Origin of the sequence: Hymenobacter psychrophilus, assembly GCF_900107135.1 — a bacterium.
GTDB classification, from domain to species: domain Bacteria; phylum Bacteroidota; class Bacteroidia; order Cytophagales; family Hymenobacteraceae; genus Hymenobacter; species Hymenobacter psychrophilus.
In genome coordinates this window covers 1-55888 of record NZ_FNOV01000006.1, presented here as the reverse complement: position 1 = coordinate 55888, position 55888 = coordinate 1, and the positions used below count along the sequence as shown (strand labels likewise).

Annotated in this window: 53 protein-coding genes and 1 tRNA gene (1 of these 54 cut by a window edge); 27 read left to right on the top strand and 27 right to left on the bottom strand. The window is 61.1% G+C overall.

Going from position 1 to position 55888, the window contains the following annotated elements; translation table 11 throughout:
• Positions 1-185, bottom strand: the start of a protein-coding gene (locus tag BLW21_RS10220; RefSeq protein WP_092739656.1) for a YihY/virulence factor BrkB family protein. It extends 787 nt beyond the left edge of the window; only the first 185 of its 972 coding nucleotides appear in the window; it begins with the start codon at positions 183-185; its stop codon lies beyond the left edge, outside the window.
• A gap of 167 nt (positions 186-352) precedes the next feature.
• On the opposite strand from BLW21_RS10220, the gene BLW21_RS10215 reads away from it, so the two are divergent.
• Complete coding sequence (locus BLW21_RS10215; protein WP_092739654.1) at positions 353-1180, top strand: hypothetical protein; 828 nt, start codon at positions 353-355, stop codon at positions 1178-1180.
• 132 nt (positions 1181-1312) lie between these two features.
• Here the strand turns inward: BLW21_RS10215 and BLW21_RS10210 are convergent, their stop codons facing one another.
• Together BLW21_RS10210 and BLW21_RS10205 are read right to left on the bottom strand one after the other, a co-directional pair.
• Positions 1313-2047 carry a DUF3891 family protein gene (locus BLW21_RS10210; protein WP_092739652.1) on the bottom strand — a complete coding sequence of 245 codons (735 nt, stop codon included), beginning with the start codon at positions 2045-2047 and terminating at the stop codon, positions 1313-1315.
• A 144-nt stretch (positions 2048-2191) separates the two neighbouring features.
• Positions 2192-3175 carry an NAD-dependent epimerase/dehydratase family protein gene (locus BLW21_RS10205; protein ID WP_092739650.1) on the bottom strand — a complete coding sequence of 328 codons (984 nt, stop codon included), beginning with the start codon at positions 3173-3175 and terminating at the stop codon, positions 2192-2194.
• Positions 3176-3332: 157 nt separating this feature from the next.
• Here BLW21_RS10205 and BLW21_RS10200 point away from each other — a divergent pair, with 157 nt between their 5' ends.
• From BLW21_RS10200 to BLW21_RS10185, 4 genes are all read left to right on the top strand, one after another.
• Positions 3333-3770 carry a BLUF domain-containing protein gene (locus tag BLW21_RS10200; RefSeq protein ID WP_092739648.1) on the top strand — a complete coding sequence of 146 codons (438 nt, stop codon included), beginning with the start codon at positions 3333-3335 and terminating at the stop codon, positions 3768-3770.
• Positions 3771-3818: 48 nt separating this feature from the next.
• Positions 3819-4982: a patatin-like phospholipase family protein gene (locus BLW21_RS10195; RefSeq protein ID WP_092739646.1), complete on the top strand. Its 1164-nt coding sequence runs from the start codon at positions 3819-3821 to the stop codon at positions 4980-4982.
• A gap of 94 nt (positions 4983-5076) precedes the next feature.
• Entirely contained in the window at positions 5077-6273 is a 1197-nt protein-coding gene (gene kbl / locus BLW21_RS10190) for a glycine C-acetyltransferase (RefSeq protein ID WP_092739644.1), read from the top strand.
• 150 nt (positions 6274-6423) lie between these two features.
• A complete protein-coding gene (locus tag BLW21_RS10185; RefSeq protein WP_092739642.1) occupies positions 6424-6837 on the top strand; it encodes a hypothetical protein in 414 nt (137 codons plus the stop codon).
• Between the two features lie 30 nt (positions 6838-6867).
• Here the strand turns inward: BLW21_RS10185 and cdaA are convergent, their stop codons facing one another.
• Together cdaA and folP are read right to left on the bottom strand one after the other, a co-directional pair.
• The gene (gene cdaA / locus BLW21_RS10180) at positions 6868-7710 is read right to left on the bottom strand and encodes a diadenylate cyclase CdaA (protein ID WP_092739640.1); all 843 of its coding nucleotides are present in this window, start codon (positions 7708-7710) and stop codon (positions 6868-6870) included.
• Complete coding sequence (gene folP / locus BLW21_RS10175) at positions 7707-8588, bottom strand: dihydropteroate synthase (protein ID WP_092739638.1); 882 nt, start codon at positions 8586-8588, stop codon at positions 7707-7709. Before folP ends, cdaA begins: the two co-directional genes overlap by 4 nt.
• 202 nt (positions 8589-8790) lie before the next feature.
• Here folP and BLW21_RS10170 point away from each other — a divergent pair, with 202 nt between their 5' ends.
• The 5 genes from BLW21_RS10170 (at position 8791) to BLW21_RS10150 (ending at position 13037) form a co-directional block, all read left to right on the top strand.
• Complete coding sequence (locus tag BLW21_RS10170) at positions 8791-9336, top strand: DUF1599 domain-containing protein (protein ID WP_092739636.1); 546 nt, start codon at positions 8791-8793, stop codon at positions 9334-9336.
• Between the two features lie 85 nt (positions 9337-9421).
• Complete coding sequence (locus BLW21_RS10165; protein ID WP_092739634.1) at positions 9422-10528, top strand: BT_3928 family protein; 1107 nt, start codon at positions 9422-9424, stop codon at positions 10526-10528.
• Positions 10529-10624: 96 nt separating this feature from the next.
• On the top strand, positions 10625-11683 hold the full coding sequence (locus BLW21_RS10160; protein ID WP_175470925.1) for an ABC transporter permease: 1059 nt from the start codon (positions 10625-10627) through the stop codon (positions 11681-11683).
• An 87-nt stretch (positions 11684-11770) separates the two neighbouring features.
• The gene (locus BLW21_RS10155; RefSeq protein ID WP_092739632.1) at positions 11771-12292 is read left to right on the top strand and encodes a shikimate kinase; all 522 of its coding nucleotides are present in this window, start codon (positions 11771-11773) and stop codon (positions 12290-12292) included.
• 64 nt (positions 12293-12356) lie between these two features.
• Positions 12357-13037 carry a sterol desaturase family protein gene (locus BLW21_RS10150; RefSeq protein ID WP_092739630.1) on the top strand — a complete coding sequence of 227 codons (681 nt, stop codon included), beginning with the start codon at positions 12357-12359 and terminating at the stop codon, positions 13035-13037.
• 75 nt (positions 13038-13112) lie between these two features.
• On the opposite strand, the gene BLW21_RS21515 is transcribed toward BLW21_RS10150, so the two are convergent.
• The 5 genes from BLW21_RS21515 to pheS form a co-directional block, all read right to left on the bottom strand.
• Complete coding sequence (locus BLW21_RS21515; RefSeq protein WP_175470924.1) at positions 13113-13286, bottom strand: hypothetical protein; 174 nt, start codon at positions 13284-13286, stop codon at positions 13113-13115.
• A gap of 143 nt (positions 13287-13429) precedes the next feature.
• Positions 13430-13506: transfer RNA gene (locus tag BLW21_RS10145), tRNA-Asn, on the bottom strand.
• A 95-nt stretch (positions 13507-13601) separates the two neighbouring features.
• Positions 13602-14045 (bottom strand): Rieske (2Fe-2S) protein, encoded by a 444-nt coding sequence (locus tag BLW21_RS10140; protein ID WP_092739628.1) that lies wholly within the window; start codon positions 14043-14045, stop codon positions 13602-13604.
• 71 nt (positions 14046-14116) lie between these two features.
• Positions 14117-15025: a 3-hydroxyacyl-CoA dehydrogenase NAD-binding domain-containing protein gene (locus BLW21_RS10135; protein ID WP_092739626.1), complete on the bottom strand. Its 909-nt coding sequence runs from the start codon at positions 15023-15025 to the stop codon at positions 14117-14119.
• Between the two features lie 59 nt (positions 15026-15084).
• Positions 15085-16158, bottom strand: coding sequence for a phenylalanine--tRNA ligase subunit alpha (gene pheS, locus BLW21_RS10130; protein ID WP_092739624.1), 1074 nt, complete (start codon positions 16156-16158; stop codon positions 15085-15087).
• 253 nt (positions 16159-16411) lie between these two features.
• Here pheS and BLW21_RS10125 point away from each other — a divergent pair, with 253 nt between their 5' ends.
• Complete coding sequence (locus BLW21_RS10125) at positions 16412-16915, top strand: hypothetical protein (protein WP_139255163.1); 504 nt, start codon at positions 16412-16414, stop codon at positions 16913-16915.
• Positions 16916-17172: 257 nt separating this feature from the next.
• Positions 17173-17814, top strand: coding sequence for a hypothetical protein (locus BLW21_RS10120; protein ID WP_139255162.1), 642 nt, complete (start codon positions 17173-17175; stop codon positions 17812-17814).
• 114 nt (positions 17815-17928) lie between these two features.
• Here the strand turns inward: BLW21_RS10120 and BLW21_RS10115 are convergent, their stop codons facing one another.
• Both BLW21_RS10115 and BLW21_RS10110 read right to left on the bottom strand, forming a co-directional pair.
• Positions 17929-19209 (bottom strand): M16 family metallopeptidase, encoded by a 1281-nt coding sequence (locus BLW21_RS10115; protein WP_092739618.1) that lies wholly within the window; start codon positions 19207-19209, stop codon positions 17929-17931.
• A 144-nt stretch (positions 19210-19353) separates the two neighbouring features.
• Positions 19354-22005 (bottom strand): SusC/RagA family TonB-linked outer membrane protein, encoded by a 2652-nt coding sequence (locus tag BLW21_RS10110; RefSeq protein ID WP_092739616.1) that lies wholly within the window; start codon positions 22003-22005, stop codon positions 19354-19356.
• Positions 22006-22142: 137 nt separating this feature from the next.
• Here BLW21_RS10110 and BLW21_RS10105 point away from each other — a divergent pair, with 137 nt between their 5' ends.
• The 4 genes from BLW21_RS10105 to ytxJ all read left to right on the top strand — a co-directional run bounded on the left by BLW21_RS10105 (position 22143) and on the right by ytxJ (position 25395).
• A complete protein-coding gene (locus BLW21_RS10105) occupies positions 22143-24221 on the top strand; it encodes an alpha-ketoacid dehydrogenase subunit alpha/beta (protein ID WP_092739614.1) in 2079 nt (692 codons plus the stop codon).
• 11 nt (positions 24222-24232) lie between these two features.
• Positions 24233-24556 (top strand): hypothetical protein, encoded by a 324-nt coding sequence (locus BLW21_RS10100; protein WP_092739612.1) that lies wholly within the window; start codon positions 24233-24235, stop codon positions 24554-24556.
• A gap of 127 nt (positions 24557-24683) precedes the next feature.
• Positions 24684-25022, top strand: coding sequence for a hypothetical protein (locus BLW21_RS10095; RefSeq protein ID WP_139255161.1), 339 nt, complete (start codon positions 24684-24686; stop codon positions 25020-25022).
• A gap of 31 nt (positions 25023-25053) precedes the next feature.
• A complete protein-coding gene (ytxJ, locus tag BLW21_RS10090) occupies positions 25054-25395 on the top strand; it encodes a bacillithiol system redox-active protein YtxJ (protein ID WP_092739608.1) in 342 nt (113 codons plus the stop codon).
• Between the two features lie 69 nt (positions 25396-25464).
• On the opposite strand, the gene BLW21_RS10085 is transcribed toward ytxJ, so the two are convergent.
• Entirely contained in the window at positions 25465-25872 is a 408-nt protein-coding gene (locus tag BLW21_RS10085; RefSeq protein ID WP_092739606.1) for an OsmC family protein, read from the bottom strand.
• A 103-nt stretch (positions 25873-25975) separates the two neighbouring features.
• Here BLW21_RS10085 and BLW21_RS10080 point away from each other — a divergent pair, with 103 nt between their 5' ends.
• Positions 25976-26812 (top strand): hypothetical protein, encoded by an 837-nt coding sequence (locus BLW21_RS10080; RefSeq protein ID WP_092739604.1) that lies wholly within the window; start codon positions 25976-25978, stop codon positions 26810-26812.
• 138 nt (positions 26813-26950) lie between these two features.
• Complete coding sequence (gene lipA / locus BLW21_RS10075) at positions 26951-27844, top strand: lipoyl synthase (RefSeq protein WP_092740091.1); 894 nt, start codon at positions 26951-26953, stop codon at positions 27842-27844.
• 89 nt (positions 27845-27933) lie between these two features.
• Here lipA and BLW21_RS10070 read toward each other — a convergent pair whose 3' ends face one another.
• Positions 27934-28566 carry a DUF4136 domain-containing protein gene (locus BLW21_RS10070; protein WP_139255160.1) on the bottom strand — a complete coding sequence of 211 codons (633 nt, stop codon included), beginning with the start codon at positions 28564-28566 and terminating at the stop codon, positions 27934-27936.
• Between the two features lie 212 nt (positions 28567-28778).
• On the opposite strand from BLW21_RS10070, the gene BLW21_RS10065 reads away from it, so the two are divergent.
• Both BLW21_RS10065 and BLW21_RS10060 read left to right on the top strand, forming a co-directional pair.
• Positions 28779-29078, top strand: coding sequence for an SH3 domain-containing protein (locus BLW21_RS10065; protein ID WP_092739600.1), 300 nt, complete (start codon positions 28779-28781; stop codon positions 29076-29078).
• A gap of 108 nt (positions 29079-29186) precedes the next feature.
• Positions 29187-32774, top strand: coding sequence for a PAS domain S-box protein (locus BLW21_RS10060; protein WP_175470923.1), 3588 nt, complete (start codon positions 29187-29189; stop codon positions 32772-32774).
• 75 nt (positions 32775-32849) lie between these two features.
• On the opposite strand, the gene BLW21_RS10055 is transcribed toward BLW21_RS10060, so the two are convergent.
• Together BLW21_RS10055 and BLW21_RS10050 are read right to left on the bottom strand one after the other, a co-directional pair.
• Positions 32850-33572 carry a LytR/AlgR family response regulator transcription factor gene (locus BLW21_RS10055; protein WP_092739596.1) on the bottom strand — a complete coding sequence of 241 codons (723 nt, stop codon included), beginning with the start codon at positions 33570-33572 and terminating at the stop codon, positions 32850-32852.
• 158 nt (positions 33573-33730) lie between these two features.
• The gene (locus BLW21_RS10050; protein ID WP_092739594.1) at positions 33731-35113 is read right to left on the bottom strand and encodes an FAD-dependent oxidoreductase; all 1383 of its coding nucleotides are present in this window, start codon (positions 35111-35113) and stop codon (positions 33731-33733) included.
• A gap of 327 nt (positions 35114-35440) precedes the next feature.
• On the opposite strand from BLW21_RS10050, the gene BLW21_RS21510 reads away from it, so the two are divergent.
• The gene (locus BLW21_RS21510) at positions 35441-35590 is read left to right on the top strand and encodes a hypothetical protein (RefSeq protein ID WP_217633854.1); all 150 of its coding nucleotides are present in this window, start codon (positions 35441-35443) and stop codon (positions 35588-35590) included.
• 245 nt (positions 35591-35835) lie between these two features.
• Here BLW21_RS21510 and BLW21_RS10045 read toward each other — a convergent pair whose 3' ends face one another.
• The 8 genes from BLW21_RS10045 to BLW21_RS10010 all read right to left on the bottom strand — a co-directional run bounded on the left by BLW21_RS10045 (position 35836) and on the right by BLW21_RS10010 (position 44773).
• Entirely contained in the window at positions 35836-36423 is a 588-nt protein-coding gene (locus BLW21_RS10045; RefSeq protein ID WP_092739592.1) for an alpha-ketoglutarate-dependent dioxygenase AlkB family protein, read from the bottom strand.
• A 12-nt stretch (positions 36424-36435) separates the two neighbouring features.
• Positions 36436-37107: a hypothetical protein gene (locus BLW21_RS10040; protein WP_092739590.1), complete on the bottom strand. Its 672-nt coding sequence runs from the start codon at positions 37105-37107 to the stop codon at positions 36436-36438.
• 134 nt (positions 37108-37241) lie between these two features.
• Positions 37242-38519 carry a kynureninase gene (kynU, locus tag BLW21_RS10035; RefSeq protein WP_092739588.1) on the bottom strand — a complete coding sequence of 426 codons (1278 nt, stop codon included), beginning with the start codon at positions 38517-38519 and terminating at the stop codon, positions 37242-37244.
• A 74-nt stretch (positions 38520-38593) separates the two neighbouring features.
• Positions 38594-39940: a hypothetical protein gene (locus BLW21_RS21505; RefSeq protein WP_092739586.1), complete on the bottom strand. Its 1347-nt coding sequence runs from the start codon at positions 39938-39940 to the stop codon at positions 38594-38596.
• Positions 39940-40485 carry a hypothetical protein gene (locus BLW21_RS10025; RefSeq protein WP_139255159.1) on the bottom strand — a complete coding sequence of 182 codons (546 nt, stop codon included), beginning with the start codon at positions 40483-40485 and terminating at the stop codon, positions 39940-39942. Before BLW21_RS10025 ends, BLW21_RS21505 begins: the two co-directional genes overlap by 1 nt.
• 139 nt (positions 40486-40624) lie before the next feature.
• Positions 40625-41929: a hypothetical protein gene (locus tag BLW21_RS10020; protein WP_092739582.1), complete on the bottom strand. Its 1305-nt coding sequence runs from the start codon at positions 41927-41929 to the stop codon at positions 40625-40627.
• A 3-nt stretch (positions 41930-41932) separates the two neighbouring features.
• Complete coding sequence (locus tag BLW21_RS10015) at positions 41933-42460, bottom strand: 3-hydroxyanthranilate 3,4-dioxygenase (RefSeq protein ID WP_092739580.1); 528 nt, start codon at positions 42458-42460, stop codon at positions 41933-41935.
• Positions 42461-42610: 150 nt separating this feature from the next.
• On the bottom strand, positions 42611-44773 hold the full coding sequence (locus tag BLW21_RS10010) for a DUF6311 domain-containing protein (RefSeq protein ID WP_139255158.1): 2163 nt from the start codon (positions 44771-44773) through the stop codon (positions 42611-42613).
• Between the two features lie 417 nt (positions 44774-45190).
• Here BLW21_RS10010 and BLW21_RS21145 point away from each other — a divergent pair, with 417 nt between their 5' ends.
• The 4 genes from BLW21_RS21145 (at position 45191) to BLW21_RS09990 (ending at position 49209) form a co-directional block, all read left to right on the top strand.
• Complete coding sequence (locus BLW21_RS21145) at positions 45191-46777, top strand: hypothetical protein (RefSeq protein WP_139255157.1); 1587 nt, start codon at positions 45191-45193, stop codon at positions 46775-46777.
• A gap of 35 nt (positions 46778-46812) precedes the next feature.
• Positions 46813-47346 (top strand): carbohydrate binding domain-containing protein, encoded by a 534-nt coding sequence (locus tag BLW21_RS10000; RefSeq protein WP_092739574.1) that lies wholly within the window; start codon positions 46813-46815, stop codon positions 47344-47346.
• A gap of 175 nt (positions 47347-47521) precedes the next feature.
• Positions 47522-48256 carry a class I SAM-dependent DNA methyltransferase gene (locus BLW21_RS09995; protein WP_092739572.1) on the top strand — a complete coding sequence of 245 codons (735 nt, stop codon included), beginning with the start codon at positions 47522-47524 and terminating at the stop codon, positions 48254-48256.
• A gap of 29 nt (positions 48257-48285) precedes the next feature.
• Entirely contained in the window at positions 48286-49209 is a 924-nt protein-coding gene (locus BLW21_RS09990) for a glycosyltransferase family 2 protein (protein WP_092739569.1), read from the top strand.
• A 6-nt stretch (positions 49210-49215) separates the two neighbouring features.
• Here BLW21_RS09990 and BLW21_RS09985 read toward each other — a convergent pair whose 3' ends face one another.
• Both BLW21_RS09985 and BLW21_RS09980 read right to left on the bottom strand, forming a co-directional pair.
• Positions 49216-50661 carry an energy transducer TonB gene (locus tag BLW21_RS09985; RefSeq protein ID WP_139255156.1) on the bottom strand — a complete coding sequence of 482 codons (1446 nt, stop codon included), beginning with the start codon at positions 50659-50661 and terminating at the stop codon, positions 49216-49218.
• A 225-nt stretch (positions 50662-50886) separates the two neighbouring features.
• Positions 50887-53112, bottom strand: a complete 2226-nt coding sequence (locus BLW21_RS09980) for a S9 family peptidase (RefSeq protein ID WP_092739565.1) — start codon at positions 53110-53112, stop codon at positions 50887-50889.
• A gap of 169 nt (positions 53113-53281) precedes the next feature.
• Here BLW21_RS09980 and BLW21_RS09975 point away from each other — a divergent pair, with 169 nt between their 5' ends.
• On the top strand, positions 53282-54217 hold the full coding sequence (locus tag BLW21_RS09975) for a hypothetical protein (RefSeq protein ID WP_092739563.1): 936 nt from the start codon (positions 53282-53284) through the stop codon (positions 54215-54217).
• 118 nt (positions 54218-54335) lie between these two features.
• On the opposite strand, the gene BLW21_RS09970 is transcribed toward BLW21_RS09975, so the two are convergent.
• Entirely contained in the window at positions 54336-55586 is a 1251-nt protein-coding gene (locus BLW21_RS09970) for an OmpP1/FadL family transporter (RefSeq protein ID WP_092739561.1), read from the bottom strand.
• Positions 55587-55625: 39 nt separating this feature from the next.
• Between BLW21_RS09970 and BLW21_RS09965 the strand changes: the two genes are divergently transcribed.
• The coding region (locus BLW21_RS09965) for a transposase (protein WP_139255155.1) at positions 55626-55888 on the top strand (263 nt) is incomplete at its 3' end.

The following is a 55888-nucleotide window of genomic DNA, read 5'->3' as shown; positions in this document are numbered from 1 at the left end:
GTTACGGCCTCGTTGCCGTACACGGTGCTGGCCACCGTGATGACGATGAGGAGCAACGGCGGCAGCGAGAAAATAGTGTAGTACGACAAGGCCGCCGCGTGCCGGAACGAGTTGTTGTCGATGAAGGCATTGACCGACGACTTGAAGATGCTGACGACGTCGGAAAACCGGTAATGATGAGCCATGAGTGCGAAAAAACTAGGTAGAGCGTGCTGCTAGTACGGTGGCACTTGGCCGGGCGTTCAACCAGAGCCGCCGAAAGGTTGTTGCTTTGCGCGGTTGCCGGCCCGGCCCGCTGGCCTGCCGGCGCCCGTAACCCGACTTCTTATTCTTCTGCTAAAATCTGATAATCATGCGTACAACCTCCTTCTCGCTACTGCTGGCCCTGGGCTCGCTGGCGGCTTGCCAGTCGCAATCGGGCACTGCCACAACGGCCAAATCCGGCTCGCCCCTGCCCGCGGCAGCCATGGCCAACGGCGCCTACCCGGCCGCCGATGGGTTCGACATGGCCGGCTCCGACGCCCGCGCCCTGGCCCTGGCCGACCAGGTGATGGAGAAAATGGGCGGCTATGCGGCCTGGCAGCAAACCCGCCTGCTGGGCTGGGACTTCCTCGACGGCTCGTACCAGCTCTGGGACAAGCAAACCGGCGACTTCCGCTGGCAGAAAGATGACCTCGTAGCCCTCTATAATCTCGGCACCAAACAAGGCCAGGTGTACCGCGCTGGCCAGGATATTTCGGCCTCGCCCGAGGGCCAGAAGCTGCTGAGCCGCATGTACCCGGTTTGGGTGAACAACTCGTGGTGGCTGCTGATGCCCTTCAAGCTCAAGGATTCGGGCGTGACGCTCACATACAAGGGCCCCGGCCAGCTCATGAGCGGCCAGCCCGCCGAGGTGCTCAACATGACGTTTAAGAACGTGGGCGTCACGCCCGACAACAAGTACGAGGTGCTCATCAACCCCCAGACCAAGCTGGTGGAGGAGTGGGCCTACTTTCCCAAAGCCACCGACGCGCAGCCCTCCTTCCGCCGCCACTGGACGGCCTACCAGCAGTACGGCTCCATTATGCTGGCCACCGACCGCTCCGATGGCAAGGATGGCCGGGGCCTGGGCCACGTTTCGGCCTCGGCCACCGTACCCGCCGATCTTATGCAGAACCCGCGCCCGGTAGAGAAGCTATAAGGTAAGGGAAGAGCAAGAAAGATCGTTGCTCCTCGAAAACGCGTCATACCGCGCCGCCGAAGCATTTCTACTGCCTTAGAAATGCTTCGGCGGTGCGGTATGACGCGTTTTTAATTTTCCGGACTGCTGCGCCTATTCGTTCTTAAACAGCCAGCGCAACGTCGTGACGGAAGCGGAAGCAAGGGCTGCCGACAATTCTGCGTCGTTCTTGAATTGCAACTGCCCGAGCATGGTAGCTTCCACACTTACCTCAAACTGCTTGTCGCGGAACGGCCAGGGGCTGACGGTAAGTGGGGCTTCGACCGTAGCGCGGTGCACCGCGTGGGTCTGGCCGTTGGGCCCCTGGTAGATTTCAAGCGCCCGGCCCATTTCCGGGATTTCGTGGCGGCATAGAATCAGGCTCAGCCGGTCGCACCAGTGCAGCAGGGCGTAGGCGCGGTCGGTTTCGGCCTTTTTTATTTTCAGCTCGCGCCGCCACGTCTGCTGGTTTTGTCGCTGCTCATCGAGAAACGCATCGATTTCCTTTTTCTGGCCGCGTAGCTCCTCGTACAGGGTGCTCAGGTGCAGGCTGGTGAGCAGACTGCGCCAGCGGCCCTGGAAGCGGGCGGCCCGTAGCACGCCGGTGGCCTGCTCCAGCGAAAAGGGCTGCATGGTGAAGTTGGCGGGCGCGCCGGCGGGCGTCAGGCCGTAGTGGCCACTCCAGTGGGGCTGCTCGTCGTCGTGCTGGGCGGCGGCGGCCAGCAGGCCCACCCACTGGTCGGGCGGCAGCAGGTCGGCGGGCCACTGGTGCAGCAGCTGGGCCGCCAGCAGGGCGTGGGCCTGCTGGTAGATAATCTGCCAGCCGGTCGGAACGTAGTTGACAATCATGGTTTCAGCAGGGTAAAAGAGTAGCTGGTTACCTCTTCTGCCTTCAGAACGGAGGCTTTGGCAGTGGGTTGGGCCAGGGGCGCAAAAAAACGCCCCGCCAAAAAGACGGGGCGCTGCTGTTGCGGGAGCCGGGGCGGACCCGGGCTACAAACCGGCCGGCTGCAGCTGCTTCAAATGCAGCAGCATGTCGTCGGTCATCTTGTCGAGGTCGAATTGGGGCTGCCAGTTCCAGTCGAGGCGGGCCTGGGTGTCGTCGATGCTGGCGGGCCAGGAGTCGGCAATGGCCTGGCGCTGGTCGGGGCGGTAGCTCACCTCAAAATCGGGGTAGTGGCGCCGGATGCTGGCCACGATTTCGGTGGGGCTGAAGCTCATGGCGCCCAGGTTGTAGGAGCTGCGCACCTGCAGGCGGTCGGCGGGGGCGTGCATGAGGTCGAGCGTGGCTTTCAGCGCGTCGGGCATGTACATCATGGGCAGGTAGGTGTCTTCCTTGAGGAAGCACTCGAACGCCTCGCCGGCCACGGCCTTGTGGTAAATATCCACGGCGTAATCGGTGGTGCCGCCGCCGGGCAGGCTCTTGTAGCCAATCAGGCCGGGGTAGCGCAGGCTGCGGATATCGAGGCCGTGCTTGCGGAAATACCACTCGCCCCACTGCTCGCCGGCCATTTTGCTGATGCCGTACACCGTGTTGGGGTTCATGGTGGTGAGCTGGGGCGTGTTCTGGCGCGGCGTGTCGGGGCCGAACACGGCAATGCTGCTGGGCCAGTACACCTGGCGCACGCCCAGCTCCACCGACGCGTCGAGCACGTTGAACAGGCCGTCCATGTTCAGGCGCCAGCCAAACTTGGGCTGCTGCTCGGCCGTGGCCGAAAGCAGCGCGGCCAGGTGATACACCTGGGTGGGCTTGTAGCGGCGCATCACGTCGGTCAGGCGGGGCTGGTCGAGCACGTCGAGCAGCTCGAAAGGGCCGGCCTGGGTCAGGGCATCGTCCTGGGGCTGGCGTACGTCGGCGGCGACTACATTGGAAGCGCCATAAATGCGGCGCAGCTCGTGCGTAAGCTCTAGGCCCAGCTGGCCGCCGGCACCGATAACGAGAATGGTGTCGCCGCTGGAGTTGGCAGGAATACTCATGGAGAAAAAAAGCGGGTGGGAAACGAAACGCTTCGGGGTGGGAAGTGCCGCAAAGATAGGGGCTTTGGCGGCCGGCTGCGCCACTACGGGCCCGGACCCGGCCGGCGGCCCGTTCCGGCTTTGGAACTATCGGCTGAAAAACTGAATTTTACCAACCATGCCTTCATCTACCTCCCTGTTTCGGCTGGTTTACCAGAGCCAGGCCACGCCACCCTTTACGGCCGCTACGCTGCAAGCATTGCTGCGCAACGCCCGCACCCACAACCAGGCACACCACCTCACCGGGCTGCTGCTTTACGTGGAAGGACAGTTTCTGCAGGTTATTGAGGGCCCCGAGCCCGCCCTGAGTAAGCTCTACAACCAGATTCGGCAGGACTCGCGCCACACGGAGGTAGGCACCATCAGCTACGAGCCGATACCCGCCCGTGCCTTTCCCGACTGGCGCATGGGCTACGCGCTGGTCAGCCCCGCCGAGCTGAAGCAGGCCACCGGTTTTTTGCCCCTGGCCCAGTCGCCCGGTTTCGCGGCCCACCCCCCCGCCGAGCTGTGGGAGCTGCTGCGCGGCTTTGCCCAAGGGGTAGCCGTAGATGAGTAACCGAAAGAAGCTGGCGGCGAATTACTTCCAGTGCCTTATTTTGGCCGGATGATGCGTCTGAACCTGCGGCGGCTGGGGCTGCTACTCGTGTTATTTTCTGCCCTGCCGGGTGTTGGCAACCTGGCTGCCGCCCAGGCCCAGGCGCCGCCGCCCGTGTACCGCAACCTCGTAATGGAGGGCGGTGGCATCCGGGGCATTGCCTACGGCGGGGCGCTGGCCGAGCTCGAGCGCCAGGGTCAGCTGCGCGAACTGCGCCGGGTGGGCGGCACCTCGGCCGGGGCCATTCAGGCGGCGCTGCTGGCCGTGGGCTACGCGCCGGCCGCTATTATCGGCATCGTGAACGAGCTGCCCATCCAACGGCTCAATGATGGGCAGTATATTTTTTTTGGGGGTGGCCGTCGGCTGCTGAAACAGTACGGCTGGTACCGTGGCGACGCTTTTACGGAGTTGCTGGCCGGGCTGGTGGCCCGCCAGACCCAGCGCCCCAACCTCACGCTGGGCGAGTTGCACGCGCTGGCCGTGGCGCAGCCCTCCCGCTACCGCGACCTGTACACCACCGGCACCAACCTTACCCGCCAGTGCGCTCAGGTGTTCAGCTACGAAACCCACCCCAACCTGCGCGTGGCCGATGCCGTGCGCATCAGCATGAGCATCCCGCTCTACTTTCGGGCCGTACTGCTCGATGCCGCCACCGGCCAGGTGGTGGCGCGCCCGGCCCCGGGCCAGGCCGTAGAAGTGCTGGTTGATGGCGGCCTGCTGGCCAACTACCCGCTCGATTTGTTCGACCACCCGCGCTACCTCAGTTCGCCGCGGGCGTCGGAAGCTGCTGTGTCATCCTCTGTTGTGTCATCTAATTATGTGTCAAAAAAGGATGACACACGATTAGATGACACAAACCCGGATGGCACCTTTCGCAACCCCGAAACCCTGGGCCTGCGCCTCGACCGGCCCGAGCAAGTGGGCCTTGATACGCAGCCCGGCGGCCGGCCCCGACTAGCTCCCTACCTTATCCAGGATTTGGGCTCCTACATCGGGGCGCTCTACACGGTGGCCCTCGAAAACCTCAACCCCACTCACTCCTCCGACTGGCCCCGCACCGTCAGTATCAGTACTGTGGGCTTCAACCCCAAAATCAAGCGGTTAACAACTGACCAGAAGCAGCAGCTTATGGATAGCGGCCGAAACGGGGTGCGGGAGTTTTTGGCGCGGTAACGGTAAGCAGGGCCGCCGGTTTACCACTCACCCCACTCACCTTCCGTACCTTTACACGTATCCATCCAGTTACTCATTCCATCAACCCCACCGCATGTATACTACCCTGCAACCCGACCTCCAGCAGCAGCTCCAGGAAATTAAAGACGCCGGCCTTTACAAGCAGGAGCGCGTGATTACCTCGCCCCAGGGCGCCGAGATTGATACCCGCGAGGCCGACGACGTGCTCAACTTCTGCGCCAACAACTACCTGGGCCTCTCGTCGCATCCGGCCGTGATTGAGGCTGCCAAGCAGACCATCGACTCGCACGGCTACGGCCTGTCGTCGGTGCGTTTCATCTGCGGCACCCAGGATATTCATAAGCAGCTGGAAGCCAAGCTGGCCGAGTTTCTGGGCACCGAAGACACGATTCTGTACGCGGCGGCTTTCGATGCCAACGGCGGCGTGTTCGAGCCCCTGTTCAACGAGCAGGACGCCATCATTTCCGACGCCCTCAACCACGCCTCTATTATTGATGGCGTGCGCCTGTGTAAGGCCCAGCGCTACCGCTACGCCCACAACGACATGGCCGACCTGGAAAAGCAGCTCCAGGACGCCGTGGCCAAGGGCAGCCGCCACCGCATCATCGTCACGGACGGCTCGTTCTCGATGGACGGCACCATCGCCCAGCTCGATAAAATCTGCGACCTGGCCGACAAGTACGAGGCCCTGGTGATGGTAGACGAGTGCCACAGCACCGGCTTTTTGGGCAAAACCGGCCGCGGCGCCCACGAAATGCGGGGCGTAATGGGCCGCGTGGATATTATTACCGGCACGCTGGGCAAGGCCCTGGGCGGGGCCATGGGCGGCTTCACCACGGGCCGCAAGGAAATCATCGAGATGCTGCGCCAGCGCAGCCGCCCCTACCTGTTCAGCAACACGCTGGCCCCGGCCATTGTGGGTGCCAGCCTGCGCGTACTGGAGCTGCTGACCGAAAGCACCGCGCTGCGCGACCAGCTTGAAGAGAACACCAAGTATTTCCGCGAGCAAATGACGGCCGCCGGCTTCGACATCAAGCCCGGCGAGCACCCCATTGTGCCCGTCATGCTCTACGACGCCAAGCTGAGCCAGGAGTTCGCCGCCAAAATGCTGGAAAACGGCATCTACGTGATTGGTTTCTACTTCCCGGTAGTGCCTAAAGGCCAGGCCCGCATCCGGGTGCAGCTGAGCGCGGCCCACACCCGCGCCCAGCTCGATAAGGCCATTGCCGCCTTTATTGCGGTGGGCAAGGAGTTGGAAGTCATCAAGTAAGCACAGGTTTTATTCAGCCGGCCAGAAAGCAGGCGGGCCCACCAACTGGCAGTTGGTGGGCCCGCCTGCTTTCTGGCCGGCTGGCTCTGGTGGGGCAGATGAAGTGCTATATTTAGGAGAATTATCTGTCCTCTGTCCGCCTGCTCTGCTATGAAAATTTTGTTTGAAAGCCCCCACCTGATTAGCAGCTACGATGCGGCCAATAGCTGGCTGCATCTGCACTGGCAGGGGCGCCATAACGAGGCCGACTCGAAAAGCTACGCGCTGGAAGTGCTGAAGAATATTCGGCTGACGCGGGCCACGCGGGTTTTCAACGACGCCACCCTCGACAAAGATGGCTGGAGCGAGCTGACGCGCTGGCTTGCCCAGGACTTTATGCAGCAGGTGGCCGAAGCCGGCGTGGTGGCCGTGGCCTGGGTGCTGCCCGAAAATCTGCTGGCCCGCACCCACGTACACAACCTGCTGGCCCAGGTCAGCTGCCCGCTCATCGACACGTTTGTGGATGTGGAGGCCGCTTACAACTGGCTGAAAAGCGGGGCCGCCGTGGCCGGCCCCGACTGCTAGCATGAACCCAACGGCGTGAGCTCCGGCAGCCTAGGCGGCTACGTCGGCCGCAGTAGCGGCTGCGGTGGCCGCCGGTCGGGCATCGGCGTCGAAGAGGAACTCGTTGAGGCGGGCGCGCAGGTCGGCGCCCGACAGGTTGCGGAACACTTCGCCGCCGCGCACCACCGAAATCTGGCCCGTTTCCTCGCTGACCACCAGCACCACGGCGTCGGTTACTTCCGTCAGGCCGATGGCGGCGCGGTGGCGCAGGCCCATGGAGGCGGGCACATCGGGGTTCTCACTCACCGGCAGAATGCAGCGGGCGGCCTTGATTCGGCCGTTGGCAATGATAACGGCGCCGTCGTGCAGGGGGCTGGTTTTGTTGAAAATGCTCAGCAGCAGCCGCTTGCTTACAGTCGAGTCGAGCAAGTCGCCCGAGTCGGCAAAAAACTTGAGGTCGGAGGCCATGCTGAAGGCAATCAGGGCGCCGGTTTCCTTGCCAGCCATGCTTTTGGCGGCCTCAATAAAGGGCGTCACGTTCATGCGGTCGGTGCCGGCCTCGCGCCGCCACGGAAACACGCGCAGCCGGCTGCCGAAACTGGTGGCCTTGCCCACATTGAGCAGAAAGCGCCGGATTTCCTGCTGAAACAGAATGATGCCCGCCAGCACGCCCACGCTCATAAACTGGCCCAGAATGCTGGTCAGCAGCTCCATACCGGCGGCTTTCACCACCAGATAAAACAGGTAGAGCGACATGAAGCCCAGAAATACCTTCAGGGCCACGCTGCCGGTCAGCAGCTTATAGAGCTGGTAGAACAGGGTCGTGACCAGCAGTACGTCCACGACGTCGATCCAGCCGATGCGCAGGAAGCCGATGCTGAAAGAGCCAATCACGGGGAAATCGGGGAAGAGGTGGGCGGAAAGGTATTCGATACGAGTTGGATAGTTTGTACGGCTTCGGCTACGTCGTGGACGCGCAGCAGCCGGGCCCCGCCGCGCAGGGCCAGGGTGTTGAGGGCAATAGTGCCGGCCAGCGCCGCCTCGGGCTGCAGGCCCAGGGGCTTGTAGACCATGCTTTTGCGCGAAAGGCCCGCCAGCAGCGGCAGATTCAGCAAATTCAGTTCGGGTAGCCGCCGCAGTAGCTCGTGGCTTTGGGCCGGGGTTTTAGCAAACCCGAAGCCGGGGTCGAGCACCACGTCGGTTACGCCGTGGCTGCGCAGCGCGGCCAGCTTGTCGCGAAAATAGCGGATAAGCTCCAGCAGCAGGTCTTCCTGGTAATCGGTGTGCCGGGTCATGGTTTGGGGCGTGCCGCGCAGGTGCATCAGAATGTACGGTACGCCCAGGCGGCCGGCGGTAGGCAGCATGTCGGCATCGAGCGTGCCGCCGCTGATGTCGTTGAGCAGGTCGGCCCCGGCGGCTACCGCCTCCACGGCCACCCCACTCCGAAACGTGTCGACCGACAAAAAGGCCTCGGGAAATTCGCGCCGTACGGCTTCTATGGCTGGCAGCAGGCGGCGCTTTTCCTCATCTATGGAAATATCCTCGGCTCCGGGGCGCGACGAGTAGCTGCCCAGATCGAGCACGGCGGCCCCGGCCGTCAGCATGGTTTCGGCGCGGCGCAGCAGGTCGGTTTCGGAAGCCACGCGGCTGCCTTCGTAGAACGAGTCGGGCGTGAGATTGAGGATGCCCATTACCCGCGGCTGGCGCAAATCGAGCACCCGCCCACCGGGGCAGCGCAGGGTTTGGGCCGGCGAAAAGCACGTATCTTGCATGGGTATTGGGGTTTTTAGGGGACGAAGTAGCGCTAAACAGGCCGTCATGCGGAGCGGAGTCAACGCATCTCTACTGCAATGCAAATCCTGGCGTTTGGCTAGCATTACAACGAAGCGGTAGAGATGCGTTGACTCCGCTCCGCATGACACCGTTCTGATATACCCCAATCAACCCGGACCCCCACAAAATAGCCGCAAAAACTTGGAGAATCAAACTCAGCAGCAATACGACCGGGTAATTGCACAGTGCCGGACGCTGTTTCTGGCCAAAACCCACGACTATGGCACGGCCTGGCGCATTCTGCGGCTGCCCAGCATCACCGACCAGCTTTACATCAAGGCCCAGCGCATCCGCAGCATCCAGGAGAAAGGCACCCAGCTGGTGGCCGACGGCGTGGAGGACGAGTTCGTGGCCATCGTCAACTACTGCCTGATTGCCCTGATGCAGCTGCGCCTGCCCACCGATGCGCCGCTGGACCTGGAAGCCGTTGCCGTGGGCCGCGCCTACGACGAGCAGGTGGAGGAAAACCGCCAGCTGCTGTTTGCCAAAAACCACGACTACGGCGAGGCCTGGCGACAGATGCGCATCGAGAGCATCACCGACATCATCCTCATGAAGCTGCACCGTACCAAGCAAATCGAGGATCTGGGCGGCCAAACCAAGGTGTCGGAAGGCGTGGAGGCCAACTACCGCGACATGCTCAACTACGCCGTGTTCGTGCTGATTAAGATGGACCGGGGCAACTGAACGACGTAGGGGCGGGGCTTAGCTGCGCCCCTACGCAAACCGAATCTAAGCCGCATCTTTGCGTAGAAGCCTTCACGACCCTACCATGAAACAATTTACCCGAATCTGCTGGCTGCTGCTGGGCGCGGTATTTATCTTCTCGGGCCTCATCAAGCTCAACGATCCGGTGGGCACGGCCCTCAAGCTGGAGGAGTATTTCGAGGTTTTCTCGCGCGACTTCGGCTCGTTTTTCAAGCTGTTTGTGCCCCATACGCGCATTATGAGCATCTTCCTCAGCTCGCTGGAAGTGGTGCTGGGCGTGGCCGTGCTGCTGCGCTGGATGCTGCGCCAGACGCTGTGGGTGCTGCTGGGGCTGCTCGTGTTCTTCGGCTTTCTTACCTTCTACTCGGCCGCCTTCAACAAGGTAACCGACTGCGGCTGTTTCGGCGACTTTATCAAGCTCACGCCCTGGCAGTCGTTTGCCAAGGATCTGGTGCTGCTGGGCCTGTGGGCCGTGGTGTTCTTCAATGAGCGCTACCTGCGCCGGGTGTTTGCCCGCGGCACGCTGGGCGTGATGTATATCACGTTTGCCTCGGCTGTCGCCATTGGCATCGGGGTGCGGGCGCTGGGCCATTTGCCCTATTTCGACTTTCTGCCCTACAAGGTAGGCAACGATATCGGCCAGCTGATGAAGCCCCGCGAGCAGGCGCGCTACCAGTACGTGATGGAGCGCAACGGCGAAAGCAAGACCTTCGCCGACTACCCCACCGACTCGACCTGGCAGTACAAGAGCATGGAAGTGCTCAACCCCGAAGCCAGCCGCGCCATCATCACCGACTTCGCCATCTTCGACGCCGAGGGCACCGACCACACCCAGGAAGTGCTGACCGGCAACAAGCTGCTGCTCATCGTGCAGGGCGTAGTGGAGGCCGACCGTGACCGGTTCAAGGAGATCAACAGCCTGCTCGAAGCCGCGGCCAAGTCGCGCAGCCAGATTCAGCCGCTCATCATCACCAGCAGCAGCCCCCAGCAGTTCGACGCCTTCCGCCACGATGTGAACCTGCCCGGCACCTACTATTTCGCCGACGCCACCGTGCTCAAGTCCATGATCCGCTCCAACCCCGGCCTGATACTGCTCCAGAACGGCGTGGTGCTGAGCAAGTACCACTACCACGATATTCCGGCGGTCAGTAAGCTGGAGGAGGAACTGTAGGTTTTAGTGCTTAGTTCTTCGTGCCTAGTGCCTAGCCGATGGCGCTTGGTGCTGGTACTGGGCTAAGCACCAAGCACTATCAACCAAGCACTAAGCATGATTCAATTTATCATCAGCCGGTTGTGGCAGGGGGTGCTGGTGCTGGCGGGCGTGGCCTGCACCGTGTTTATCCTGTTTCAGGTGCTGCCCGGCGACCCGGTGGCCCTGCTGGCCGGCCAACGCTCCGACAAGGCCACCCGTGCCGCCATTGCTGCCGACCTGGGCCTCGACCAGCCGTTGCCGGGCCAGCTGCTGGGCTACCTCAACGATGTGTCGCCGCTGGGCCTGCACTTGCGCGACTCGGCCGGCGTGGCCCGCTACGGCGGCTGGGCGCTGCTGCCGGTGGGCAGCGAGCGGGCGCTGGTGCTGAAAGCGCCCTACCTGCGCCGCTCCTTCCAGAGCAACAAGGAGGTGCTTGCCATTCTGCTCGACCACTTTACCGGTACGCTCTGGCTGGCGCTGGCCGCCATGCTGCTGGCCACGGTGGTGGGCATTGCGCTGGGCATGGTAGCCGCCCTGCGGGCCCACAGCTGGCTCGACCGCACCCTGGTTTCAACCTCCATTCTGGGTATATCGGTGCCCTCGTTTGTGGCCGGCATCCTGGTGGCCATCACGTTTGGCTACTATTGGAGCAGCTACACCGGCCTCAATCTCACGGGCCAGCTCTACGAAACAGATCCTTTCACGGGCCGCCATTTGGTGCTCAAGAATCTGCTGCTGCCGGCGCTGGCGCTGGGCGTGCGGCCGTTGGCCATCATCGTGCAGCTCACCCGCTCGTCCATGCTCGACGTGCTCAGCCAGGACTACATCCGCACGGCGCGGGCAAAGGGGCTGTCGGAGTACCGGGTAGTAATGGGCCACGCCCTCAAAAATGCCCTGAATCCGGTGGTAACGGCGGTATCGGGCTGGCTGGCCTCGCTCATGGCGGGCGCCTTCTTCATCGAGTACATTTTCAACTGGAAGGGCTTGGGCACCGTTACGCTGCGGGCCGTCGAAAACCTCGATTTTCCGGTGGTGATGGGCGCCACCGTGTTTATTGCCGCGCTGTTCGTTGTAGTCAATATCGTGGTCGACATCTTCTACGCCCTGCTCGACCCGCGGGTGAAGCTAGGGTAATTGAGCGACGGAACTAAAGGACAAGCAAGGCAGTAAGCCTGTCTGCTCAAGTATAGCAACGCATCCGCGCATCAACCCAACAACCCCATGAAGCTTTACCTGATTGGCATGCCGGGAGCAGGCAAAAGCACGCTGGGTCGGGCGTTGGCCCAAAACTATGGGGTGCCATTCGTTGATCTGGATGAGGAAATTGTGCAGTTGGAGCAGCGCAGCATCTCGGAATTATTCGCCCGGGAAGGGGAGGAGTACTTCCGCCAGCGCGAGGCCGATGTGCTGCGTGATGTGCTGGCCCGCTACCCGGCCCTGGTGCTGGCTACCGGCGGCGGCACGCCCTGCTTCCACCACAACCTGGAGGTGCTGCTCGAAACCGGCCTGACGCTTTACCTGGCCGTGCCGGTGCCCGAATTGGTCCGCCGCCTGCTGCACGTGGCAGCAAATCGTCCGCTACTGGCTGCCGCGCCCGATGCGGCTGCGCTCGAAGTACGCCTACGTGAAACCTTAGCCGCCCGGCAGCGGTTCTACGACCGTGCGCCGCTGCGCTGCACCGCGCCTACCTGTTCGTCCGAAGCCATCCGGCAGCTGATAGCGCGGTATTCCACTATTGCCTAGATACCTGACGCCCGCCTTTGCGCAGGGTTTATGTATTTTTGCGCTTCCACCATTGCTTACCGGTATGAATACTGCCCCCGAAACCGCGGAAATTAACGCCCCGTTGGTAACGCCGGTCACAACGCCCGACGCCATCAAGCCCAAGCACAAGGGTTCCGCCCGCCTGTTTAAAAACCCCACGCTGGAGCGGCTCACGCACACCCATATTGCCGGCCCACTTACTATTTTCTTCTCGGTGGCGGCCGTGAGCCTATACTACAGCCTCAGCCGCGACCTGCTTAGTGGGCTGTCGGCCTTCGGACTATTTATGGGCGGCTGGCTGCTGTTTACGCTGGCCGAGTACCTGATGCACCGCTACGTGTACCACCTCGATACTGGTACGCCCGCCCGCGCCAAGTTTCAGTACACCATGCACGGCGTGCACCACGAGTTCCCTAAGGATAAGACCCGCTTAGCCATGCCACCCATCCTGACGGTGTTCGTGGCCTCGCTGCTGTTCTTTATTTTCCGCTTCACGCTTGGCAACGCCGGGTTTGGGGTGCTGGCTGGTTTTGTGTTCGGCTACGCGCTCTATCTGTTCGTGCACTACTCGCTGCACGTATATGCCCCGCCAAAAAATTTCCTTAAGTTTTGGTGGCACCACCACGCCATGCACCACTACCGCCAGGATGAGGTGGCTTTCGGCGTAAGCACCACCCTCTGGGACCACATTATCGGCACCATGCCCGACAAGAAGACTAAGTAAATAGCTGATTTATTGCTAAAGCAGAAAGGCCACCCGGTTATGGGTGGCCTTTCTGTTTGATTTATTGCCTAGCGGCTAGCCGCGCATCTTGCGCACGATAAACCAGAGCAGCAGCACGAGCAGAAATACGCCAATCAGGCCCGTCCAGGCACCCGCTTTGAAGATAGTGCCAATAGCGTCGCAGCTGCTGAGCGAGAAAGTCAGGAATACCAGCAGGGCGGCAGTGAGGGGAAAGCGTAGCGTGTTCATGGCAGGAAGGGGAGAGTAAATAGTCATTTCCCGATTATTCGGATCTTCCCTGCGTGTACTGTTCCGGCTGGAAAAAGGTTGATAGTAGCAGCCGCTAAAAACAAATGCGGGCCGCTTATCCGTAGATAAGCGGCCCGTATACTTGGCGCTCCCTCCTGGGCTCGAACCAGGGACCCTCTGATTAACAGTCAGATGCTCTAACCGACTGAGCTAAGGAAGCGGTTATGGCGGCATTTTTTGCCGTTGCTGGTGCAATATTAAGGTAAAGTTTGGGAAGCACCAAACCAGCCTTTCAAAAAATGTCAGGTTATTTTTCTAGTTAGTGATTGTCAGGGTATTGCCCGAAAGGGCCGTGCTATAGCGGCGCAACGGAAGGGTGGCCGGGCCGCCCTGGGGCTGGCCCGTAAAGCCAAATTGCGACTGGCAACAGGAATCAAAGATGCGGATAAAGGGCTCGATGCGCACTCGGGCGCAGGTGTCTTGGGGCTGGTAGGGGCAAGTGCGGTCGAAGGCCAAGTAGGTGCCGGCGTTCTGGCGCACCACAATGAGGCCCCGCAGGCCGCCCTTGTGATATACGGCCCCGTTATCGAAACGCAGGGCACTGTTCTGCTGGTCGGTGAGGAACAGAACTTCATTTACAACGGTCAGCGGAATCTGGGGCTGGGCGTTGGTGCCGGAGTTGCAGGCCGCAACACCTAGCGCGGTGGCGCCCAACAAAAAGGCCCCGGCGAAACGGGAAGAAGCTGGAATGAAACCCATACAGCAAGCGGAAAAGTAAACCTCTGGTTTTGCCAACGCTTCCGGAGCCCGGATAGTGCACGAGTAGGCGCCTAGCTTTTAGTTGCCCCGGCAGCCGGGTACTCATAAAAGCCGCGGCCCGATTTGCGCCCGTGGTGGCCAGCATCCACTTTCTGCTGTTGCAGCCGGCTGGGGCGGAACTTGGCGTCGAAGTGAAAGGCCTCATACATGGCCGACGTGACCAAGTAGTTGCTATCTATCCCAATCAGGTCCATCAGGCGGAACGGACCCATGCGGAAACCGGCCGACTCCAGTAGCTCATCAATCACCTCCACGGGCGCAACCTGTTCCTCCACCAGCTTCAGGCCTTCTACGTAATAATGCCGCGCTACCCGGTTCACAATGAAGCCCGGCGCGTCGGCGGCCCGCACCGGGCGCTTGCCCAGCCGGCCGGCCAGCGCAAACACCGCATCGGCCACGGCCGGCGCGGTGGCTATGCCGCTGATAACCTCTACCAACTTCATAAGGGGGGCCGGGTTGAAGAAGTGCATCCCCACCACCCGCTCGGGGTACGGAATGCCCGCCGCCAGCCGCGTGATGGGCAGGGAGGAAGTGTTAGAGGCGAAAATGCTGGTTTCCGGGTTCTGCTCGGCCAGCTGCCGAAACAATTGCTGCTTTACATCGAGCCGCTCCACGACGGCCTCCACCAGCAAATCGGCCCGCACGTCGGCCAGTTGATCGGTGAGCGTGAGGCGCGCCAGCGCAGCGTCGCGCTCTTCGGAACTCAGCTTCTGCTTTTCCACCAGCTTGCCCAGCCCCGCCGCAATGGCCTGCCGGGCCTTGGGCAGCATATCGGCGTTGATATCGAACAGGATGGTGGGTAGCCCATGCTGCACGCATACCTGCGCAATGCCCAGCCCCATCGTGCCGGCTCCCACAATGGCCACAGTTTCTATCGTAATGGGTTGGCTGGTGGTGGTAGTGGGAGTGGAGGAAGTCATCGGGAGGGCGAGGATAGGAAGGCGAAGCAGTTCAGCGGAAATCAATCAGCGCAAGCAGTTTAAGTCAGTGATTCGAACTGCCGCAGAAAGCGCATATCGTTTTCAGTGAACAGGCGCAGGTCTTTGATCTGGTACTTGAGCATCGTGATGCGCTCGATGCCCATGCCCCAGGCGTAGCCCGAGTAGCGCTCGGGGTCGATGCCCGATTGCTCAAGCACGGCCGGATCGACCATGCCGGCGCCCCCGATTTCAACCCAGCCCGTGCCCTTGCAGATGTTGCAGCCCGCGCCCTTGCAGATCAGGCAGGTGATGTCGATTTCGGCCGAGGGCTCGGTGAAGGGGAAGAAGGAAGGCCGGAAGCGCACCTGCACGTCGTCGCCGAAAAGTTCCTGCACGAAGTAGTACACCGTCTGCTTCAGGTCGGCGAAGCTCACGTTCTCATCAATGAACAGCGCCTCTACTTGATGAAACATCATGTGGGCCCGGGCCGAAATGGCCTCGTTGCGGTACACCCGGCCGGGCATGATGCTGCGAATAGGCGGCTGCTGCGCCTGCATCACTCGCACCTGCACCGGGCTGGTGTGGGTACGCAACAGGTAGCTGGCCGGCGCCTTGGCGTCTTTGTCCGAATCCGCCCGCTCCGAGCCCCCGTTCTTCACGAAAAACGTGTCCTGCATATCGCGGGCGGGGTGGTTTTCGGGGAAGTTAAGGGCCGTGAAGTTGTGCCAGTCATCCTCGATTTCGGGCCCCTCGGCCACATTGAATCCAATGCGGGCCAGAATGCGCACAATTTCTTCGCGTACCAAACTCAGCGGGTGGCGCGTGCCCAGGGCCTGGGGCACGCTGGGCAGCGTATAGTCGAAGGCGGGGTCGGCGGGGGCATTGGCCGCGCTGGCTTCCAGCTGCTCGCGGCGCTCGTCGAAACGGGATTGGGCCAGCTGCTTGAGCTGGTTGAGCTCCTGCCCCACGGCCCGGCGGTCGGCCGGTTCCACGGTTTTAAGCTGGTCGAACAGATCGGCCAACTGGCCTTTGCGGCCGGTATAGGCAATGCGGAACTGGTCGAGCTGTTCGGCCGTGGAAAGGTCGGCGGCCGCAATTTCCGCCCGCACCCGGGTAATGGTTTCCTGTAGCATGGGGCAAAGGTAGCCTGATTGCCGATTGTGTATTCGGGGTTGCTTCAACGATAAAAATTATACACTGATTATCAGCTAAATAAGCATATAAGGTAACTGGTTGACGAGTGGTGCAGACGGAGTTGGTACGGTTGCTGCAAAACCGCCAGCCAGCCAGGGGCACTTGGCTAACAGGGGCCCAGATGCACGGTCGGCCGGTTCAGGTCCGCCTTCGTTCCGCGCCAGTCATTTCTCACTGCTGATGTTCTTTTCGATGAAAAAGCTCCTTTTCGCGGCCGTAGCGGCCGTTACATTTCTCCGTGCGCCCCTGGCGCATGCCCAGACCACAACCACTTCCCCCGCGGCTAACACGAGCATGGCACCCGCCGCCGATGGCTGGGACTGGCCCGCCTCGCCTTCTGCTGCTGCCCCCACCGGGACCAATGTTGCCGCTATCGACGACGACGCTGACGAGGCCATAATGCACTCTTCGGGAGTACTTGTGGCCCCGGGTATGAATTCCTCCCCCTATCGTGGTACCAGCACCGATTATAACGGCCGCCCTGTGGCCCGTCGTAAATCATTTCGGCCGCGCTCGGTGCGTACAACTTCCACCGACCCCATGATGGCCTCCTCGGGCGTGATGCTGGCTCCGGGCCTGAGCACGTCGCCTTATCGGGCCGCCAGCACCGACTACAATGGCCGCCCCCTACAGCAGCCACAGCCGGCCCCCATTGCCCAGCCCGCTGATGCTCAGTCACTGGCGGCTGGTTGGTAAACCACCGCGTTTTCGGGGCGAAGTCAGCCAATAGTGGGTTGTAGTAGCATAATCGACTGCACGGGACGAAGAAATATGGAACGATTGACCAGTCAGGTACGTTAGGCAACTTCCGGACAACGTGCGCGTTATCCGGAAAATCTGAACACTGGATTCGGTATCTGTCGATATTTAGGACACCGAAATGCGAGAAGAGTGTTTAGGACCTGCGCAAGGCGCTGTATCTTTGCGCTAACAATCTGTTTAGCATCTGTTTCATGACGAATCGTCAACTAGTTCCGCTGTTGCTGCTCGGCGGCATATTTCTGGCCGCGCCGGCCGTAGCGCAGAAGAAGTCGGATGGCTGGGGCGACGCCGGCGACGGCTGGGGAACCCCGGCCCCGAAGAAAGCTGCTTCTGCCAAAGTAACCCCCGCTAAAGCGGCTAAGGCTGCCCCCGCAATGGCCACTCCTGCTCCCGAGCCCGTTGCTGCGGCTTCAGCTGGCAGCGAATGGGGTGGAGCGACTGGCGCTGCCGGAGCAGCCAATAGTCCTGCCTATGGAGAGCAGCCTATCGGAGCCAACATTGCGCCCGGTTTTACTGCCGCGCCCTCGCGCCGCGTAACTACCGATTACCGGGGCCGTCCGCTGGCTCCTTACGTGCGCCGCTCGGTGCGTTCGGCCGACATTGCGCCGCCCGTTATAGCGGCCCCGGCCCCCATTCTGGTACCCGAGCCCGAGCCAATAGCTGCCGCTCCGGCACCTATGCCTACGGCCAAACCCGCTTCGGCCCAGGCTGCTACGGCCGCCGGTACGAAAAACGGTGGTGCAGCCGCCGCCACCAAGAAAGCTGCACCTGCCAAAAAAGCACCCGCCAAGAAAGCCGACGATGGCTGGGGCAGCGGCGGTAGCGGCTGGTAACAACCGCCTGATTGGTAACCGGCTGCCCGGTACTGATCCTGCCTGACCCGATCAACCAAAAAGCCCGCTCAGCAACTGCTGAGCGGGCTTTTTGGTCTCTCAGAAAGCCGGAAGCTAGTTTTCTTCACCGGCTACCTCTACCAGCACCGGCTCGGCAATGGGCGTAGCGCGGTAGTACAGTGTGCTGCAGTTTTCGGGGCGCAACACCTCGCGGGCGGCGGCCTGTACCTGGGCCGGCGTTACGGCCTGAATCTGGGCGCTTTCCTCGTTTACCAGGTTGGCGTCGCCGAGCAGCTTGCTAAACGCCAGGCTCATGGCCCGGTTCAGTAGCTCGATTTCGCCGAATACGATGCTGACCTCCGCCTGATTTTTTACCTTTTCCAACTCTTCGACAGGCACTTCAATGGTTAGCAGCTCGGCTATTGCTGCCTCCACCGCCATATCGGCCTGCTCAAGCGTGATGTTGGCGTTGAGCTTGCCGCTGATAACGAGCAGGCCCGGCTCCATGGACCCCATCACGGAGGCCGAAAGCGAGTTGAACAGTTCCTGCTCCTTCACCAGCCGCTGGTACAGCCGGCTCGACTTGCCCCGGCCCAGTACATCAGACAGCAAGTCGGCGGGGTAGTAGCCCTCCTGGCCCCGGCCGGGCATGTGGTACACCTTATAAAGCGCCGACAGCGGCACTTCGGCCTTCACTTCAAGAAAACGCGCTTCCTCCTGGCGGGGCTCGGCGGGCAGCTGCCGCTCGTAGCGGGTGCCGCCGGCAATGGGGCCGAACCACTTTTCGGCCAGCCGTCGGGCCTCGGCTACGGTTACGTCGCCGGCTACTACCAGAATGGCGTTGGCGGGGGCGTAGTGCTTGGCGAAAAAGGCGCGCACCTGCGCCATCGTGGCGTCTTCGATGTGGCTGATTTCCTTGCCGATGGTGGCCCACTGGTAGGGGTGGTGCTGGTAGGCCAGGGGCCGCAGTTTCAGCCACACGTCGCCGTAGGGCTTGTTGAGGTAGTTCTGCTTGAACTCCTCGACCACCACCTTGCGCTGCACCTCCAGGCCGTTATCGGAAAACGCCAGGTTCAGCATCCGGTCCGATTCGAGCCAGAAGCCGGTTTCGAGGTTGGCGGCGGGCAGCGTGAGGTAGTAGTTGGTGATGTCGGGCGAGGTGAAGGCGTTGTTTTCGCCGCCCACCAGCTGCAGTGGCTCGTCGTAGCTGGGGATATTCACCGAGCCCGAAAACATCAGGTGCTCGAACAGGTGGGCAAAGCCGGTCTGGTCGGGCGTTTCGTCGCGCGAGCCCACGTTGTAGAGTACGTTGAGCACGGCCAGCGGGGTGGTGTGGTCTTCGTGCACAATGCAGCGCAGGCCGTTATCAAGGGTGAATTCTTCGAACTGAATCATAGTAGGGAAGGGGAGAAGCGGCAAGCTACAAGCTTATTGGCGGCCGATAAGGTCTGGAAACAAAGCTGGGCGGGCCGGCATAGAGGCAAACCAACTCGCTGAAACGGAAGTTTCGGCTGAGCTTCAGGGGACTGCCCGGCGCGCCTACAGCGTGGCCCGCAGGCCCAGTAGCACAGTGCGGGCGGTGGGGTAGGCTCCGGCATCGAGGCCGGCCTGCTGATTGTTGGAGCCGGCCGAACTGACGTTGGGGTCGTAGCCGCGGTACTTAGTGAGCACCAGCAGGTTTTGGCCGCCCAGCCACAGGCGCACGTTCCGGGCGTCTCGTTCCCACACTTTGTAGCTCACCGTAACCGCCGACAGCCGCACGTGGTTGCCCGATTGTAGCGTGTAGGTGCTGAACCCCGGGTTGACGCCGCCGCCTAGAAGTCGGCTGCCGGCTACCGGTACGTCGGTGGCCGGGTTGGTGGGCGTCCAGCGGTTGCGGACCCGCCCGGAAGCGTTGGCATCGCCGCGTGGGGCATCCAACTCGAGCAGCGCGGTATTATTCACCTGATACCCGAACATGCCATCGGCCTGCAATTGGGCTTCCAAGCGGCCCAGCGTGAGCTGCTGCGTGAAACTGAGCAGCTGCCGGGGCAGGCCGCTGCCCAGGGGCTGCTGGTCCTGGAAATCAACCCGGCCGTCGCCATTCGTGTCCTCGTACTCCAGAGTGCCGGTGGGCCCCAGGGGCCGCGTGCGGTAGCCGTAGAAGGTGGCTATGGACTGGCCGTCGAGGGTGCGTTGGTAGGGCAGGTTATAGGAGGTGGCGTTGCCCGTTACGAACCGGTTGCGGTTGGCGGCGGCGGCCAGCTGGCTGCTGCCCGCCAACTGGCCGGCCTGCCAGCTGCCCTGCACCGTCAGCTCCAGGCCGGTATTGCGCAGGTAAACGTTGTCGGTGGTGCTCGGCGAAGAGGGAAACCCTGAGAAAGAAGGCGAAACAGTGGTGCGCCGCGCGTAGGCCTGGGCCGTTACGGTCAGGCGGTTGTTGAGCAGGCCGGCTTCTAGGCCCGCATCCAGCTGCTGGCTTGGGTCGGGCAGGAACAGGGGTGCCGTCTGACTAAGGTTACCTCCGTTGGGCACCGGAATCAGAAAGGAATTCCGCCCAAAGTTGCCGGCCCCCGACGTGCGGCCCCAGCCCACCCAGACGTCCAGCTTGCCGGGCGCGGCGGTCCAGAAGTTCTCCTTGGCCGCGTGCCAGCGCACCTGCGCCCCCGGCAGCCAGCTCCAGCGGTTGTCCGGGGCGAAGGCGCTGGAGGCGTCAGCGCGCAGCGTGCCCAGCACCTGGTAGCGCTCCGCAAACGTGTAGCCAGCCGTGAGCTGGTAGAAATTGGCTCCCGCCTCCCCCGCGCTCCTGCTGCTGCTACCGCCGCCGCCGGGCACGTTGGCAGCAGTGCCGGGGGTGTAGGTGCTTTGCTCAGTCGTCGTCTGGCGGCTCTGGCGCAACGCTTCCAGACTGGCCGTTACCGCGTGCCGCGCTCCGCCGAAGCTGCGGGCGTAGCGCAGGGCCGGGTTCAGGGTTAGTTGACGGTAGGTGAAGGTCAGGTCGCCGTTCTGGCCGCCCGGGATGGGGCCGAACGCCGCGCGGTAAGAGCGGCTACGCAGCGTGGCCCGCTCCAGATTGGCGCGCAAATCCACGGTGAGGCCGGTTGCCACTTCGTAGTGGGCCCCCAACTGCGCCAGCAGCCGCTGCTGCTCCGGCGTCTGGTAGCTCTGCCGGGCCCGGTCCAGCGGGTTCACGTAGTAGCCGGGTCTGGGGTTGTCGGTCGGCGATTGGGTGGGCGGGGTGAAAAGGGCCTCCTGCACCACGTTGTAGTTCGGTACTCGCTGCTCGGTCTGACTGAAGCCGCCGGTGGCCTCCAGGCGCAGGTGCTGGCCTATCTGCTGGTTGAGGGCAGTGCGTACGGCGTAGCGGCGCAGGCGCGAGTTCAGCACCACGCCCTCCTGGTTCAGGTAGTCGGCGGCGGCGTAGTAGCGGGTGGTGGCCGTGCCGCCCGAAAGGCCCAGGTGGTGTTCCTGCACGGCCGCCGTGCGCAGCACCTCGTCCTGCCAGTCGGTGCCCCGGCCGAGGTCGGCTAGCTGGGCGGCTGAATAAGGGGCGGGCTGATTGAAGCGCTGGGCTACCTCGTTGCGGAGGGTGGCGTACTCGCGGGCATCGAGCAAGTCGTAGCGGGTGCGGGCGTGCTGCACGCCGCCGTAGCCGCTGTAGCTCAGGCGCGGCTTACCGGCCTGGCCCCGGCGGGTGGTAATGCGGATGACGCCGTTGAGCCCCTGGGAACCGTAGAGGGCGGTTTCGTAGCCTCCCTTCAGCACTTCAACCTGGGCAATATCCTCGGTCGGAATACTCAGCAGTGGGTTATTGTCTAGTTCCTGTACTTCGGCCGGTACCAGGGTGATGATGGAGCTGCCGGCATTCGGCCGGAACGTGTTTTGGAACACCGGCATCCCGTCCACCACGTACAGCGGCTGCGCATCAATCCCCAGGCTGGCCGCCCCCCGAATCCGGACCGCCACCTGGACCCCTGGGGCCCCCGAGTAGGGCGTGGCCTGCACCCCGGCCACCTGCCGGAGCTGCTCCTGGAGGGGGAGGAAGGGAGAGAATTGATATTGGCTAACTAATATTTGTACCGGACAGGAGGTTACGACTGAGGTAACCGAGTCTGTGACGTGCACATCCCGTAGCCGTACAGTATCGGTTCGCTGAGCCAGGGCGGGCAGCGATAGGGGCAGCAGGAAGCTGAAGGGTAGCAGTCGAACCATAAAAGCAGCGGGAAGGAAATAGGACCCTAAAGGTAGATGCGGCGGGCAGGTGGATTTCACAAACGGGCCCGAATAATTTCCCTTCCAACCCAAACCCGTACTTTTGGCTTCCCCCACCTGTTACCGGCCTCTCCGTTATGCAATTCGACCGCAAGGACTACTCCAACGATACCCTGCTGCACCTGTACCGCCACCTGCTCAAGCCCCGGCTGATTGAGGAGAAAATGCTGATTCTGCTGCGCCAGGGCAAGGTCAGCAAGTGGTTTTCGGGCATCGGGCAGGAGGCCATTTCGGTGGGCAGCACCCTGGCGCTGGAACCCGACGAGTACATTCTGCCCCTGCACCGCAACCTGGGCGTGTTCACGGGCCGCGACATTCCCCTTGGCCGGCTGTTTGCGCAGTGGCAGGGCAAAACCACCGGCTTCACTAAGGGCCGCGACCGAAGCTTCCACTTCGGCACCAACGAGCACCACATTGTGGGCATGATTTCGCACCTGGGGCCCCAACTGGCCGTGGCCGGCGGCATTGCCCTGGCCGATTTGCTCGATGAGAAGCCCCGCGTAACCGTCACGTACAGCGGCGACGGCGGCGCCTCGGAGGGCGACTTCCACGAGGCCCTGAACGTGGCTGCCGTGTGGCAGCTGCCGGTCATCTTCATCATCGAAAACAACGGCTACGGCCTCAGCACGCCTTCCAACGAGCAGTTCCGCTTCCGCTACTTCGTAGATAAGGGCCCCGCCTACGGCATGGAAGCCGTGCAGGTCGACGGCAATAACATCCTTGAAGTATACGACACGGTAAAGCGCCTCGCCGAAGACCTGCGCCAGAACCCCCGGCCCATCCTGCTGGAGGCCCTCACGTTCCGGATGCGCGGCCACGAGGAAGCCAGCGGCACCAAGTACGTGCCCCAGGAGCTGTTCACCGAGTGGGCCGCCAAAGACCCGGTAGAAAACTACGAAAAGTGGCTGCTGGCAGAAGGTGTCCTTGACGAGGAAGCCCGCATGCGCTTCCGCGAAACCATCAAACGCGAAATCGAGGAGGGCCTCAAAGAAGCCGACGCCGCCCCCGTCCCCACCCCCGACGCCGCCCGCGAGTTGGCCGATATGTACGCGGTGGTAGAGCCTAGTGCTTCGAGCTTAGAGCCTAGGGCCGATGGTTCGGGTGCTGCCACTGGCGAAGCTTCAGCAGAGGTGAAAGAGAAAGACAGCCAATCGAACGAGAACATAGGCTCTAAGCTCGACGCACTAAGCTCTAAAACCGAGAAGCGTTACATCGATGCTATTTCCGACGGACTGCGGCAGAGCATGGAGCAGTTCCCGGAGCTGGTGCTGATGGGCCAGGATATTGCCGAGTACGGCGGCGTGTTCAAGATTACCGACGGCTTCGTGGCGCAGTTTGGCAAGGGCCGGGTGCGCAACACGCCGCTCTGCGAGTCGGCCATTGTGGGCGCGGGCCTGGGGCTGAGCATCCGGGGCAAAAAGGCCATGGTGGAAATGCAGTTCGCAGATTTCGTGACCTGCGGCTTCAACCAGATTATCAACAACCTGGCAAAAAGCCACTACCGCTGGGGCCAGAACGCCGACGTGGTTATCCGCATGCCCACCGGGGCCGGCTCGGCCGCCGGGCCTTTCCACAGCCAGAGCAACGAGGCCTGGTTTACCCACACGCCCGGCCTGAAAGTGGTGTTCCCCAGCAACCCCCACGATGCCAAAGGCCTGCTCTGCGCTGCCCTGGCCGACCCCAATCCGGTGCTGTTTTTCGAGCACAAGCTGCTTTATCGCAGCCTCTCTGGCCCCGTGCCCGACGCCTACTACACCACGCCCATCGGGCAGGCCGCGCTGGCCCGCGAAGGCCACGAAATGAGCATCGTAACCTACGGCGCCGGCGTGCACTGGGCCTTGGCCCTGGCCGACGAGCTGGGTCTGGACTGTGACATTCTGGACCTGCGCACCCTGCTGCCCTGGGACGAGCAGGCCGTGCGCCGCACCGTGGAAAAAACCGGCCGCCTCATCCTGCTTCACGAAGACACGCTGATGGGTGGACTGGGCGGCGAAATTGGCGCCTGGGTAGCCGAAAACTGCTTCCGTAGTCTCGATGCGCCCATTATGCGCGTCGCCTCGCTCGATACGGCCGTGCCTTTTGCCCCTACGCTGGAGCAGGATTTCCTGCCCCGCCAGCGCCTGCGGGCCGCCGTAGAAAAAATGCGCAGCTATTGATTACCGACTGTATGAAGCCTTTCTCCTCTTGTAGCCGGTGGCCGAATCTGGTAGTACTGGCCACGGTGCTGCTGTTGGCTCCGGCCTGCCAGCGCCATCCGTACCGCATCCCCGACCCCCAGGGCCCCCCAATCCAACCCAAAGTAAGGGGCTCGCGCACTCCCGGCAACGAGGCTGCCGACGCGCAGGCGATGGATATGGAGCGCGAGGCCCTGCGGTCTAAAAAGAAGGGGCTCGACAAAAACGGGCTGGTGAAGAAGCCGAAGATGGAAAAGCGCCGGCTAAAGCGCAAAACCGGTCCGCGCCGGTTTTTGGGCATTCGGCTACCCTTCTGATTCGCCGTACTGGCTGATTCTCCGTAGTATACGTATCGTGCCGAAGGTGTGGCCCGGAATGCGTAGCTTTCCGTAAGGCTTACCGCCCCGCCCCGATTCCTTTCGTTTCCTTTTATCGTCCGAAACCATGCGTTATCTGTTGATGGGTTCCCTGCTGCTGGCCCTGGTCGCCGCCCCCAAAGCGCAGGCACAGCTGGAATCGAGCAGCCCGGCCAGCCAGCGGGCTGCCAGTCGGCGGGCCCTGCGCGACGCCCGCAAAGTAGAGGCCCCCTACAAAGAGTCGCACTTGGCCGTGAGCAAGAAGGAACTGCGCGTGAAGGCCGCTGGCCGCCTCGCCGCGCTACCGCCCGCGGCCGGGCAGCCCAATTATAAGTTCAGCCGCGACGGCACGCCTCGCGTAAGCGAACCAACAAAGATGCATTTGCGTCTCCGTCGTAAGAAGCCCAATGCGGCTGCGGTGCAGTAGCACCGTATTTTTTCTGTTTTATTCCTTTTCTATGACCCCCTGGCAACCCCTTACCAAAGCCGAGCAGCTTTCCGAAATCGTCCGTGAATCGGCCGAGCAGCCGGTTATCATTTTCAAGCACAGCACCACTTGCTCCATCAGCGCGATGGCCAAAAGCAAAATTGAGCGCCAGTGGACCGATGCCGGACTCGACAGTACCAAGCTTTACTACCTCGATTTGCTCAGCTACCGCCCCATCTCGCAGGAAATGGCTCAGCAATTCAACGTGCAGCACGAGTCGCCCCAGCTACTCCTTATTCAGGATGGCGAATGCACTTTCCACGCCTCCCACAATGGCATCCGCCTGAGCGACGTGAAGCAGAAAGTGAAGTAGTGAACAGGTAATAGTGAACAGTGAATAGTGCGCGGTATGACATCGGCATTATTCACTGTTCACTATTTATTACTCACTATAAAGAAACTGAACCTGCTGCTTTATTTCGGGGTTCAGACTGAGCGCTACCGGGCAGGTTTTGGCGGCCCGTTCGAGTAGCGCCCGCTCCTTTTCCGGCAGCGAAGCCGGCAACCGGAACGTCAGGTCTATCTGGCCGATGCGGCGTGGCTCGCTGAGCATGTGCTTGGTGGTGTCCCAGCTAACGGCCGTCAGGTCGAGGCCGTGGCGGTCGGCGACGATGCCCATAATGGTCATCATGCACGAACCCAGAGCGGCACATACTAGGTCGGTAGGCGAAAACGCTTCGCCCCGGCCTTGGTTGTCGGTGGGGGCGTCGGTTAGGATGGTATTCCCCGAAGCGGCATGGGTGGCTTCGGTGCGCAGCTGGCCGGCGTAGCGGGCGGTGATAGTGCTCATATTGAAACAGGTAAACAGGCGAAGTATGCGGGCTAATTTACGTACTTTCGGAGGGGTTGGCGGCCAGCGGCAGCCGGCTCCGTCATTTTTTACCTGTTCCTCTATGTATTCCCGATCCGTACGCACGGTTACCTGCCTGGGTGGCGGTTTGCTACTGGCGCTGCTGGCCGTTCCACAGGCCCAGGCACAACGCAAGCCGCAGGCCAGCTCCCCGACCCGGCCTGGCATCAGCAGCGACCAGCCTTCTTACCGCAAAGAGTTTACGTACGGTATCAACGTGAACACCCGCGGTGGCCTGATTGGCGGCGTTGCTGTGCGCTCGACCCGGTTGCTCACCCAGGATTGGGCCCGCTTCTGGAGCATTGAGGCAGTAGAAATAAAGCACCCAAAAGAGGAGAAGGGCATTTCCAACCGGGGCGGCTCGTTTGTGAAGGGCAAGAGCAACCATCTTTTTGCCCTACGGCCTTCGTTTGGCGTGCAGCGCGTTATTTTCCGCAAGGCCCCCGATTCCGGCGTGCAGGTGAATGGCCTGCTTAGCGGCGGCCCTTCTATTGGCCTGCTGATGCCGTACTACATCAGCTACAATTACTCGCCCGATCCCAACAATACGCCAATCGACGTTCGGAACGAGCAATACGACCCGGAACTACACGACAACCCCGCCCGGCAGACCTCGCTGGAACGCATCATAGACCGGGCTCCGCTGTTTGCGGGCGTTGGCGAAACCAAGCCCATTATCGGAGCCCATATACGCGGGGCGCTCAGCTTCGAGTACGGCCGTTACCGCGACGCCGTGGCCGGGGCCGAGGTGGGCGTGCTGCTGGAAGCCTACAGCAAAACGCCGGTTATCATTCGCAGCCTACAGACGGACGATAATTCCATCAACGACCAGTTTCTGCCTTCGGTTTACCTGACTATTTACCTGGGCAGCCGCAACTAGTTTCTGGATGAAAGGAATAAGAGATAAAAGGATAAGGGATGAAAGACAAAACAACCTCGTCTTTCATCCCTTATCCTTTTATCTCTTATTCCTTATCCTCCTCCCCATTCCTTGTACCTTTGTGCCATGGATGATCTGTTGCTGACTCTGCCCATTATTCAGCCCGAGGCTGCTGCCCCCACCAAGGCCCGCAAGCCCGACTGGCTGCGCGTGAAACTCCCGGTAGGCCCCGCCTACGCCAATGTGCGCCGCCTCGTCGACGAGCACAAGCTGCACACCATCTGCGAGAGCGGCAACTGCCCCAACATGGGCGAGTGCTGGGGCGCGGGCACGGCCACGTTCATGATTCTGGGTAATATCTGCACCCGCTCGTGCTCGTTTTGCGCCGTAGCCACCGGCCGCCCCTCCGAGCTCGACCTCGATGAGCCCCGCCGGGTAGCCGAGGCCATTCAGCTCATGGGCGTGAAGCACGCCGTGCTCACGAGCGTCAACCGCGACGAGCTGAAGGACCGCGGGGCCAGCGTATGGTACGAAACGGTCGTGCAAACCAAGCAGCTCAGCCCTGCCACTACCATCGAAACCCTGATTCCGGACGTGAAGGCCAACTGGGCTGCGCTCGATACCATGATTGCCGGCGGCCAGGAAGTGGTGTCGCACAACATGGAAACCGTGGGCAGCCTCTACCGCCTCGTGCGCCCCCAGGGCAAGTACGACCGGAGCCTGGAGCAAATCCGGCGCACTAAGCAGGCTGGCAAGCGCACCAAGTCGGGCATTATGCTGGGCCTGGGCGAAACCAAGGAAGAAATGTACCAGGCCATGGACGACCTGGTGGCGCACGGCCTCGATATCCTCACGCTGGGCCAGTACCTGCAGCCTACCAAGCGCCATATCGAAGTAGCCGAGTTCATCCACCCCGACCTGTTCGCACATTATCGCGAGGAGGGCCTGCGCCGGGGCCTCAAGTACGTGGAAAGCGGCCCGCTGGTGCGCTCCAGCTACCACGCCGAGCGCCACGTCAACGTCCCGATTTAAGCGCCGCAGCAAGCTGCATAACCCGAAAAAGCCCGCTCTCCGGAAGGGAGAGCGGGCTTTTTGCGTTCGGAGATCTAGCAGGTGCCAGCTTACTCGCGGTAGGCCTGCGAACTGGTGGGCCGTCCGTCCTGGGGTGGGTAGTTGCCCAGAATGCTGGTAACGATTCGTTGCACCTCGGCTTCTGAGATGGTCTGGTTGTCGACCTGGGCCTGGCCCTGCCCGCGCCACGCCAACTCCTTGCGGCTGGCGTCAATGAAGTCCAGAATCAGGGTGCCGGCTTTGTATTCGGTGGTGTAGCCCCGGTTGTAGAGGCTGCCATAACCATAGCCGTATCCGTAATAAGGGTAGCCGTAGGGGCCATAGGGCGAAGCCACGGACCGCTGCTTATCCTCGACACGGGCACTGTAAGCCACATATACATCAGGGCTGGCCGTGGCCTCAACCATCGTCAGGCCCTTGGTGCCCATTTGTTGCTCCACGGCCGCGCGGATGCGCCGATCCAGAAACGACTCGTAGCCCTGGGCCGGGCCACCCTCGGTGTCGGCGCGCTGCTGCGGATACCAAGCCCAGGTACGGTAAGCCCGGAAGTTGACCGAGTGGTCGTAATCGGAGGTGACGCCTACGCGGGCGGCGGTGGTACAGCTGGTGGCGCCAAGCAGCAGGCTCAGTCCCAACACGGAATAGGCCAGCGGGCGGAGCAGAAAGCGGGAAATGCGGTTCATATAAGTGGAAGAATCAATAAAAAAAATCCAGTTAGGGGCGGCGAAAAGCCGCGTGCTGGTACGCGTAAAGAACACCCCCGGGTGGTCGGACGTTCCCGCCTTGTAGCGGCGAGGCGGCAAACCCGGGAATAGATTATAAACGCCAAAAATTGCCCCGCGATTATAATTGTGGTTATCTTTTGTCGAAATTATCGTTTCCTGATTTCAGACTCATGAAGAAAACTTTACTCTATTTCGGGGCACTGGCCCTGCTCACTGCCTCCGCTTGCAGCTCGTCGCGCGACGATTCCCGCTCGCGTCGCCCGAATGATGCCCCAGTAGCCCACACATCGGTGGTCGAGTGCATTCTCTACGACGGCATGACCAAGAGCTCCAAGCAGCTGGCTACCCTTAATGCGGGCAGCGAAGTACAGGTGATGGATACGGTAAGCGCCTACTTTGTGAAAGTACGCGTTACGGCGGCCGGCAAGACGGAAACCGGCTACATGTACCGCACCTGCTTCGGTAAGTAGCCACGCCACCGGCGGCAGCCGGTCCTAACCCCCTGCCGGCTGCCGCACCTTCCGCTGGCGGGGCCGATGGCAAATCCGGCGTATCTTCGGAGTCTATCATTCCGCACTATGGCTGATACTATTGCCCCGACTGTTGAAGGTTTGGCCGCCGAATTGGCTCAGGAACGCCTGCTACGCCAAGTTGCCGAAAGTCAGGTGGCCGGGCTGCGGCGCCATCTGACCTCTACCCAACGCACGGTAGGCCGGCTCACCGACAGCATCACGCGCCTTACCCAAAATCTGCGCGTGGCCGTGCTGGTGGCCCACCAGAATGGCACTATTGCCTTGCTCAACCAGGAGTTCTGCGACCTGTTCGGGATGGAAGAGGCCCTGCCGCTGGGAATGCCCGACAGCCTTGCGGAGCCCGTGCTGGAAGCCATGCTGGCCTATACGGCCCGGCCCGAACTGTTCCGCCAGCGCCTCGACTCGTTGCGCCAGAGCAACCAGCGGGTGCTGGGCCAAGATCTGGAGCTGGCCGACGGCACGGTGCTCGAACTGGATTTTGTGCCCCTTAGTGGCCCCGACGAGCTGGTGGCGGCCGGTTACCTGCTCTCGTTCCGTGATGTAACGCAGGCCCGCCGGGCCGAGCAGTACCTGCACTCGCTTTCGCGCATCCCGGGCCAGGACCCCAACCTGATTCTGCGCCTGCACGCCGACGGCCGGCTGCTGTACAGCAACCCCGCTGCCGAGGCGCTGCGCCTCGAGTACCTGGAACCCACGCAGGAGCCGGCGCTGGCCGGGCAGCTGTACGCCGCCGCTTGCCAGGCCCTTAATTCCCAGAAAATGGTGCAGCTGGAAGTCGGGTTCGGGCCGCGTTGCTTTCAGCTCGCCATCACGCCCTTCCCCGACGATCAGTACGCCAACCTTTACCTAACCGACATTACGCCGCTCAAGGAAGCCGAAAAGCGCCTGGCCGAGCAGCAGGAGTTCTATGAAACCGTGCTCAACCAGCTACCCGCCGACGTGGCCGTGTTTGATGCGCAGCACCGCTACCAGTTCGTCAACCCGGCCGCCATCCGCAACGACGAGATGCGTCACTGGATTATCGGCCACGACGACTTTGAGTACGCCGCCCACCGCGGACGCTCCGACCAGCATGCGCAACGGCGGCGCCAGCTATTCGAGCAGCTCGTGAGCCAGCGCACCACGCTGGCCTGGGAAGAGCACGTAACGGACCCCCACGGCCCGCGGCTGGCCCTGCGCCACATGGCACCCGTATTTACGCCCACCGGCGAGTTGCGCATGGTTATCGGCTACGGCATCGACATTACCGACCGCTACAACGCCGAAAAGCTGCTGCGCCAGCGCGAAGCCGAGCTGCAGGAAAACCAGGCCTTCATCCGGGCGGTGGTCGATACCACGCCCAGCATTATCTGGGCTACCGATGGTCGGGCGCGGGTACTGTTCAGCAACCGCACCTTCGATGAGCTGCTGGAACGCAGCACCCACCGCCAGCACCCCGCGCCCGGCAGCGCGGCTGCCCACGAGGTACAGCAGTTTGTGGCCTCCGATGAGATTGTGATGCGCACGGGGCAGGAGCTGGTGGAGGAAAACAAGTTTACGCTACGCGATGGTACCACCATGTGGCTGCAAACTGTAAAACGCCCCCTGGTGCGGGCCGATGGCAGCGTGAATGTGCTGGGCGTGAGCACCGACATCACGGAGATGAAAAATGCCCGCCAGACGCTGGAGAAAAGTACCAAGCAGTACCGCGACCTGATGCAGTACTCACAGGCCCTGATCTGCACCCACGATCTGGAAGGCAGGATTCTGTCGTTGAACCCGGCCGCGGCCCAGCTGGTAGGCGCCGCCCCCGAGCAGTTGGTCGGCCGTACGCTGCGCGATATCCTCGACCCCAATTTTAACGGTCAGCTCGAGCAGTACCTGCGTCAGGCCCATGAGCAACAGCAGCAGCTAACGGGCCTGCTTACGCTCAACGGCCCCGATGGCCGCCCCCACCACCTCATCTACGACAACTACCGGGTAGAGGAACCCGGCGAGCAGCCCTACGTGATTGCCTACGGGCAGGAAATTACCGAGCGTCTGCTGGCCGAAAAAGAACTGATCCGGGCCAAGGATGAAGCCGAAAATACGGCGCAGGCCAAGGAAAACTTCCTGGCCAACATGAGCCACGAAATCCGTACGCCCATTAACGGTATTTTGGGCATGGCCGGGCTGCTGGCTAAGACGCCGCTCAGCGAAACGCAGCAGGAGCATCTGCAGATTCTGCGCAGCTCGGGCCGCCACCTGCTCACCGTCATCAACGATGTGCTCGACGTGGCCAAGATGGAGGCCGGCCGGCTGGAGCTGGAGCTGGTGCCGTTTGATGTCTGCCAGTCGGTGAAAGAAGCTGTGCAGAGCTTGGCGTACCGGGCCGAAGAGAAAGGCCTGCACTTCAGCGTAAAGCCTCTTGATCTAGCCCACCCGCTGGTAATGGGCGACCCTGGCCGGCTCAACCAGATTCTGCTCAACCTGCTCAGCAACGCCCTCAAGTTTACCCAGCAGGGCTCCGTGGAGCTGGGCGGCCGACTGCTGCACGAAACCGACCGGGAAATTGGTCTGGAGTTCTGCGTGCGCGACACCGGCATTGGTATTGCGCCCGATAAGCAGGAAAGCATCTTCGAAAATTTCGCGCAGGCCTACGCCGATATTTCGCGGCGTTTTGGGGGTACGGGCCTGGGGCTGGCCATCAGCCGGCGGCTGGTAGAGCAGCTGGGCGGGCGCATGTGGGTGGAAAGCAACGAAGGCGAGGGCAGCACCTTCTACTTCACGCTCACGCTGCCCAAAGCCACCGGCCTGGTGCTGCCTCCCGCCCCCCGAGCGCTGCCCGATTACGGCCGGTTACGGGGCCGGCGGGTGCTGCTCGTTGAAGATCACCCCGTAAATCAGCAGTTGGCCCTGCTGCTGCTCGAAGGCTGGGACGTGGAAGCGCATGTGGCCTCCGACGGCCCCCAGGCGTTGCAGCAACTCGAAGCCCGCCTCTACGATGTGGTGCTGATGGATATTCAGATGCCTGGCATGAGCGGCCTCGACGTAACCCACGAGCTGCGTCGCAACCCCGACCCGCGCCGCGCCGAAACACCGGTTATTGCCTTAACGGCCAACGTAATGCGTTCCGATAACGATGCCTACCGCGCCGCCGGCCTCGATTATCTGTCCAAACCCTTCGAGGAAGACGAACTGTTTCATAAGCTCGAAGCTAACCTACGGCCCGTGCCGGCCACCGACCTGGAGGCTCAGCCCGCGCCGGTGCTGCCCTCCGCCGCTGCCCCCGAACCGGGAGCGGAGCTGCCCGAACCGGTTTCTGTGCTGTTCGACCTGACCCGACTGCGCGATACGGCGCACGGCAGCAGTATTTTTATGCAGAAAATCATCGGCTCGTTTCGTACCCACACACCGTTGGTGGTGAGCGAGTTGCGCGAGGCCGCCAGCGCCGCCGACTGGTCTGCCGTAGGAACGCTGGCCCACAAGCTGCGCCCCTCGCTCCAGCTGCTGGGCATCGTGGGTACTGATGAAGCCGTGGCCCTACTCGAACCGTTGTCCCGCCCTGCTACCGGCCCGTTGCCGGCCGCCGAAACGATGCGGGCGGCCACTCTCGCGCTGGCCGACACGCTGACCGCCGCCGTGGAGCAGCTCGGCACCGTGCGGGTGGAGTAGTGCTTAGTTATTAGTGCTTAGTGCTTAGGTCGCTCAGAACGACCTAAACACTAAGCACTAATAACTAAGCACTAACTATATCCGGTTCAGCTTGCCGAAAAAGGCCTCCTGGTAGGATTTGCCAATGGGCACGTGCTGGCCGCCGGGCACCACAGCGGCGCCGTCTTCGATGGCCTCGATGCGCTTGAGGTTGAGGATGTAGGAGCGGTGCACGCGCACGAAATGGTCGAAGGGCAGGCGCGCATCCAGCGACTTCATGGTGGTGTAAACGATGTACTTCTGCTTCTCGGTAACGATAACGACGTAATCGGACAGGGCTTCGATGTAGAGGACCTCGTCGAAGTTGATGCGCACCATTTTGCTGTTCACCTTCACGAACAGGTCATTATCGGGGGCCGCTACGATGGTTGCGGGGGCGGCAGCTGCCGGCGTTTCGTGCTGTAGCAGCGCCCGTTGCACGGCCCGGCTGAAACGGGCGTAGTCGAAGGGCTTAACCAGGTAATCGGTTACGCGCAGATCGAAAGCATCAACGGCAAAGTCTTCGTGGGCCGTGGTGAGGATGACAATGGGTGGATCGGGCAGAATGCGCAGCAAATCGAGGCCGTTAAGCTGGGGCATCTGCACATCGAGAAACAACACATCGACGCGGTTACCGGCCCGGAAATAGTTCAGGCCCTTCAGCGCATCATCCATCGACTCAACCAACTGCAGCGAGCTGGTAAGGGAGATATAGTGTTCCAGCGTCAGCCGGTTAATCTCTTCGTCATCGATAATAGCACAGGTGAGCAAGCTTTGCATGGCGAGTATTGCTATAGGAGTGGAGCAGGCAGGAAGATTCCAGGCCTTGGGGTAGTCATCGAAAGGTACTTATCGGAGAAAATAGGCGCGTTAGCAGGTAGCTAAGCTAATAGTTTTGGACTTAAATAGCACTATGGGTAAGCTTCGGGTTGGCTGCCTCAACTGCGGCGGGCCATTTCGGCGGCTACCAGCGCCTGCACATCGGGCCGCTCGTAGTCGGCCTCGGCCTGAATATGTGGCATCAGGCGTTGCATCACCTGTTCCTGGGCCTGTCCGTTGGCCAGGGCTTCGGCGTAGGGTATCTGCGAGAAGGTAACCTGCGAGTACAGCGGCAGCCACTGGGCAGGGTACTGGGCGGCCAGCCGGCCCTCAATTTTTTTCTGGAGCAGAAAGCGCGGATCGGCTACCCGGTCGCGCATCTCATAGAAGTTATACACAGCCAGATCGGCCATGGCATCGGTGTTGGGCTTGCGCGAGGTTTCAAACTGGCGCATAATGCGCGGCCAGTCGGAGCCGTGCTCTTCGAGCAGCTCGGCCAGCACGGCGCAATCTTCAAACCCCGAGTTCATGCCCTGGCCATAAAAAGGCACGATGGCGTGCGAAGCGTCGCCGAGCAGCAGCACATCGTCGGCGTGGCTCCACGGAAAGCAGCGCACCGTGACGAGCGAGCTGGTGGGGTTGGCGAAAAACTCGGTTTCCAAGTCCGGCATCAGCGGCACGGCATCGGCAAAATGCTCGGCGAAGAAGGTGCGGACCTGGGCCGGGGTTTGCAGGGCCGCAAACGAGTTGGCGCCTTCGTAGGGGAAAAACAGAGTGCAGTTGAACGAGCCGTCGAGGTTGGGCAGCGCAATCATCATGTACTGGCCCCGGGGCCAGATGTGCAGCGCGTGCTTTTCGATGGGCCAGCTGCCATCGGGGCCCGCCGCAATTGTCAGCTCCTTGTAGCCGTAGTCGAGGTACTGCTGCGAGTAGTTGAACCGGTCGGTGCGCTGCATGGCCCCGCGCACGGCCGAGTAGGCCCCATCGGCCCCAAACAGGCGCTGAAAGGGCTGAATGCGCGACTCGCCGGTGGTTTCGTCGCGCATTTCCAGCTGGCTATTGCGTAAATCTACCCGTTGGCAGCGTTGCTCAAACTGCATCCGGATACCGGGCTGCTGTTCCACCAGATCCAGCATCCGCCGGTTCAGGCCGGCCCGCGACACCGAGTAGATGGCCTGCCCGTCCTGGCCGTAGGGCTGGAACGTGAGCTGCCCCTCGACGCCGTGCATCATGCGGCCGCGCATGGCAATGGCCACCTCGCGTACGGCGTCGGCAATGCCCACGCCCTCGAGGGCCCGCCAGCCCCGATCAGAAAGCGCCAGGTTGATGGAGCGGGCCTCCACTTTCGCATCGCCCCGCAGATCGGGCCGGCGCTCAAATACCTCTACCGCATGGCCGTGCTGGGCCAGGTATAAAGCCAGCAGGCAGCCCACCAGCCCCGCACCCATTACGGTAAGGGTTTCGGCCGGAAGTTGAGAAGGAGCGGGGGTGGGAGCGAGCATGAGCGAAAGAGGAGGCGGAAAAAGCTGAATAAGGCCCCGAAGGTACTCGATTGCCCCGGCATAGGGGCACACCAGCCCTCGTCACAGACGTTGGCCGAGCTATTTGGGGTGTTGACCGAGAAAGTTCCCCAGCGAGGCTTTTTTTTAAATCCGCATGCTTCCCTTCGACCGTACTTTGTACTATAAAACGATTAGGTTGACCGATAAGACCGAATGACTATGTGCCAGACTTCTACCCAGAATATTGTATTGAAGCCCTTCGACCTATCCTGTTTGCAGCAAACACAACATTGCTGCCACCTGCCAAGCTTTGGTTTGGAGTGCAAAATGATGGCTGCCGGCCCGCAACTGCGCATTCGGCCAACAGCCAGCCCCGCCACTTCAATTGCCGCCCCCCAAACCCTGCGCATTGGCAGCTACCTAGTAGGTGCGGATGAGTGCCCACTACTCTATGGCCTGCCCGATATCCGCTACTAGCGCCGCTGCTACCACGGCCCGCATCTCCCGCACCTCCCGCACGACCTATCGGTACATCAACCCAGAGGGCGGAACCGAGAAGACGGACGAATTTGTATTTTAATAGCGCCTCAGCACCAGGCCACCAGCCTAGTTAAGATTTCGCTCTGCCTCGAAGAGTATTGGTATTTAACTGATGCCAGAGGATTGAGCAGACGAAGAATAAGCCGGTGAAAGAGAAGTTGCGCTACGAACCAGCCTACACCTTAGCCCACCAGCCGAAACGTAAGGTTGATACGAGCCCCAACGGGGCGGGCAGTTTTGGGCAGCGCATGTAGCCAATTGCGTTGGGTTGTGCCGCGCATAAGTAACAGGCTACCGGCTGGTAATACCAAGCCTAATGGCTGCGCCGGTACGCCGGGGCGGGGCCTGAAGCGGAAAGTGCGGGTGGCGCCCAGCGTGAGCGAGGCAATAACGGGCGTGGGGCCCAACTCAGGCTCGTTGTCGGCGTGGTAGCCCATGCTATCCTGGCCCGAGCGGTAGAGGTTGAGCAGTACACTATTAAAACGGGCCCCGGCGGCAGTTTCTACTCGCGTGCGCAGCTGCTGCAGGGCTGGCAGCCAGGGTAGCGGCTCCAGGCGCAGACCCGAGTAGGCGTACGTCGCGGCCGGGTCGCCGTACCAGGCCGTAAGGCGGGGCTGCATCACTTGCTTGCCAAACAGCCGGATAGGCTGCTGCTGCCAAGTCACAACGGCTGTCAACTCTGCCAGCAGGGCCGCCGCTTCGGCCGGCGCCAGAAACTCGGGGTCCAGCAGCACGTCGGCGCCGGGCAGGAGCAGGGGCTGCAGGGGCATGGGCAGTTGAGACTACAGGGTAGCGGGCATGCCGGCCGGCATGGCGCCGTGCAGCTGCACCAGCAGGTAGTAGAGGCCCAGCAGCAGCAGGCCGCAAATGAGGAGCGGGGCCACCCACGAGCGGCTGCGGTAGGGCTGCCGCCCGATGTAGCGGGGCCAGAAAAACAGGTTGTATACCAGAATAGCGGGCAGGTTGAAGAACGAGCCCAGCCAGTTCACCTGTTCGCCGTACTGGCCTTTCAGCCACAGCACCAGGTAGCCGCCCCCAAACACGTAGGCCACTACAAAGGCCACCACCAGCAGGGCCGCGCGGTTGCGTTGCAGCGTGCGCAGGTTCAGCACCAGCATTACGCCCCCGGCAATCATGCTGAAAAGCACCGAGAAAATGGTGATGGCCCCCAGCGAAAATAGCTTGGGTCCGGTAGCTTCGGCGGCTTCCGGTGAGGCCTCGCCGCGGGCTATGCGGCGGGCCTGGGCCTGCTCATCGGCCTCGGCCCGCACTACGGCATCGCGGCGCTCGGTTTGCTCCTGGCCTACGCGCAGCTCGGCCGCCAGCGCCTCGGCGTTGGGCTCGGGCTGGCCGCGGCGCTCCAGCTCCGCAAGAGCCGCCAGCACGGCTTCCTCGCGGTACTGATAGCGCTGCTCCACGTATTCGCGCAGCTCCGCCACCGTTTTGCGGCTCATTTTCGCCGGGAAATCCTCTGCCATTATTCAGTGATTAGTGATTAGTGAATAACGATTAGTGGTTAGTGATTAACGATTAGTAGTTAATGAATTCAACCACTAATCGTTAATCACTAACCACTAATCACTAACACCTACTTTGCCCATTCGGTCAGCACTTCCCCTACCCGGAACACGTCTTCGAACGTGTTGTAGAGGGGGGTAGGGGCTAGGCGGATGACGTTGGGCTCGCGCCAGTCGCCGATAACGCCCACGGCCATCAGGTGCTCAAACAGGTCGCGCCCGCCCTGGTGCACCAGTATCGAGAGCTGGCAGCCGCGCTGGGCGGGATCCTGGGGCGTAATGATTTCGAGCCGCTCTTTGGGCAGGTTCAGCCGCCGGATAAAAAACTCCAGGTAGCCCGTCAGCAGCTCGCTTTTGCGGCGCAATGCGGGCATGCCCCCGGCTTCGTCGTGGATTTTGAGAGCGGCCTCGTGCACGGCCATCGAAAGCACCGTGCCGTTGGACAGCTGCCAGCCGGCCGCGCCATGCATGGGTTTGAAGCCCTTTTTCATCTGGAACCGCTCCTCCTCGTCGTGGCCCCACCAGCCGGCCAGGCGCAGCAGCTCGGGCCGCTCGGCAAACCGCTCGTGCACGTAGGCGCCGGCTACGCCGCCGGGCCCCGAGTTGAGGTACTTGTAAGAGCACCAGCAGGCGAAATCCACGTCCCAGTCGTGCAATTGCAGCGGCACGTTGCCGGCAGCGTGGGCCAGATCGAAGCCCACCAGGGCCCCGGCGGCGTGGCCGGCGCGGGTAATGGCTTCCATATCGAACACCTGGCCGGTGTAGTAATTGAGGCCGCCCATGATGATAGTGCACAGCGAGTCGCCGAGTTCTGCAATTTTGGCCACAATGTCTTCGGTGCGCAGCGTGTGCTCGCCGGGGCGCGGCTCCAGCTCCACAATGGCGTCGTCGGGCGCAAAGCCGCGCAGCTTTACCTGGGTTTCGAGCGCGTACTGATCGGACGGAAACGCGCCGCCCTCCATGAGCACTTTGTAGCGGGTGGCAGTGGGCTGGTAGAAGCTGATGAGCAGCAGGTGCAGGTTGGTGGTGAGGTTGTTCATCACCACCACCTCGTGGGGCTTGGCGCCCACCACGCGGGCCGAGGGCCCTTGCAGCCGCTCGTGGAAGGGCATCCAGGGCGTGTCGCCCTTGAAATGGCCTTCTACGGCCAGGTTCTGCCAGTTCTCGAACTGCACTTCGGCGGCGGCGCGGGCCGTGCGCGGCTGCAGGCCCAGCGAGTTGCCGCAGAAATACAGGCACTCGCCCTGCCCGTCGGGGCCGGGCGGAATCAGAAACTGCTGGCGGAAGCCGCGCAACGGGTCCTGGGCGTCGAGCTGGCGGGCGAAATCGAGGGTGGGTTCAAACGTCATCCCGGCAAAGATACCACCCTTTCGGCCCGCGTGCCTAGCCGCCCGCCCGCAGGATTTTGGCCACTTGCCCGGTATTAGTTTATCCAGATAACGTGCAGAAACAAATCGAGCAAATAAAGCATTACCAGGCAGTTGACCAGGTAGAGCGCCGTGCCAGCCTCGCGGAACCAGGGCGTCAGGCGGGCCCCGACGGCCACGTAGGCCAGCAGGTACAGCAGAAACAGCCCGAAATACACCAGCGCCTGCCCAGGGTAGAAGCTGTTGAAGCCCCCGAGGCCGCCCAGCGCCAGCACCGCCAGCAGACCGGCCCCCAGCACGGCCGCCGCCAGCTGCCGCGCCCGCTGCCGCGGCAACTGCCCCAGCTGCCAGAACAGCACCACAAAAAACGGCGAGGCCAGCACATAACGGGCCAGCCCCACTAAGTCGCCGGCCTGGTAAAAAACGATAAAATAGCCGGCGCCTACGCAGTAGCTGAGCGAAAACAACACGGCCTTTGAAGGTGGTAGCGCCTGGGCCGCCACCGCAGTAGCAGTCGGCGTGGTGCGCCAGCTGGTCAGCCAGTGCAACCCCAGCACCAGGCAGCTGAGCAGGCTCAGGCCAGCCACTACGAGGGCCGTGGCATCGAGCCAAAGCACGTTGATGCCGGCCGAGCTGTGCAGCGGCAGCAGCGGTGGCTGCCAGATATGGCCCCACAGCGCGTGCACTTTATAAAAGGCTAGTGCATCGCCGTGGCTGCGGTATTGCAGCAGCATCACGCCGCCCAGCGCCACCAGGCAGGCCGCAATGCCGGCCAGCAGCCGCCCCAGCTGCGCCCAGCGCCAGTGGCCGCGGCCCCACCAGAGCAGCTCGGCAAACAGGTACGACGGAATAAGCAACGTAGCGGCCGAGCGCGCCAGGCACGCCACTACCAGCCCCAGCACTACCAGCCCCAAACGCTGCCGGTGCAACCCCGCCAGCAGCACGGCGCTACCCAGAAAAAACAGTGCCTCGGCATACGGCACCAGTCCAAATAGGAGCAGCGGCCCCGATAGGGCCACCAGCAGCTGCCGATTGCTGAGCCGGAAAGCCCAGCCGAGCAAGGCCATGCCGGCCAGCAGGCAGGTGGCGTTCAGCAGGCTGATTTGGATGGCGCTAAAGCCCGTGAAGTGCCAGATGCCGGGTAGCAGCGGGAAAAACGCGTTGATGCCGCTGGCCGCATCGTCGTAGCCGGTTTGCGCGATACGGTGGAACAGGTCGGCATCCCAGGAAAGCAGGTTGCTATTATCGGGCAGCTGGGTGATGATGCCAAGCGTATACAGCACGGCGTAGAGGCCGACAAGCACGCCAGTGTGCAGCAGCAGCGGCGCCAGCCGCGCCCCGAGCCGGGCCAGCCGCCGGGGGCGCGTGCCCGCCGCGTCGGGGCGGGGGAGAGTGGTTTCCATCAGCGCAGCTTTTTCAGGTAGATATCATCGAAAAACAGCGTGTAGTGTGCGTCCCATTGCCAGGCGTACACCTTCACGATATCGTCGTCCTGCAGGTCGTCGGGCAGTTCGTGGGTGGCGTGTACCAGTTGCCAGGTGTTGTAGCGCTTCACCACTTCGTGGATGGGTATAAGTTTGTAGTAACGGACCTCGGCTGGGTCGCCCCGGTTCACCTGCACTATCAGGGCCACGTGGGTGCGGCCGTGGGGCAGGTTCACCCAGGTGCCCACTTCTAGGGTGCGGGGCCGGCCCAGGCTACCCCAGGGCCGCGTAATATTGAGGCCGTAGTTCTCGGTGTTGAGGAGGGCGAAGGCCCGGCGGCCATTATGCACCGGATCATTGGTGAGCCAGGGCGGGGTAGGGACTACCCAGCCTTCCACGTCCTCGAACCCTATACTGCTTATTGGTTGTTCGGCTGCTGGCCGGCAGGCCGCCAGCAGCAGCGCCGCGGCCCAACAAGTCGCCCGCCGCCCGCGGCCCGGCTTATGCAGAAAATTAGCGCGCAAACTCAACGGATAAAGCAGGAATAGTGGCGGATTACGAGAAAACAGCGGATAGCCGCCCAAAGCTACTTTATAGGGCCACAACATCAATACCAGCAGCAGCACTCCTGCAACGGCGACTTCCCGCTTGCAGCTCCAAACGTCAATGCTTGATGGTGAAAAAATTGGCGAAATAGCTTTCGGCGGTGGTTTCGTCCCAGTGCAGCGTGCCCGCGCCAAACTGCCAGGTTTGCAGGCAGCTCAGCAGAATGCCCAGTACCAGCACGCCGCGCAACAGCCCATAGCCGAAGCGGCGGCCCGCCCGCGCCTGGGCCAGCAGGCTGGCCAGCCCCAGGGCCAGCAGCGGATAGAGACTGATAAGCGCCCGCGCCCCAAAGCCGCCACCGTACCACCACTGCTCCCAGCTGAAGGTAACGTACACCACCCCAACCACCGTAACCAGCAGCGGCACCCAAGCCGCGGGCAGTTGCCGCTGCAACGCCCCGCCCAAACTTAGCAGGGCCACGCCCGCCAGCGGCGTGTACAGCAACCAGCCCTTCCGGAAGCTGAACAGGCCATCGAGCAGGTGCGGATGCCGGAAATCGAACGCCTCGCCCTGGTAGGAGTAGAACAGCCAGTGGCCGGTGGTGGCGCGCCAGAACAGCAGCTGCAGGCTCCCGATGGCCAACAGCAGCAGCGCGGCCATGGCCAGCTGCCCGCGGTGCTGCCACCACAGCGCCGGCCGGCTCCGCAGGCTCGCGACGGAGCGCAGGCCCCAGAGCAGCGGCACCAGCACATACAGTATTTCGGTGGGGCGCGTGAGGACGGCCAGGCCCAGAAACAGCCCGATGCCCAGCATAAAGCCCGGCCGGAAGGTTTCGTACCAGCGCACCGTGCAGTAGAGCAGCGCGGCCTGCCACAGAAAAAGCGGCGCGTGGGCCATGGCGGCTTCCAGGCTGGCGTAGCATAGCAGGTTGGTGCCCAGTCCGATAACCGCCAGCGTCCAGGCCGCCACGGAATCCGGAAAAAGGCGGCGCAGCAGCCCGGCCAGCACCAGCAGCCCCAGCAGCGCATGCGCTAGGCCCGCCACCATGGTTATCTGCTGGTAAGGTCGGGTAAAGCCATCCTGGGCGTAACCGGCCCACCCGGCATATAGGTGGGCGCCCCCAAACCACGGCAGGTTGGCCAAAGCCATGCCCAGCGGATATTTGCTGATGGTGCCCCCACTGCCGCCCGGCACCGCCACCAGCCCCATGTTAAATTCTTTGCCTGGCAGGTAGGCCTCGTGGAGCCGGGCCAGCGAATCGGCGCCGGCCAAATCGTGGTAGATAAAGGCCGAGGGCAGGTACACATAATAGCCGCCGGAGTCGTAATCGAACACCTCCAGCGGCTTCCAGCGGCGGTCCTGAAACTGGAGCAGCGTGGCCAGCACCCCCATCAGCAGCAGTACCCAGTAGGAGGCGCGCACGGGCTAGGGCGCCGTGGCCGGAGCCTCCATATAGGTGCCGCACACCGTGCAGGTGCGCAACTCGTCGGAGGCCCAGAAACGGTCCATGATGGGTGGTAGCTGGGCCACGATGTCGGTAATTTCGGCGTACTCCTCGTGCAGCTGGTGGCCGCAGTTCTCGCAGTACCACTGGAAGCCGTCGAGCTCCCCGGCCGTGCGGTAGCGCTCCAGCACCAGGCCCACCGAGCCGGCCGGCCGGCGGGGCGAGTGAGGCACGCCGCCGGGCAGCAGAAACATGCTGCCCGCCTTTATCTCGATATCCACGGGCTGGCCATCCTCAATGATTTTCACCACCATGTCGCCTTCCAGCTGCAGAAACAGCTCCTCGCCCTCGTCCACATGGTAGTCTTTGCGGGCGTTGGGGCCGCCCACCACCATCACGATAAAGTCTTTGTTGTCCTTGAATACCTGCTGGTTGCCCACGGGCGGCCGCAGCAGGTGGCGGTGGGCATCAATCCACTGCTGAAAGTTGAACGGACGGGCGACGGGCATAAGTAATGAGAAGGAAGTGAAATAGCGCATTTTCCATAAAGGTCTTGTACAAGACCTTTATGGAAAACCCAGTGTGAGGTGGGTCGGGTCACGAGTAAAGATAGTGCGGTTCTTTGGCCACTGCGCACAGATAAATTCGTGTGGGGTTAGTCAATGCTGAGCGGGCCGCAACTCGGCATTAGTTGGCAACGGAAAGTTATTGCACACTACACGCGGGCCACTTTGCCAAAATACCTCGGTATCCAAGGGCCGCATCAGCAAATTGTCCACTTGTAACTCCCGGTTGTCAAACCACCCAACCTCTACCCGTGCCGTGTTGGCGGGCAGCCGCACCTGCACCGCAGTTCGTACCCAGCCAGCGTAGATATCGGTGCTGTTGGAGGGGGAGCCCAGCAATTCGGCAATTCGCTGATTCTGCTGATCGAATACGCTCACCTGCATTGTTCCCAGGCCCTCGCGCAGGGTAGCGCGCACCCAAGCCGATATTTCGTAGCGGCCTGTATCACTGGGGGCAGGTCCGTCGTAGATAATCGCCCGGCTGTCCACATTCTCTCGCACCCGTCGGTAAAATGATCCTGCCCCCAATAATTCGTCCCGGCCATCGGTTGTTCGAAACGGCTGGTAAACAACGGATTTGGCAGAGCTGCACCACAGGCCATCGGCGCGGGGCTGAAGCCCCCGGCGGCTCGCAAACTGTAGTTTCGCCTGCTGGGCCGCCCGACCAGGATACAGGCTGTCGACCGGAAGCGAATATACCGTGAAGCCATTGGCGCTGGCCAGCCGTGTTGCCCGGTTTATAAGCGCCTGCTCCATGCCCCGCACGGGAGTGTAGATATCCTCTACCAGTAGTAGAAGGGGCTTGGCGGAAGATAGTAGCTGGCCGTAGGGGTGCGGCAGGAGTTCATCACCAAAAATTGAAGCCAGGGAGAGGGTTTGGCTGACCGAAGCGCGGGCCATCCAAGTGGCAGCCAGCGGCAGGCCCAGGTTGTAGGAAGCGCGGCACATTTCATAGCTCATGTTGCCGGGCGGAGGCACAATGCCTATTTTGTCGGTGCCGATGAGCAGCGTCGAAATCGGCAGGATGGCTTGGAAATCGGCCGGCCCGCGCCAGGTTTTGGCCAGCAGCGTGCGGTAGTTGTTTTCTTCGCTGATAAAGGTGTCAGCGGCCGGGTAGCTCAGAATGGCTCCCCGCTGATTGATGGCGTTGGTATAGGCTTCGTAGCTCCATATTTCCACGGCTAGCAGTAAAACGCAGGCCCCCAGCCATTCCCGGTTCTTAACCCGGGCGTAGCTATAAAACTGCTGCAGCAGATAAACGCTAAACAGGCCGATAACATAATAGTAAGGCCAGGCCAGCCTTCCCAGCGCCCGGAATTGCCGGAGCGGGCCGGCCACATCTAACAACCACCCAAAGCCAGGCAAAATAAACGGCAGGCCCATGGCCAGCAGTAGCGTGAGCACTGCGGCCCCCAATAACAGCCGGAAGGGCCGCGAAACCGGCGGCTGCCGTAGTAACTGCCAGCGTCGTTGAACAAGCCAAATGCCCAGGCTAACAACGATAATGCCGGTAGCCACAGCGCCCACCAGCCCGACGTAGCTCGCGCCCTCCCAGGCCGCTTCCCGGTAAGGAAAATAGGTTTGTAGCCAGGCATGCCAAGGCCCCAGCACGGGCAGGAAAATGCTGCTTGGGTCGGCGGTGTAGTCGAGGAAACCATAGGGCCGCACGGGCCGGTCGGTAACCGGGTCGGTGAGGGCGAGCCAACCCCGAAACAGCACCAGCGGTAGCAGGCCGGTTACCAGCAAATACAGCAACTGCCGGCGTTCGACGGGCTTTTGGAGCGGGCGCTCCTGAACAAGGAGCCAGAAGGCGCTGCCCAGCGTAAGGCCAGCGGCCACCAGTAGAAAATACGTGTGCAACAGCCCCGCGAAGAGGGCCACCGCCATGATTACCACGTACCACCGCCGGGGCGGGGTAGAGGTTGCCAGAACGCGAACCATCGCGTATAGCAGCACGGCCACCACCAGCATGCTATACAGCCCCTGATGGGTGTACAGCCTTTCGTGCTGGGGCGACAAAAACGTAATCAGTAATCCGCCGGCTACCGCCAGCCAATCCACTATGCCTAGCCGCCGGAGCGTGGCATACAACACGATGGGAGTAAACAGCAGGCTGCCCAGCAGAAACAGGTTGAGCGCGGCCAACGCGGCGGCGGGCGAAACGGTTACAACATGCTCGTTGAGCCAGCCTAATGGCAGCGCGAGGGCGGGCAGCGTATTGTAATAATTAAGGTGGCCGGTCCAGGGGTAATTCATACCGCTGAACTGCAAATGGCCTCCCACATGGCGAATCTGGTACAGATACGCATAAAGGCTTTCAATTCCATCGCCTTCATTCTGCAACAGTCGCCCGGCAGGATTCAGGAGTACCTCGCCCCACAGCCCTAGGCACAACAGGGCACTAAGCACCCCAACAAGCAGTAATCCGCCAACAGTACTTCGTCCTGAAGCTTTAGCAAATGAAGACATTATAGATTTCTCTCGATTCAGGGTACGTCGCCAGCCTACCGGCAGCCGGCCGGCAAAGCTAAAGAGATGCTTGCGAAAGCTGGTTGGCCCTGTCTGGTGCTTGGGCCGGCCAGCTCAAGGAATAATAAGGGGTGATTCTCTGCTGAAAAGCCACTACTTTTGACCAAACACTGTCTTGGGCAGTCAATATGGCCCTGCTTTCATATGCTGAATACCGCGCTCCTAAAGCATAGCCACCGGTTATGGAATGCCCCTTATCTAGCGTCAATTATTATTTTTATCGGAATTTCTATTTTATTCTATGCCTCCTCGATAACGCTATTGCCACGCGGAATTCATGAGTGGGCTCAGGCCGACCGTTTGTCCTTGGCCTTAAGCTTCTATGATTTTGGACTTGATTTTTTTCATCCCCGAACATTCAGCCTGCTTTCAATTGACGGGATAACTGGGGTGGAATTTCCCCTGCAGGCATATTTAGCAGCTTTGCTAGGTCATTTGGTTGGCCGGCAATACATCCACGTTATTTTTCGCCTTATTACTATCGGTTTCTCGATAGTTGGATATTACTATTTATTTAAAATAGTATTTGAGCATACGGATAATTTTCTATCTTCATTAGTTCCGTCTTTTTTTCTGTTATTGTCACCAATATTCGTTTATTATACCGGTAATTATATCCCTGACACAGCAAGTGTTTCACTTGTTTTCGTAGGTATTTATTTCGTTCAGCATTATTTGTTTGTTAAAAGAAAATTTAAATATGTGCTGATTGCAATAGTTATTCTAGGTCTGGCTTCTCTTATTAAAGCGTCTAGCATTATTTATCTGGGAAGTGTAACAGCCACTTTGCTATTAGCAAGCTACTTTAATAACGATTTCCTGAATCTAAAACAGAAGATAGTATTTCTATTAAGTGTTGGAGCTTCATTCGGTATTATTGGGGTGTATATAATCTACACGAAGTATATCAATCAAAAATATCAGTCTCTAGCTTTTTTAGCAGAGCAACGCCCTATTCTGGATAAAGAAATGAGGGCGTATATCTGGGAAAGAATCGATACTATATGGCGATACGAATACTTTTCTGGTGTAGCATACAAGTTTTTTGAAATAGCTTTACTAATTGTATTTTTATACGCTCTTTATAAGATAAAGCGCATCGGTGAGTATTATTATATTGTAGTATTCTTAGTGATTTCACTAATAGGGGGTAAGCTGTTCTTTGAAAGAATGGGTAGCCAATTTATCGACCATGATTATTATGTTATCGCGCCCTACATGCCTTTGGTAATTACAGTTGTAGTGCTGGCCGTTGTTGTGTTAAACGTTTATTTGGTGAAGGTTAACTACCTGTCGCTAATATGGGTGCCCCTGCTTGCGCTATTCGGAATTACTGGTTATACTGAATATCAGGCGAGAATAACTGACCCGTATAAATCATTTAGTGAATATTATCGATATAAGTGGATGGAGGGTGGGGCACTAAGCTTAGCCAAGCAGGGCATTGCAAAGGACTCTCGGATATTAGTGTTAGGGGAGGCTTCACCTAACTTGAGTTTAATATATTTTGACCGACGCGGTATAGTCTGGAACCAAGAGGCATCAGATGTATCAGTAGTTGATATTCAGAAGAAAATGGCTGCTTACGGCTTGGGTTATCTGATTATGAGTAAAGCGCATTTCATTGATTTTCTTGCTGTACACAAACAGTATGTGGCCGATAGTAGAATCGTAGTATCTACACCTAACTTTGTCGTTTTACAGCCTGACCTTACCAACGTGCATTGGTAACGGTAAATTCTTCTACTCACTCATAAGTTGTATCCATGAAAAAAATTCTTGGCATTCTTTCGCTCGCAGGTATGCTCACCGCTTGCGGCGAAAATTCTACTCAGAAAACAGAGGAGGGCGTTATCGTTCAGAATGATTTTGATTCCCTGCAAGGTTGGATTCCGGAGACCCCTTCACTCAACCGCGAACAAGCCCATTCGGGTACTCATTCGATTAAAGTAGGTCCGGGAGTAGAATACGGGCTTACTTTCTCCAGCCTGCTCGGCACTTTGAGTGGTACGAAAATGCACAAGGTGACTATTAATGGTTGGGTGTATCTGCCTAAAATTAATAATTCGGCCTCCTTGGTATTTCAAATCACCGACCCCAAACAAAACGATGATAAGATTATTTGGGAGCCCATCAAATTAGCCAGCGTTGTGGAGAAATCTGGTCAATGGCAGAAGTTTACAAAAGAAATAACACTGCCCGAAAACGTAAGCTACGACCACAAAATGTCCGTTTACCTGTGGGCAAACAACGCGGGCGAGCCGGCTTATCTTGACGACCTGAAAATCGTTGCTGAGTAGCAGCTCTGAGCCATCAGGCGCTGGCTCAGAGTTGCCTGATTACAGGATAATGAAGAAAAGCTTTGCTGCCTAAGCAGTTACTGCCTTCTTCTCTTGGGGCCTATCTTTGCCGAAGTACTAGGACTAACGGCAGACCAGCCGTCAATTCTGCCATATTTCCCCTGAATACTTCCTAATGGACAAGCAATACGAAGCCCAGTACCACAGCCTGGAAGAGCAGAACTGGTGGTTTGCGGGCCGCCGCCACATGGTATGGGAGCTGATTGCGCAGTTGCAGCTGCCGCGTTCGGCCGCGGTGCTGGAAATTGGCTGCTCGGGCGGGCCGCTGCTGCGGCAGTTGCGCGAAGCAGGCTACGCGCAGGTAACGGGAATTGATGTGAGCGAGCCGGCCATTGCGCTGGCCCAGGAGCGGGGCCTGCCCGACGTGCACGTCATGGACGGGGCCCGCCTCGACTTCCCCGACCAGTCCTTCGACCTGGTAATTGCCTCCGATGTGCTCGAGCACATTGCCGATGAGCACGCGGCGCTGAAGGAGTGGCGGCGGGTGCTGCGACCCGGCGGGCAGCTGCTGGTGTTCGTGCCGGCCCATGCCTACCTCTGGAGCCAGCACGATGTGGTGAACCACCACTTCCGCCGCTACTCGCGCCGCCACCTGCGCGAGGCCCTGCAAACCAACGGTTTCCGGGTACAGCACCTGAGCTTCTGGAACAATCTGCTCTACTTCCCTACGGCCGCCGTGCGGCTGTTGCAGCGCGTGTTGCCCCCCCGCCCCCAGGGCGACCTGCTGACGCTGCCGCCCACCACCAACAACCTGCTGCTGAACCTGCTGAAGCTGGAAAACCGGCTCAGTAAAAAACTGCCGGTGCCGTTTGGGGTCAGTGTATTTGCCAGCGCCACGGCAGCAGAATAGGGTCTATCATTCCATCATCTTCTCCCGCCGTGGATCTGTCCGTTATCATCCCCATCTACAACGAGGAAGCCAACATTGGAGCGCTATACGAGCGCCTGTGTGGGGTGCTCGACCCGATGGCGCTGCCCGGCGGCTACGAGTTTATCTTCATCAACGACGGCTCGCGCGATGAGTCGCTGGCCCTGATCCGGCTGTTGGCCGCCCGCGACGAGCGGGTGCATTATGTGGATTTCAGCCGCAACTTCGGTCACCAGATTGCCGTGACGGCCGGCCTCGACCGGACGAAAGGTGAGGCCGTGGTGATTATTGATGCCGACCTGCAGGACCCGCCCGAGCTGATTCCGGCGCTGTATCAGAAGCTGCGCGAGGGTTTCGAGGTGGTGTACGCCAAGCGCCGGAGCCGCCAGGGGGAAAGTGTGGCCAAAAAGGTAACAGCCAAGCTATTCTACCGGCTGCTGGTCAGTATTACCAGTATTTCCATTCCCGTCGATACGGGCGACTTCCGGGTGGTGTCGCGCAAGGTGGTGGAGGCGTTGCGCCAAATGCCGGAGCAGAACAAGTTTATCCGCGGCCAGATTTCGTGGATTGGCTACCGCCAGACCTACCTGGAGTACGACCGGGCCGAGCGGGCCGGCGGGGCCACCGGCTACACCTACCGCAAAATGCTGCGGCTGGCCCTCGATGGTATTACGGCCTTCTCCGATGTGCCCCTGAAAATGGCCACCGTTAGCGGCTTCCTGGTATCAGGCCTTGCCTTTATTGTGATGCTCTACACGCTCTACGCCCGCCTCGTCAGCCACGACTACCAGCCCGGCTGGGCCTCGCTGATGGTGAGCATCCTGTTCCTGGGCGGCGTGCAGCTGATTGCAGTGGGTATTATCGGCGAGTATATTTCGCGCCTCTCGGCCAACGTCCGCCAGCGGCCCCTCTACATTGTGTCGGAAGAAAGCTGAACCCCCTTAGTTCAGCTTCGACAGTGCAGTTTCCAGCTCGGCCAGCGTGGTTTCCTGGAAGCGTAGCGTATCCGGCGGGGCCCCGGCGGGGGTGGGCTGGCGGGCCAGGAAGGGGGCTCCATTTTCGTAGCGCAGGCCCACTACGGTGGCACCCGTCGGGGCGTTCATAAACTGATAGCCGCCCTGCTGCGGTGCTGCGGCCAGCACCACCCGGCGACCCGGCACCAGCAGGCGCACGGCCGTTTCGGCGTTGGCCACGAAGGCGGGCACAAACAGTGGGGCCGCTTTGCCTACCCAGGCCCGGCCGGCCGCCAGCCAGCCCAGTCGGCTGGGCTGCAGGGAATTGGGTGCCGCGGCCAGGCCGCTGTCTTCCTCGGTTTCATCGACGTCGGCTACTTCGATTGGGGCGGCAGGCTCGGGGGCATCGGGGGCAGTGGCCTGGCCGGGCTGGAATTTGAAACGGATGGGCAGCATCATCTTCACCTTCACGAAGCGGCCGTCCTGCTGGCCGGGCGTCCAGCGGCCCGAGGTCTGGCGCAGCACCCGCAGCACTTCCTCGTCGCAGCCGTTGCCCAGGCCCCGCAGGATGCGCGGCTGCTGGATGCGCCCGCTTTCATCGACCACAAACGAGGCGAAAACCACCCCTTCGGTCTGGTTTTCCTGGGCCTGGCGGGGGTAACGGATCAGCTTGTTGAAATCGGCTATATCCTGGCCGTAGCGGGGCATGCGCTGAGCCGTGGTGAGCACTTGGCTGGCGGCAGGGGCCGCCTCACCGGCGGCCCAGCGCACTACGCCATCGGGGCCGCCCTGGCCATAGAACAGCGGGGTTTCGCGGGTGCGGCCCTTCAGCTCCAACTGAAAATTGCGGCCCGTGGCTAGCGCCAGCGGCCGGCCCTGGGCCGAGGCGCGCACCAGCACGGCGCCGCTCAGTTCCAGCGGCCGCCCCGATTCGGTTTCGGTCAGTAAATTCGACAGTAGCATAGAAGGGCCCGAGTAGCACTCCTTCAGCTCCACCCACACGGTTCCGGTTACCGGCTGCTGGCGGGCATCAACCAGCGCCCCGGCCGGAAACCGCACTACCGTTCCCTCCTGGCCTCGCACCTCGGCAGCCTTGGTGGGGTCAATCTTAAAATACTCGCTGGGGCGCAGCGTCAGGTCCTGCAGGCGCGGCTCGGCGGGCGGGGGCGGGGTTTCGTCCTGGGGCGGGCGCGAGCTGCGGTACACCACCAGCGGGGCCCGTCGCGCCGTAGGCCGCTCTACCCGGTGCCAATCGCGCTTCATAGGCGTAGCGGCCAGGGGCGTGTCAAGCGAGTCGTAGTTCAGCGAGTCGGCGAGGGCTGGGGCCGTAGCAGGCCCGGCGGGCGTTTCGGCCGGCTGCTCCGGCTGGCAGGCCAGCAGGCCAGTACCCAGCAATGGCAATAAGAAAAAGCAGCGTAGAAAGCGAAATGACATGGACAGGCGTACGCGGCAAAAAGCGGAAGGTGGCCGAAATTCGCATTTTTCCGGCATAGTTTGTAGCTAACCCAGATTTAAATTACTGTTGGTGCGCTGCTTCCCCGCCCTAAAAGCAATACCCCGACGCCGGCCACCGGTTCGCTAAACGAGGCCTTGGGGCTGTTGAGCGAACCGACGGTCGGCGCCGGGGTATTGGCTTATTTAGCTCTGCTACAGGTGCTGCTACAGGTTCTGCAGCACGAAGTTGGTCATCTGCCGATACAGGTGCAGGCGGGTGTTGCCCCCATAAATGCCGTGGTTGCGGTTGGGGTAGTACAGCGTCTGGAAGTCCTTGTCGGCCCGTACCATGGCATCAACAAAAGCTACCGAGTTCTGGAAATGCACGTTGTCGTCGCCGGTGCCGTGCACCAGCAGCAGCTTGCCCTTCAGCTGGTCGGCAAACTTCACGGGCGAGTTTTCGTCGTAGCCGCCGGGGTTTTCCTGGGGCGTTTTCAAAAAACGCTCGGTGTACACCGAGTCGTAGTAGCGCCAGTTGGTCACCGGGGCCACCGAAATGCCCATCTTGAACACGTCGGCGTTCTTGGTCAGGGCCAGTGCCGTCATGTAGCCCCCGAAGCTCCAGCCCCAGATGCCCACGCGGGTTTTATCCACGTAGGGCAGCGTGGCGAAGTAGCGGGCCGCGGCGGCCTGGTCCTGGGTTTCGAGCTTGCCCAGGTTGGCGTAGGTACTCTTCTTGAAAGCCGAGCCCCGCGCGCCCGTGCCGCGGTTGTCCACGCTCACGATGATGTAGCCCTTTTCGGCCAGCAGCTGGTGCCAGAGGTAGTTGGTGAAGGCAATGCCCCCGCCGGCGTCGTCCTTCACGGTCTGCGAGCCGGGTCCGCCGTACACGTACATCAGCACGGGGTACTTTTTGGCCGGGTCGAAGTTGGCCGGCTTGAGCACCGAGGCGTTCAGCTCCACGCCCTCGGCCGTCTTGAAGTTCAGGAACTCCAGCTTGCCCAGGTTGTACTGCGCGAGCTTCTGGCGCAGGGCGGCGTTGTCTTCCAGCACCTTCACCAGCTTGCCGTCCTGGCCGTTGCGCAGGCTAACCACCGAGGGCGAACCGGCCTCCGAGTGGTAGTTGAGGTAGTATTTGGTGTCGGGGCTCAGGTTCACCGATTCGTTGCCGCCCCCGGTTTCACCCAGGCGGGTTTTGTTCTTGCCCTTCAGGTTGATGCGGTACAGATGGCGCTGCAGCGGCGACTCCTCGGTGCTCGTGAAGTACACCTCGCCCTTCTGCTCATTAAAACCCTCAATGCTGGCAATTTCCCAGTTGCCCTTGGTGAGCTGGCGGGCCAGCTTGCCGTTCATGTCATACAGATACAGGTGACGGTAGCCGTCTTTTTCGCTCGTGAACAGGAACTGCTTGCCGCCTTCGAGGTAGCGCAAATCGTCGTTCACTTCCACGTAGGCCGCGTCGGTATCGGTCAGCACCACGCTGGTTTTGCCGGTGCGGGCGTCGGCGTGCAGGATTTCGAGCTGGTTCTGCAGCCGGTTCATGCGCCGGATGCTGAGCAGGTTGGGCGTTTTGGTCCAGATGATACGCGGAATGTACTGGTCGGCCTCCGGGCCCACGTCCATCTTCACGGTCTGGGCGCCGGCCACATCGTACACCGAAATGCCCACGGTCGAGTTCTTCTCGCCGGCCTTGGGGTACTTGAACTTGTTGTCCTGCGGATACAGCGGCCCCCATTCCTGCATGTTGTACTCAGGCACCGCGCTTTCATCGAAGCGGTAAAACGCCACCTGCCGCGAATCGGGCGACCATTGGAAGCCCTGGGCAAACTCAAATTCTTCCTCGTACACCCAGTCGGTGCCGCCGTTGATGATTTTGTTCATCTGCCCGTCGGTGGTCACGGCGGTTTCGCGCATAGTGGCCAGCTCGGTCACGAACAGGTTGTTGTCGCGCACGAAGGCCACGCGCTTGCCGTCGGGCGAAAACGTGGCGTACAGCTGCTTGCCCTCGCCCGCGCTCAGCGGCACGAGTTGCTTGGCGGCACGGTCGTACACAAAGAAGTACGACTTGCTGCTGCGCCGGTAAATCGATTCGGTGGCGGTACTGAACAGGATTTTGGTTTCGTCGGCGTTGAAGCTGTAGCCGTCCACGGGCAGGGCCTGGGTCTGGCCGGGCAGCTTCAGGTCGGCCGCCGCCACCATGGTCTGCACGGGCTGGCCGGTCGTCACATCGTTCTGCACCAGATTGCCCTTATCCAGCGACGAATAATAGCGGCCGTCCTTCATCCAGTTGAAGCCGGCCACCGATTTGGCGGCGAACGTGCCCTTCTGCCAGATGTCTTCGAGGGTGATATTCTGCTTTTGCTGGGCGTAGGCCGCCGGGGCAGTGGCGGGCAGCAGCACGGGGCTGGCGGCGTTCAGCAGCAGGGCCAAGCCCAGAAATCGTAGGTTCATGCAGGTAAAATAAAATGTCAGTCAGTTTCTGGCGTTAAGGTAGCCAATGCGGGCCGCAAGGTTGCACCCGGCGTATCTTTGCGGGCCGTTGGCTTGCGTGCTTTTAGTTGACAACTAGTAGCCTTCTGCCCATTATCCTGACCGTTGTCAGCTAACATCTCCAAAAACTATGCGTTTTCGCTCGATACTTCTGCTGGCCCTGCCGGCGCTGGCCGCGGCCTGCGAGCCGGCCCTGGAAGCCGGCCCACGGGTGCAGTTCGTGGGCGACTCGCGCCTCACGACTACCGCCCGCCGCCTTAGCACGCCCGCCGACACCGTAACCACCCGCCTGTATGCGCAGGCCGACGGCGACACCCCGCTGAAGCACCTCATCATCAAGGTAAACTACGAACCCAAGCCCGCACCGGTGCTATACTCCGAGTTTACGGGTGGAAAGCTGCCGGCTGAAGAAATCGTTTACCTGGATTCCACGGGTTTTTCGCTTAGTGAGTTGGTTTTCCAGAGCACGCAGCCTACCCGCAGCACGGCTGGCGCCGAAACCTGGCGCTACGAGGTATCAGATGCCCAGGGCCGTACAGGTGCCCGCAGCCTGCGCCTGTATCTGCCCCGGGCCGACTCGCTGGCAGTGTACCATAGCTACACCGTTACACTCGATGGCCCGCGCGCGCAGGTGCCCGATACGCGCCGGTTTCTGGCCCTGCGGGAGGGCCTGGCCCTGCCCGGCTTTTCGGTGCGCCCCAACCTACCCGCCAACCAGCAGCGCATCGATCTGGTTTACCGGCTCGACAAAACCACTACCGCTCCCATTCTCTCGGTGCCCGCCGACGATTCGCTGAAGCTCGGCTGGCTCCAGCGTCGGGCCACTCAAATCCGTAGCACTGCCCTCGATAGCGTGGCCTTCCAGAGCGCCAGTACCTCTGCGCTACTGCGCTCGGCCTTTGATAATGGCGCGGCCTTCGCCCGGCCCGTCACTACCGGGCCATTGCGCCGGGGGCAGGTGCTGGCTTTCCTCACGCCCGAGGGCAAAGCCGGTCTGCTGCGCGTGCAGCGCATTGGCACCAACAACAGAAGGCAGCTGGTAGTCCAGGTGCGGGTCGGTAAGTAGCAAGTAGTCCTTCGGCGGCGGCTTAATCCCTCGAAAGCCCGGCTTTCGCAACGGAAACCGGGCTTTCGAGGGATTAAGCCGCCGCCAAAGGGCCGGAAGCTGAGGGCCGAACGGCAACCTAGAACAGGAAGCCGGCCGTAGCGGTAAAGTTGAACTGCTTGTCGGCCACTTCTACCACGGGCGTGTCAACTGCAGAAGGGCGGCCGTCGGTGCCGTAGATGGTATAGGGAGTGTAGAGCGTGTTGCCTTTACCATACACGCCGGCCACATCCACGAAGAAATTATTCTGCCGCACGCCCACGCCTCCGGTCAGGTATTTACGGCTCTGGTCGTAGTTGCTGTTTTGGTATGGGTCGCCGTAGTAGGCAAAGCCCAGCCGCGCCCGGAAAACATCAAACCGCGCCTCGCCACCCACCCGCAGGTTTACGGCACTTTGCTGCAGCGCTTTGATATCGTCGTTGTCGAAGCTGAAATCGTAGCGGTTGTTGTTGTAGTTGCTGATGCGCGACGAAGAGTAATCCAGGTATTCCACGTCGCCACTCAAAAAGCCATACTTGCCAATGACCACCGCCACGCCGCCGGTTGCTTTAAAGGGCGTGGTCAGGGCGTACTGAACTAGGTTAGGGTCGGCGGCCGAGCGGGGCGACCGATACGACTGGCCCTCCACTACAACCGGCCGGTTAAATTGGGCCTGGAGCGAACTGTTGTATGTTTCGTTGAATTGAATGTACGTCGGCGTCTGGATCGAAGCACCAATGCGCACGGCATCAATGGGCCGGTAAATCAGGCCCAGCCGCAGGTTGACGCCGCCACCGGTAGTTCTGATGTCATCGCGTAATGTCAGCGACTCGAAGGCACTGGCCGGGTCGTTGGGGTTCACGGCAGAGGCCGTCAGTATGTTCTCGCTATTGTAGCGCACGCTGGTAATCCCCACACCGGCCCCAATGTATAATTTGTCGAGGTAACTGGCGCCGTACGCCAGATCGAACTGTGTAGTAGAGCCACTGGTGCGGATACTTTCACCTTGATCGAGAGCGCCGGTGTCAAAGAAATCAGCCGGAACATAGGTGCCTTCGTCGTCGCGCTCGGTCAGGTACGTGTCGTAGGCGAGGTCGTCGAGGGTTGTGTTCTGGTCTTGGCCCAAGCGCTGAAAAATGTTCTGGTTACGTGCCGGCCGGCCGCTGTAGCGCAGGTTCTGGTTGTAGTTGGCGGTACGCGTTATGCCCAGTCCGAACGAGCCCGCCCGCCATGCGCTGCCGTCGCCATCGGGCCGCCGCCGGGTTAGTACCAAGCCCGCGCTGGCGATGTTCAGATTGCTACGCGAGTCGGTGGCCGTATTGCCAAACGCCTTTGCATCGGAATCGAGCAAACTAGAGCCTGTTATGAACTGGTGGCGTAATTTGGGGGTATGGCACAGCGAAGTAGTTACCCCAGCGACGTGACGGATGACGAATGGACATTTGTGGCGCCCTATCTGGCCCTGGTGTGTGAGGACGCGCCGCAACGGCAGCACGCGCTCCGGGCCGTGTTCAACGCCCTACGCTACCTGGTTAAAACGGGCTGCGGCTGGCGCTATCTGCCCCACGACCTGCCGCCCTGGCCGGCGGTCTACCAGCAATGGGCACGCTGGCGCGATAACCGCTGTTTTGAGCATATGATGGCCGATTTGCG

Excerpts from the sequence above, each read along its gene's own strand:
- BLW21_RS10110 (WP_092739616.1), bottom strand. The coding sequence starts at position 22,005 with ATGGTTCGACTGCTACCCTTCAGCTTCCTGCTGCCCCTATCGCTGCCC.
- BLW21_RS10100 (WP_092739612.1), top strand. The coding sequence starts at position 24,233 with ATGAAGCCTTTCTCCTCTTGTAGCCGGTGGCCGAATCTGGTAGTACTG.
- BLW21_RS10140 (WP_092739628.1), bottom strand. The coding sequence starts at position 14,045 with ATGGGTTTCATTCCAGCTTCTTCCCGTTTCGCCGGGGCCTTTTTGTTG.
- kbl (WP_092739644.1), top strand. The coding sequence starts at position 5,077 with ATGTATACTACCCTGCAACCCGACCTCCAGCAGCAGCTCCAGGAAATT.
- BLW21_RS10070 (WP_139255160.1), bottom strand. The coding sequence starts at position 28,566 with ATGAACCGCATTTCCCGCTTTCTGCTCCGCCCGCTGGCCTATTCCGTG.
- BLW21_RS10015 (WP_092739580.1), bottom strand. The coding sequence starts at position 42,460 with ATGCCCGTCGCCCGTCCGTTCAACTTTCAGCAGTGGATTGATGCCCAC.
- BLW21_RS10000 (WP_092739574.1), top strand. The coding sequence starts at position 46,813 with ATGAAAAAAATTCTTGGCATTCTTTCGCTCGCAGGTATGCTCACCGCT.
- BLW21_RS10205 (WP_092739650.1), bottom strand. The coding sequence starts at position 3,175 with ATGAGTATTCCTGCCAACTCCAGCGGCGACACCATTCTCGTTATCGGT.
- BLW21_RS10210 (WP_092739652.1), bottom strand. The coding sequence starts at position 2,047 with ATGATTGTCAACTACGTTCCGACCGGCTGGCAGATTATCTACCAGCAG.
- BLW21_RS10120 (WP_139255162.1), top strand. The coding sequence starts at position 17,173 with ATGACGAATCGTCAACTAGTTCCGCTGTTGCTGCTCGGCGGCATATTT.
- BLW21_RS10200 (WP_092739648.1), top strand. The coding sequence starts at position 3,333 with ATGCCTTCATCTACCTCCCTGTTTCGGCTGGTTTACCAGAGCCAGGCC.
- BLW21_RS10065 (WP_092739600.1), top strand. The coding sequence starts at position 28,779 with ATGAAGAAAACTTTACTCTATTTCGGGGCACTGGCCCTGCTCACTGCC.
- BLW21_RS10155 (WP_092739632.1), top strand. The coding sequence starts at position 11,771 with ATGAAGCTTTACCTGATTGGCATGCCGGGAGCAGGCAAAAGCACGCTG.
- BLW21_RS21505 (WP_092739586.1), bottom strand. The coding sequence starts at position 39,940 with ATGGAAACCACTCTCCCCCGCCCCGACGCGGCGGGCACGCGCCCCCGG.
- BLW21_RS10080 (WP_092739604.1), top strand. The coding sequence starts at position 25,976 with ATGTATTCCCGATCCGTACGCACGGTTACCTGCCTGGGTGGCGGTTTG.
- BLW21_RS10115 (WP_092739618.1), bottom strand. The coding sequence starts at position 19,209 with ATGATTCAGTTCGAAGAATTCACCCTTGATAACGGCCTGCGCTGCATT.
- BLW21_RS10150 (WP_092739630.1), top strand. The coding sequence starts at position 12,357 with ATGAATACTGCCCCCGAAACCGCGGAAATTAACGCCCCGTTGGTAACG.
- BLW21_RS10010 (WP_139255158.1), bottom strand. The coding sequence starts at position 44,773 with ATGAATTACCCCTGGACCGGCCACCTTAATTATTACAATACGCTGCCC.
- BLW21_RS09985 (WP_139255156.1), bottom strand. The coding sequence starts at position 50,661 with ATGTCATTTCGCTTTCTACGCTGCTTTTTCTTATTGCCATTGCTGGGT.
- BLW21_RS09980 (WP_092739565.1), bottom strand. The coding sequence starts at position 53,112 with ATGAACCTACGATTTCTGGGCTTGGCCCTGCTGCTGAACGCCGCCAGC.
- BLW21_RS09975 (WP_092739563.1), top strand. The coding sequence starts at position 53,282 with ATGCGTTTTCGCTCGATACTTCTGCTGGCCCTGCCGGCGCTGGCCGCG.
- BLW21_RS21515 (WP_175470924.1), bottom strand. The coding sequence starts at position 13,286 with ATGAACACGCTACGCTTTCCCCTCACTGCCGCCCTGCTGGTATTCCTG.
- BLW21_RS10060 (WP_175470923.1), top strand. The coding sequence starts at position 29,187 with ATGGCTGATACTATTGCCCCGACTGTTGAAGGTTTGGCCGCCGAATTG.
- BLW21_RS10050 (WP_092739594.1), bottom strand. The coding sequence starts at position 35,113 with ATGCTCGCTCCCACCCCCGCTCCTTCTCAACTTCCGGCCGAAACCCTT.
- kynU (WP_092739588.1), bottom strand. The coding sequence starts at position 38,519 with ATGACGTTTGAACCCACCCTCGATTTCGCCCGCCAGCTCGACGCCCAG.
- BLW21_RS10185 (WP_092739642.1), top strand. The coding sequence starts at position 6,424 with ATGAAAATTTTGTTTGAAAGCCCCCACCTGATTAGCAGCTACGATGCG.
- ytxJ (WP_092739608.1), top strand. The coding sequence starts at position 25,054 with ATGACCCCCTGGCAACCCCTTACCAAAGCCGAGCAGCTTTCCGAAATC.
- BLW21_RS10055 (WP_092739596.1), bottom strand. The coding sequence starts at position 33,572 with ATGCAAAGCTTGCTCACCTGTGCTATTATCGATGACGAAGAGATTAAC.
- BLW21_RS10040 (WP_092739590.1), bottom strand. The coding sequence starts at position 37,107 with ATGAGCCGCAAAACGGTGGCGGAGCTGCGCGAATACGTGGAGCAGCGC.
- folP (WP_092739638.1), bottom strand. The coding sequence starts at position 8,588 with ATGCAAGATACGTGCTTTTCGCCGGCCCAAACCCTGCGCTGCCCCGGT.
- BLW21_RS10045 (WP_092739592.1), bottom strand. The coding sequence starts at position 36,423 with ATGCCCCTGCAGCCCCTGCTCCTGCCCGGCGCCGACGTGCTGCTGGAC.
- BLW21_RS10125 (WP_139255163.1), top strand. The coding sequence starts at position 16,412 with ATGAAAAAGCTCCTTTTCGCGGCCGTAGCGGCCGTTACATTTCTCCGT.
- BLW21_RS10160 (WP_175470925.1), top strand. The coding sequence starts at position 10,625 with ATGATTCAATTTATCATCAGCCGGTTGTGGCAGGGGGTGCTGGTGCTG.
- BLW21_RS10135 (WP_092739626.1), bottom strand. The coding sequence starts at position 15,025 with ATGACTTCCTCCACTCCCACTACCACCACCAGCCAACCCATTACGATA.
- BLW21_RS10165 (WP_092739634.1), top strand. The coding sequence starts at position 9,422 with ATGAAACAATTTACCCGAATCTGCTGGCTGCTGCTGGGCGCGGTATTT.
- pheS (WP_092739624.1), bottom strand. The coding sequence starts at position 16,158 with ATGCTACAGGAAACCATTACCCGGGTGCGGGCGGAAATTGCGGCCGCC.
- BLW21_RS10215 (WP_092739654.1), top strand. The coding sequence starts at position 353 with ATGCGTACAACCTCCTTCTCGCTACTGCTGGCCCTGGGCTCGCTGGCG.
- BLW21_RS10195 (WP_092739646.1), top strand. The coding sequence starts at position 3,819 with ATGATGCGTCTGAACCTGCGGCGGCTGGGGCTGCTACTCGTGTTATTT.
- BLW21_RS10095 (WP_139255161.1), top strand. The coding sequence starts at position 24,684 with ATGCGTTATCTGTTGATGGGTTCCCTGCTGCTGGCCCTGGTCGCCGCC.
- BLW21_RS10085 (WP_092739606.1), bottom strand. The coding sequence starts at position 25,872 with ATGAGCACTATCACCGCCCGCTACGCCGGCCAGCTGCGCACCGAAGCC.
- BLW21_RS09995 (WP_092739572.1), top strand. The coding sequence starts at position 47,522 with ATGGACAAGCAATACGAAGCCCAGTACCACAGCCTGGAAGAGCAGAAC.
- BLW21_RS21145 (WP_139255157.1), top strand. The coding sequence starts at position 45,191 with ATGCTGAATACCGCGCTCCTAAAGCATAGCCACCGGTTATGGAATGCC.
- BLW21_RS10105 (WP_092739614.1), top strand. The coding sequence starts at position 22,143 with ATGCAATTCGACCGCAAGGACTACTCCAACGATACCCTGCTGCACCTG.
- BLW21_RS21510 (WP_217633854.1), top strand. The coding sequence starts at position 35,441 with ATGATGGCTGCCGGCCCGCAACTGCGCATTCGGCCAACAGCCAGCCCC.